Annotated in this window: 45 protein-coding genes, 1 rRNA gene, 1 riboswitch and 1 other annotated feature; of the genes, 41 read left to right on the forward strand and 5 right to left on the reverse strand. The window is 26.0% G+C overall.

Annotation, left to right across the window (positions count from 1 at the left end; translation table 11 throughout):
* Window positions 1-431: 431 nt before the first annotated feature.
* The 14 genes from CLTHE_RS05195 (at window position 432) to CLTHE_RS05255 (ending at window position 14,175) form a co-directional block, all read left to right on the forward strand.
* Window positions 432-2,090 (forward strand): sensor histidine kinase, encoded by a 1,659-nt coding sequence (locus CLTHE_RS05195; protein ID WP_143324028.1) that lies wholly within the window; start codon window positions 432-434, stop codon window positions 2,088-2,090.
* 19 nt (window positions 2,091-2,109) lie between these two features.
* A complete protein-coding gene (locus CLTHE_RS05200) occupies window positions 2,110-3,183 on the forward strand; it encodes an HD-GYP domain-containing protein (RefSeq protein ID WP_080022310.1) in 1,074 nt (357 codons plus the stop codon).
* Between the two features lie 76 nt (window positions 3,184-3,259).
* Window positions 3,260-3,385: riboswitch (SAM riboswitch) on the forward strand.
* 75 nt (window positions 3,386-3,460) lie between these two features.
* Entirely contained in the window at window positions 3,461-4,423 is a 963-nt protein-coding gene (locus CLTHE_RS05205; RefSeq protein ID WP_080022311.1) for a methionine ABC transporter ATP-binding protein, read from the forward strand.
* A 1-nt stretch (window position 4,424) separates the two neighbouring features.
* On the forward strand, window positions 4,425-5,063 hold the full coding sequence (locus tag CLTHE_RS05210) for a methionine ABC transporter permease (protein WP_080022312.1): 639 nt from the start codon (window positions 4,425-4,427) through the stop codon (window positions 5,061-5,063).
* Between the two features lie 16 nt (window positions 5,064-5,079).
* The gene (locus CLTHE_RS05215) at window positions 5,080-5,895 is read left to right on the forward strand and encodes a MetQ/NlpA family ABC transporter substrate-binding protein (RefSeq protein ID WP_080022313.1); all 816 of its coding nucleotides are present in this window, start codon (window positions 5,080-5,082) and stop codon (window positions 5,893-5,895) included.
* A gap of 164 nt (window positions 5,896-6,059) precedes the next feature.
* Window positions 6,060-7,115, forward strand: a complete 1,056-nt coding sequence (locus CLTHE_RS05220) for a YkvA family protein (RefSeq protein WP_080022314.1) — start codon at window positions 6,060-6,062, stop codon at window positions 7,113-7,115.
* Window positions 7,116-7,128: 13 nt separating this feature from the next.
* The gene (locus CLTHE_RS05225; RefSeq protein ID WP_080022315.1) at window positions 7,129-7,770 is read left to right on the forward strand and encodes a ribonuclease H1 domain-containing protein; all 642 of its coding nucleotides are present in this window, start codon (window positions 7,129-7,131) and stop codon (window positions 7,768-7,770) included.
* A gap of 64 nt (window positions 7,771-7,834) precedes the next feature.
* The gene (locus tag CLTHE_RS16870; RefSeq protein ID WP_169840812.1) at window positions 7,835-8,011 is read left to right on the forward strand and encodes a hypothetical protein; all 177 of its coding nucleotides are present in this window, start codon (window positions 7,835-7,837) and stop codon (window positions 8,009-8,011) included.
* Between the two features lie 298 nt (window positions 8,012-8,309).
* Window positions 8,310-9,611: a helix-turn-helix domain-containing protein gene (locus tag CLTHE_RS05230; RefSeq protein WP_080022316.1), complete on the forward strand. Its 1,302-nt coding sequence runs from the start codon at window positions 8,310-8,312 to the stop codon at window positions 9,609-9,611.
* Between the two features lie 19 nt (window positions 9,612-9,630).
* Window positions 9,631-10,893, forward strand: coding sequence for a helix-turn-helix domain-containing protein (locus tag CLTHE_RS05235; protein ID WP_080022317.1), 1,263 nt, complete (start codon window positions 9,631-9,633; stop codon window positions 10,891-10,893).
* A 136-nt stretch (window positions 10,894-11,029) separates the two neighbouring features.
* Window positions 11,030-11,392, forward strand: a complete 363-nt coding sequence (locus CLTHE_RS05240; RefSeq protein WP_080022318.1) for a hypothetical protein — start codon at window positions 11,030-11,032, stop codon at window positions 11,390-11,392.
* A 232-nt stretch (window positions 11,393-11,624) separates the two neighbouring features.
* Window positions 11,625-12,797, forward strand: coding sequence for a cation:proton antiporter (locus CLTHE_RS05245; protein ID WP_080022319.1), 1,173 nt, complete (start codon window positions 11,625-11,627; stop codon window positions 12,795-12,797).
* 124 nt (window positions 12,798-12,921) lie between these two features.
* Window positions 12,922-13,338: a bacteriohemerythrin gene (locus CLTHE_RS05250; RefSeq protein ID WP_080022320.1), complete on the forward strand. Its 417-nt coding sequence runs from the start codon at window positions 12,922-12,924 to the stop codon at window positions 13,336-13,338.
* Window positions 13,339-13,452: 114 nt separating this feature from the next.
* Window positions 13,453-14,175 (forward strand): Bax inhibitor-1/YccA family protein, encoded by a 723-nt coding sequence (locus CLTHE_RS05255; protein ID WP_080022321.1) that lies wholly within the window; start codon window positions 13,453-13,455, stop codon window positions 14,173-14,175.
* 44 nt (window positions 14,176-14,219) lie between these two features.
* Here CLTHE_RS05255 and yjeM read toward each other — a convergent pair whose 3' ends face one another.
* From yjeM to CLTHE_RS05270, 3 genes are all read right to left on the reverse strand, one after another.
* Complete coding sequence (gene yjeM / locus CLTHE_RS05260; protein WP_080022322.1) at window positions 14,220-15,722, reverse strand: glutamate/gamma-aminobutyrate family transporter YjeM; 1,503 nt, start codon at window positions 15,720-15,722, stop codon at window positions 14,220-14,222.
* A gap of 257 nt (window positions 15,723-15,979) precedes the next feature.
* Window positions 15,980-16,954 (reverse strand): P1 family peptidase, encoded by a 975-nt coding sequence (locus CLTHE_RS05265; RefSeq protein ID WP_080022323.1) that lies wholly within the window; start codon window positions 16,952-16,954, stop codon window positions 15,980-15,982.
* Between the two features lie 82 nt (window positions 16,955-17,036).
* Window positions 17,037-17,627 (reverse strand): ECF transporter S component, encoded by a 591-nt coding sequence (locus tag CLTHE_RS05270; RefSeq protein ID WP_080022324.1) that lies wholly within the window; start codon window positions 17,625-17,627, stop codon window positions 17,037-17,039.
* Window positions 17,628-17,887: 260 nt separating this feature from the next.
* On the opposite strand from CLTHE_RS05270, the gene CLTHE_RS05275 reads away from it, so the two are divergent.
* The 15 genes from CLTHE_RS05275 (at window position 17,888) to hisE (ending at window position 29,614) form a co-directional block, all read left to right on the forward strand.
* Entirely contained in the window at window positions 17,888-18,442 is a 555-nt protein-coding gene (locus CLTHE_RS05275) for an NUDIX hydrolase (RefSeq protein ID WP_080022325.1), read from the forward strand.
* A gap of 141 nt (window positions 18,443-18,583) precedes the next feature.
* On the forward strand, window positions 18,584-20,044 hold the full coding sequence (thrC, locus tag CLTHE_RS05280) for a threonine synthase (RefSeq protein ID WP_080022326.1): 1,461 nt from the start codon (window positions 18,584-18,586) through the stop codon (window positions 20,042-20,044).
* Window positions 20,044-20,937 (forward strand): homoserine kinase, encoded by an 894-nt coding sequence (gene thrB / locus CLTHE_RS05285; protein WP_080022327.1) that lies wholly within the window; start codon window positions 20,044-20,046, stop codon window positions 20,935-20,937. Before thrC ends, thrB begins: the two co-directional genes overlap by 1 nt.
* Entirely contained in the window at window positions 20,937-21,374 is a 438-nt protein-coding gene (locus CLTHE_RS05290) for an ACT domain-containing protein (RefSeq protein ID WP_040414129.1), read from the forward strand. The genes thrB and CLTHE_RS05290 overlap by 1 nt, the downstream gene beginning before the upstream one ends.
* Before the next feature lie 86 nt (window positions 21,375-21,460).
* Entirely contained in the window at window positions 21,461-21,958 is a 498-nt protein-coding gene (locus CLTHE_RS05295) for a GNAT family N-acetyltransferase (RefSeq protein WP_080022328.1), read from the forward strand.
* A 146-nt stretch (window positions 21,959-22,104) separates the two neighbouring features.
* Complete coding sequence (locus CLTHE_RS05300) at window positions 22,105-22,995, forward strand: ATP phosphoribosyltransferase regulatory subunit (RefSeq protein WP_278320284.1); 891 nt, start codon at window positions 22,105-22,107, stop codon at window positions 22,993-22,995.
* Between the two features lie 245 nt (window positions 22,996-23,240).
* The gene (gene hisG / locus CLTHE_RS05305; RefSeq protein ID WP_080022329.1) at window positions 23,241-23,867 is read left to right on the forward strand and encodes an ATP phosphoribosyltransferase; all 627 of its coding nucleotides are present in this window, start codon (window positions 23,241-23,243) and stop codon (window positions 23,865-23,867) included.
* 12 nt (window positions 23,868-23,879) lie between these two features.
* Window positions 23,880-25,169, forward strand: a complete 1,290-nt coding sequence (hisD, locus tag CLTHE_RS05310) for a histidinol dehydrogenase (RefSeq protein ID WP_080022330.1) — start codon at window positions 23,880-23,882, stop codon at window positions 25,167-25,169.
* A complete protein-coding gene (gene hisC, locus CLTHE_RS05315) occupies window positions 25,166-26,197 on the forward strand; it encodes a histidinol-phosphate transaminase (RefSeq protein WP_080022331.1) in 1,032 nt (343 codons plus the stop codon). The genes hisD and hisC overlap by 4 nt, the downstream gene beginning before the upstream one ends.
* Window positions 26,194-26,775, forward strand: coding sequence for an imidazoleglycerol-phosphate dehydratase HisB (gene hisB, locus CLTHE_RS05320; protein ID WP_080022332.1), 582 nt, complete (start codon window positions 26,194-26,196; stop codon window positions 26,773-26,775). Before hisC ends, hisB begins: the two co-directional genes overlap by 4 nt.
* 11 nt (window positions 26,776-26,786) lie before the next feature.
* Entirely contained in the window at window positions 26,787-27,395 is a 609-nt protein-coding gene (hisH, locus tag CLTHE_RS05325; RefSeq protein WP_080022333.1) for an imidazole glycerol phosphate synthase subunit HisH, read from the forward strand.
* Window positions 27,396-27,398: 3 nt separating this feature from the next.
* Window positions 27,399-28,115, forward strand: coding sequence for a 1-(5-phosphoribosyl)-5-[(5-phosphoribosylamino)methylideneamino]imidazole-4-carboxamide isomerase (hisA, locus tag CLTHE_RS05330; protein ID WP_080022334.1), 717 nt, complete (start codon window positions 27,399-27,401; stop codon window positions 28,113-28,115).
* A gap of 12 nt (window positions 28,116-28,127) precedes the next feature.
* Window positions 28,128-28,889, forward strand: coding sequence for an imidazole glycerol phosphate synthase subunit HisF (gene hisF, locus CLTHE_RS05335; protein ID WP_080022335.1), 762 nt, complete (start codon window positions 28,128-28,130; stop codon window positions 28,887-28,889).
* Between the two features lie 56 nt (window positions 28,890-28,945).
* Window positions 28,946-29,272 (forward strand): phosphoribosyl-AMP cyclohydrolase, encoded by a 327-nt coding sequence (gene hisI / locus CLTHE_RS05340; RefSeq protein WP_080022336.1) that lies wholly within the window; start codon window positions 28,946-28,948, stop codon window positions 29,270-29,272.
* 12 nt (window positions 29,273-29,284) lie between these two features.
* A complete protein-coding gene (gene hisE, locus CLTHE_RS05345; protein WP_080022337.1) occupies window positions 29,285-29,614 on the forward strand; it encodes a phosphoribosyl-ATP diphosphatase in 330 nt (109 codons plus the stop codon).
* Between the two features lie 53 nt (window positions 29,615-29,667).
* Here hisE and CLTHE_RS05350 read toward each other — a convergent pair whose 3' ends face one another.
* Window positions 29,668-29,997 (reverse strand): HesB-like protein, encoded by a 330-nt coding sequence (locus CLTHE_RS05350; protein ID WP_080022338.1) that lies wholly within the window; start codon window positions 29,995-29,997, stop codon window positions 29,668-29,670.
* Between the two features lie 214 nt (window positions 29,998-30,211).
* Here CLTHE_RS05350 and CLTHE_RS05355 point away from each other — a divergent pair, with 214 nt between their 5' ends.
* From CLTHE_RS05355 to CLTHE_RS05365, 3 genes are all read left to right on the forward strand, one after another.
* On the forward strand, window positions 30,212-30,979 hold the full coding sequence (locus CLTHE_RS05355; RefSeq protein WP_242945620.1) for a hypothetical protein: 768 nt from the start codon (window positions 30,212-30,214) through the stop codon (window positions 30,977-30,979).
* 117 nt (window positions 30,980-31,096) lie between these two features.
* A complete protein-coding gene (adhE, locus tag CLTHE_RS05360; protein ID WP_080022350.1) occupies window positions 31,097-33,688 on the forward strand; it encodes a bifunctional acetaldehyde-CoA/alcohol dehydrogenase in 2,592 nt (863 codons plus the stop codon).
* Between the two features lie 165 nt (window positions 33,689-33,853).
* Entirely contained in the window at window positions 33,854-34,558 is a 705-nt protein-coding gene (locus CLTHE_RS05365) for an MBL fold metallo-hydrolase (RefSeq protein ID WP_080022340.1), read from the forward strand.
* A gap of 137 nt (window positions 34,559-34,695) precedes the next feature.
* Here the strand turns inward: CLTHE_RS05365 and leuS are convergent, their stop codons facing one another.
* Window positions 34,696-37,143, reverse strand: coding sequence for a leucine--tRNA ligase (leuS, locus tag CLTHE_RS05370; RefSeq protein WP_080022341.1), 2,448 nt, complete (start codon window positions 37,141-37,143; stop codon window positions 34,696-34,698).
* 89 nt (window positions 37,144-37,232) lie between these two features.
* Window positions 37,233-37,442, reverse strand: a binding site (T-box leader).
* 180 nt (window positions 37,443-37,622) lie between these two features.
* Between leuS and CLTHE_RS05375 the strand changes: the two genes are divergently transcribed.
* The 9 genes from CLTHE_RS05375 to CLTHE_RS05415 form a co-directional block, all read left to right on the forward strand.
* Window positions 37,623-38,084: a DUF1453 family protein gene (locus tag CLTHE_RS05375; protein WP_158082664.1), complete on the forward strand. Its 462-nt coding sequence runs from the start codon at window positions 37,623-37,625 to the stop codon at window positions 38,082-38,084.
* Window positions 38,084-39,238: a sensor histidine kinase gene (locus CLTHE_RS05380; protein ID WP_158082665.1), complete on the forward strand. Its 1,155-nt coding sequence runs from the start codon at window positions 38,084-38,086 to the stop codon at window positions 39,236-39,238. Before CLTHE_RS05375 ends, CLTHE_RS05380 begins: the two co-directional genes overlap by 1 nt.
* Before the next feature lie 2 nt (window positions 39,239-39,240).
* The gene (locus tag CLTHE_RS05385; RefSeq protein WP_080022344.1) at window positions 39,241-39,855 is read left to right on the forward strand and encodes a response regulator transcription factor; all 615 of its coding nucleotides are present in this window, start codon (window positions 39,241-39,243) and stop codon (window positions 39,853-39,855) included.
* A gap of 153 nt (window positions 39,856-40,008) precedes the next feature.
* The gene (locus tag CLTHE_RS05390; RefSeq protein WP_080022345.1) at window positions 40,009-40,647 is read left to right on the forward strand and encodes a YitT family protein; all 639 of its coding nucleotides are present in this window, start codon (window positions 40,009-40,011) and stop codon (window positions 40,645-40,647) included.
* 179 nt (window positions 40,648-40,826) lie between these two features.
* The gene (locus CLTHE_RS16660) at window positions 40,827-41,411 is read left to right on the forward strand and encodes a hypothetical protein (protein ID WP_080022346.1); all 585 of its coding nucleotides are present in this window, start codon (window positions 40,827-40,829) and stop codon (window positions 41,409-41,411) included.
* Between the two features lie 151 nt (window positions 41,412-41,562).
* Window positions 41,563-42,975 (forward strand): hypothetical protein, encoded by a 1,413-nt coding sequence (locus CLTHE_RS05400; RefSeq protein WP_080022347.1) that lies wholly within the window; start codon window positions 41,563-41,565, stop codon window positions 42,973-42,975.
* 12 nt (window positions 42,976-42,987) lie between these two features.
* Window positions 42,988-43,698 (forward strand): OmpA/MotB family protein, encoded by a 711-nt coding sequence (locus CLTHE_RS05405; protein WP_080022348.1) that lies wholly within the window; start codon window positions 42,988-42,990, stop codon window positions 43,696-43,698.
* A 3-nt stretch (window positions 43,699-43,701) separates the two neighbouring features.
* Complete coding sequence (locus CLTHE_RS05410) at window positions 43,702-45,084, forward strand: hypothetical protein (protein ID WP_080022349.1); 1,383 nt, start codon at window positions 43,702-43,704, stop codon at window positions 45,082-45,084.
* Window positions 45,085-45,818: 734 nt separating this feature from the next.
* A 23S ribosomal RNA gene (locus CLTHE_RS05415) occupies window positions 45,819-45,940 on the forward strand; the annotation flags it as partial.

Here is a 45,940-nt window from a genome sequence, read left to right on the forward strand (position 1 = left end):
GTATACATTACTATATATGGTTTTGTAATAAAAACGATTTAAAATTTATAATTTGTGAAATAATTATAGTTTTTTTTAATATAGTAGATTCATATGTTATTTCTATACTTATAAATAAAAGAAGAAAATTAATTGAGTCTAATTTAAATGAGATAATTAACATAACTTTTTTTAAAGTATTGCCAAGCATACTAGTATTAGGTTTATTTATACAATATGTTTATAATTATTTTTTTTATGGAAATCTAGATTTCAGATTTTATAACTTTGTATTATCCAATTTTTTAGGATATGTATTTTCTTTTACAATATACTATATATTTATCAAAATAGATGAAATAAAAATAAAGTTTTCAACTAATTTTTATATATTTGTTGTAATTATATTTTTATTTAATGTACAAGAGGTTTATTATAGAAATGTTTTTGATATGAATAGATCTCATTTAGAATATATATCTATATTTATACTTGTATTATCATGCATATTATTAAAACCAGAAGAATTTATACTATTGATAATGGAAGACTTCATAATTTCATTCTTTATGGTTAATCTTTTTTTAGGAAGATTAGATGGATATCTTAAAGAATATCTAGTATCAGATTTACAATTATTCTATGTAGTAGTATTAACGACCTGTTTTTTCTTAGCTATTTTAAAAAATAAAAATAAAGATTTAATAAAAGAGATAAGTATAAAAAATGAAAAATTAAAAGAAGAAGCTAAAGAAAATAAAGAGATGCTTCAAAAAGTGGATATTTTAATTGATTCAATAAAGAATACTGCTTTTATTGCAAATGAAAATGGAGATATAATATATTCAAATAATTCTTTCAATAAGCTTATAAAAGAAAATAATATATATTCTATTGAGTGTTTTAAAGAAGCTTTAGAAGAGTTAGAAAAGTGCAAAATAAAAAGTATAAGAAAAGAAATTATGATTGATGACACTTATATAATGCAAGAAATATTTATTACTCGATATATGGACAAGCTATTTATATCTGGAATAGGTACTGATATAAATAGAATTAAAACAGTACAAGAAAAGCTAAAAAAGGCAAAAGAAAATGCTGAGGAAGCTAATAAAGAAAAAACATCTCTTTTGGCAAGAATAAGTCATGAGCTTAAGACTCCCATGAATACTATATCTGGAATAAATTACTTATTAGAAGAGACTATGTTAACTAAAAAACAAAAGGAATATACAAAAAAGATTGATAGAGCTTCAAATTTACTATTAAAAATGATAGATGATATTCTTTATGTTTCAAAAGAAAAAGAGGCTAAATTAAAAACTGAAAATAGAGTAATAAGCTTAAAAAAAGTAATAGATACAGTAATATTAATAAAAGAAGATGAAATAGATAAAAAATGCATAGACTTTATAAAAGAAATAGATGAAGATATTCCTAAAAAAGTTATAGGTGATGAATTTAGATTAGAACAAATTTTTATAAATTTAATTGGTAATTCTATAAAATTTACTGAAAAAGGATATATAAAATTCACTATAAAGGTCATTAAAAGAGAAAGAAATTTATGTAAAGTTAAATTTATTGTAGAAGATACTGGAATAGGTATATCTAAAGAAAAAATAGAAAAAATATTTGAACCATTTACTCAAGGGGATGAATCAATAACTAGAAAATATGGGGGGACAGGATTAGGTTTAACAATATGCAAGAATATAGTTGAAGAATTAGGGGGAGAAATATTTGTTGAAAGTAAAGAAGGGAAAGGAAGTAAATTCAATGTAATTCTTACTTTAAAAGAAATATTTACAGAGGCTTCAAATGAGAGAATTTTAATAAAAAAATCTAGTAAAATGTTAATACCTAAAAATTTAAATGAAAATCTATTAGAAAAAGATATAGATTTTCAGGAGATAAAACTATATTTAGATAAATTAAAATTAGCAATTAAAAATGATGTAGGGGAAGCTATAGATATCTTTGATTATATATATAGAAAATTAGAAAAAACAGAATTTGAAGACGATATAGTTAAAATAAAAAAATTAATGGATGAATTTGATTTAGAAAAAGCAATAGAAGAAGTAAATAATTTAGAAAATAAATTTTGAAAGTATAGGATTTATAAAGATGAATAGAAAAAATAATAAAATTTTAATTATTGATGATGTTTCAGATAATGTAAAAGTTTTAGTTGAAATATTAAAAAATGAATATAAAATAAATGTAGCATTAAATGGAGTTAAGGGAATAGAGCTTGCAAAATCTTGGGGACCAGATTTAATATTATTAGATGTTATGATGCCAGAGATGGATGGATATGAAGTTTGTAAAATATTAAAAAGTACAGAGGAAACAAAACATATACCAGTAATACTTTTAACTGCTTTAAGCAATATAAAAGATGAGTATTTAGGAATAAGTTTAGGAGCTATAGATTATATAACTAAACCTGTTCACCCTAAATTAATAAGAGCTAGAATAAAAAATTATATAAAATTAAAAGAATATAGTGATAATTTAGAAAGACTTGTTAATGAAAAAATAAAAGAGATAGAGCAATTTAATAGTTCTTTTATTGATACACTTGCACTTATAGCTGAAACTAGAGATTCAGATTTAGGGTGTCATATTGAAAGATGTAAAGAATATGCTAAAGTTATGTTAGGATATATGGGAAAAATAGATAAATATAAAGAAGTTATAGATTATGAAAATACATATGCTATTGTTAAAGCAGTTGCGCTACATGATATAGGGAAAATAGGAATACCAGATAATATATTACTTAAGAATGGTAAACTTACAGATGAAGAATTTGAAGTTATGAAAGGTCATTCTTATTATGGATATAAAATATTAAAAAATGCAGAAGGAAAATTTGGAGGAAAAGAAAATAGGCTTCTTGCTTGTGCTAAAGAAATTGCTTATTATCATCATGAACAATGGGATGGAAATGGATATCCTTTAGGTTTAAAAGAAGAAAATATTCCTTTGTCAGCTAGAATAATGATGATAATTGATGTTTTTGATGCAATAGTAAGTAAAAGAGTTTATAAAAGTGCAAAAGATCCACAAGTTGCTATTAATTTTATAGAAGAATTTAGTGGAAAGAAATTTGATCCTGATTTAGTAAAAGTTTTTTTAGAAGTTAAAGATGAATTTTTAATAATAGCACACAAATATGCAGATGAAGAAAATTAAAATATTTTAAAAAAATAGTTGACAAGCTGTTAAAAAAATAATATATTTATAACAAGAAAACGGAAAACTTAATAAATACTTATCAAGAGTGGTGGAGGGACTGGCCCTATGAAACCCGGCAACCTGTAAATTAAAATATAGTATTTTTATATTTATTTTTACGTGGTGCTAAATCCTGCAACAAAATGTTGGGAGATGAGAGAAAAGTTAATAGGGTATATTCCATGCACTAGAGATTTGTTCTCTAGTGCATTTTTTAATTTTGGGGGTGGAAAAAATGATAAAAATAACAAGTTTGGATAAGAGTTTTGGCAATAATAATGTTTTAAAAAATATTTCTCTTGAAATAAAAGAAGGAGAAATATATGGAATAATAGGTCATAGTGGAGCAGGAAAAAGTACTTTGCTAAGATGTATAAATGGATTAGAAGGGTATAATAGTGGTTCTTTAACTGTTATGGGACAAGAAATAAAAGATTTAAATTCAAATGAAATAAGAAATTTACGAAGAAATTTAGGAATGATATTTCAAAATTTTAATCTTTTAAATAGAAAAACTGTTTTTGAAAATATAGCTCTTCCTTTAGAAGTATGGAAGTATGATAAAAAGAAAATTGAAAATAAAGTACATGAGCTTTTAAAATTAGTTGGATTAGAGGAAAAGAAAAATAGTAAACCAAAAGAATTAAGTGGAGGACAAAAGCAAAGAGTTGCAATAGCTAGAGCTTTAGCATTAGAACCTAAAATTTTACTTTGTGATGAAGCAACTTCTGCATTAGATCCTAAAACAACAAAAGATATTTTAGAGTTACTTTTAGAAATAAATAAAAGATTAAATATAACTATAGTTATGGTAACTCATCAAATGGAAGTTGTAAAAGAAGTTTGCGAAACAGTAACTCTTCTTGATGGTGGAGTTGTAAAGTCACAAGGAAAAGCTAAAGATTTATTCTTAAAGCCAGAGACTCATCTTAAAAAGTTTTTAGGAGAAGATGAAGACAATGTTCTTCCAAAGGAAGGAATAAATATTAGAATATTTTTCCCAAGTGACTTTTCAGAAAATGCGATTATAACAAAACTAGCTAGAGATTTAGATGTTGATTTTTCAATAGTATTTGGAAAACTTGAAAAGTTTAGAGAAGATATTTTAGGAAGTCTTGTTATAAACATCAATGAAGAAGATAAAGAAAAGATAGTTAAATATTTAGAAAATAAAGAAGTTAAGTTGGAGGTGCTTTAATATGAATAAAGAGATTTTAACTGCAATACAGGACACAGCAGTAATGGTTTTATTTTCAACAATATTTGCAACAATATTAGGGTTTATTCCAGCTATAATACTTACTTTAACAGCTAAAGATGGACTTAAGCCAAATAAAACTATATATGGGATTTTAGATTTTATAATAAATATTCTTAGAAGTTTTCCATTTATCATATTAATGGTTGTATTATTTCCATTATCAAGAATATTAGTTGGAACTTCTATAGGAGTTAAAGCAGCTATAATTCCTTTAACAGTAGGAACTGCACCTTTCATAGCTAGAATAATAGAAAATGCATTAAGAGAAGTTGATAAAGGAATAATAGAAGCTGCAAAATCTTTTGGAGCAACAGATTTTCAAATAATATTTAAAGTTCTTTTAAAAGAAGCTATACCTTCAATTGTATCTGGATTAACTTTAACAGTAATTAGCGTAATTGGATATTCAGCAATGGCTGGAGCAATTGGTGCTGGTGGACTTGGAGATGTTGCTATAAGATATGGATATCATAGAAATGATAAACAGGTTTTAATTATTACAGTAATATTATTAATAATAATTGTACAAGTACTTCAAAGCTTGGGAAATTATTTATATAAAAGATTATCTAAATAAAAAGGGGGAATTTATAATGAAGAGGAAAACAATAATTACAGGAATATTAATAGGGGCATTAGCTTTTGCTTTAGGTGGATGTGGGGCGTCATCTGAAGCAAAAGATGATAAAACAATAAAAATAGGAGTATCACCTGTACCACATAAAGAAATAGTAGAACAAATAAAACCTGATTTAGAAGAGAAAGGATATAAAGTTGAAGTAATTGAATTCAATGATTATGTTACACCAAATACTGCATTAGCAGAAGGAAGTTTAGATGCAAACTTTTTTCAGCATATACCATATTTAGAAGATCAAAATAATACTAAAGGATTAAATTTAGATTATACTGCACAAATTCACTTAGAGCCATTAGGAGCATATTCAAAAAAAATAAAAGATATTAAGGAATTAAAAGATGGGGCAATTATAGCAATTCCAAATGACCCTTCAAATGAGGCTAGAGCTTTAAAATTATTAAGTGAAAATGGGCTTATAAAAGTTAAAGATGGTGAGCTTATAACTCCAAAAGATATAACAGAAAATAAAAGAAACTTTACTTTTAAAGAATTAGAAGCAGCAGCTATTCCAAAAGCTTTAGATGATGTTGATTTAGCAGTTATAAATGGAAATTATGCAATTGATGCTGGATTCTCAGTTAAAAAGGATGCATTACTTGCAGAGACAAAAGATTCAGAAGCTTCAAAGCCATATGGAAATGTTTTAGCAGTAAAAAAAGAAAATAAAGATACTCAAAAAATTAAAGATTTAACAGAAGCTTTAACTTCTGATAAAGTTAGAGAATTTATAAATGAAAATTATGATGGAAATGTTATACCAGTATTTTAACTTTATAATGAGAAAATAATTTATAAAAAATATATAAAAATACTACAAAATTTAAATGTTTTGTAGTATTTTTTATTTTGAAATAATTATATCAGTCATTTTATTTTACAAGTTTTTAATAAAAAGGTAAAATAAAAAAGAATATAAAAGTTGGAGGGTGGAATATGAATATATCGAATGTTTTGGTTCAATTAACTGGAGATGATATATTAAGTGTCATAAATGATTTTGTTAAAATTGACGGATTAGATTTATCATCAGTTATTATAGATAATGGAATACATATAAAAGGAAGCTTTAAAAAAGTTATAAAAATAAACTTTGAAGGAACTATTTCAGATATGAATGTAATAGATGAAAAAGTTCATTGTAGATTTTCTTCATTTAAGGTGTACAAGCTAGGTTTATTTAGAGTTTTTAGAAGCTTAGGAGTTAAAATAGCATTAAAGTTTATTGGAGACTTAGGATTTGAAGGGACAAAAGATAAGCTTATAATAGATGTAGATAAAGTTTTGGAAGATGTAAAAATAATAAAATTAAAAGTAAAAGACTTCTATATAAAAGGAGATAGAGTTTTTGCTGAAGTTAAAGATATAAATTTAAACTTAAAAGGAAATACTTTAGAAGAGAAGAGTGAAGAAAAAGAAACTTTAAGTGATACAGTAAATAAAGAAGGTTCAAAAGAAACTGCAGAAGAAGTAGCAGCTGAAGTTGTTGAAGAAGAAGTTGGTGAGGAAGAAACAGAAGAACTAGAAGCTTTATTAATAGAAGAAAAAACAGAAGACTTTTATAATAAAGGAAGAGATTTTACAAAAGAAAAATTAGATGAAAAATTACCACCAAAAGCAAAGCCATTTTCGGAGTATTTGCTTGTAGTTCCTGATTTAATAGCATTAATAGTTAGACTTCTAAAAGATGAAAGAGTTCCTATGAAAACTAAATTAACTGTTTCAGGAAGTATAGCGTATATTGCTTTTCCAAATGATTTAATACCTAGTAAAATACCTTTTATAGGAACTATAGATGATATAGCAGTATTATTTTTTGCTTTAAATAGAATAGCAAAAAATGTTCCATTAAAAGTTTTAGTTGAAAATTGGTCAGGAAAAAATGAATTATTAATTGTATTAAAAGAAGGATTAGATTATGTAATAAACTTTACAGGAGCTAAAAATTTAGAAAAAATATTTAGTGTAATTGAAGAATTACAGACATTATAAAGAGGAGTTAAACATGGCAGGAAAATTCTATTCAGTATATAAAGGTAAATCAGGAGAACCAAAAATATTTACTTCATGGGATGAATGTAAAAAAGAAGTAATAGGGTTTAAAGGAGCTATATATAAAAGTTTTAAAACAAAGGAAGAAGCAGAACAGTTTATATTATTAAATGTAAATAGTAGTAGCGGAGTTAAAAAAGATGCTTCTTTAAAAGAAGAAAGTTTTATAGCAGATGAAGGACTTACAGCTTATGTTGATGGAAGTTTTTCATTAGAAAAGAAAAATTATTCTTATGGAATGGTATGTATAGAAAATGGAGAAGTAGTTTTTACTGCTAATGGAGTAGGAACAGATAAAAATGCAATATCATTAAGAAATGTATCTGGTGAAGTAAATGGTGCAATGAAAGCTGTTGAATATGCAATAGAAAATAATTTTAAGCAAATAACTATAGTTTTTGATTATCAAGGAATTGAATCTTGGGCTTTAGGTACATGGAAAAGAAATAATGATATAACTAAAAATTATAATGAATTTATGCAAGAGAAAATGAAAGAAATAAAAATAAACTTTAAGAAAGTTAAAGGACACTCTGGAGATAAATTTAATGATATGGCAGATAAGTTAGCAAAAGAAGCTTTAGGAATAATTTAAATGAATAAAAAATATTAATTTACAAACCATAATATCATCTAGGAAAATAAGTGAGGTGATAAAAATGGGACTTAAATTAATGACTGGATTAGCAACTGGAGCGGTAGTAGGAGCAGCTGTTGGTATGGTTATACTACCACAACTGGATAGAAAAACTCAAAAGAAAATGAGAAAAGCAGGAAGAGTGATTATATCTGCAGCAGAAGATACTTTTGATACTATTGCATCAGCAATGAAATAATGATTATATATGAGTAAGATGAGAAAATTTCTATTATGAAATTTTTTCATCTTATTTTTTTATATTAAAAACTGAATAGAAAATATTAATTTTAATAAAAATTAAGTTATTTTAATAAAAATAAAGAAAAAATTTATAGCAAAAATAAATATATACTAAATAAAAAATAAAAAATGAAAGCTAAATTCGATAAAAATATTGTATATATTTACAAAAACATGTTATAATTATAATAAATTTTAACAAATTATAAACAATTTTAAAAATATTTGAATAAAGTATGGGGTGTGTAAGATTTATGGAAATTCTATCTTTAGGGGAAAAGATAAAAATAAGAAGAAAAGAACTTAATATGACATTAAAAGATTTAGCTAAAGACAGAATAACTCCTGGTCAGATTAGTTTAGTTGAATCACAACGTTCTAATCCTTCTATGGATTTATTAGAATATTTAGCAGATACATTAAATGTTAATGTAGAATATTTAATGGAATCAGAAGAGAGCCAAGCTGAAAACATAAGTTTATATTATGAACAAATAGCAGAAGCATACATATTAGATAAAAAATATAATTTAGCGGAAGAAAATATAAACAAAGCTTTAGAATATGCTGAAAAATATAATTTACAATATAGAATAGCAAATATATTAAATTTAAAAGGAAAAATATATTTAGGTAAAGGCGAATATCATTTAGCACAGCAAGAAATATTAAGTGCAAATATTATATTTATAAAAAATAAAAAGTACGAAGAAATAGTAAGAACATTTCTAGAATTAGCAAAAATAACATTAAAATTAAAAGCTTATCATTCAGCAAATAGTTATTTAAAACAAGCTGAAAAAGTATATTTAGATAATGAAATTATAGATGAATTTTTAATAGGTGAAATATATTATAATTTAGCAACAACTTATTTTGAAATTGAAAATATCGAACAAGCTAAAAAGTATTCAGAGCTGACAAGAGAAAAATTACAAAGAATAAATAATAGAGAGGAATATGCAAAGAATCTTTTAGAAATATCAAAAGAATATGCTGATAACGGAGATTTGTTAAATGCGATAAAATATTCAAGAAAAACATTGGATGTATATAAAGTTTTAGGTGAATATTCAAGTGTATCTAATATAGAAAATAATATAGGAGAGCTTTTCTACAATTTTGAGAATATAACAGAAGCAGCAAGTCATTTTGAGATTTCAAGAGACATGAAAGAGAAAAATGGAGATGAAAGTTTACTTAAAACATTAATAAATATTTGCAAAAATTATCTAAAAATAAAAAAGATAAATAAATGCAAAGAAACATTAAGTGAAATTTATAAAATTATAAAAGAAGAAAATAGAGAAGAAAAAATAGAATGTCTTCTTATAGAGTATAGAATGCATCAAATAGAAGAAAATGAAGAAATGGCAGAAGGTACATTAATAAAAGCTTATGAATATGCTTTAAATAATAAACTTCAAGATAAATTAGCAGAACTATCAATTATGATAGGAAAATTTTATATAGATATAAAAAATACTGAAAAAGCAAGAAAATACTTAAATGAAGGAATAGGTATTTTTAGAGAAATAGGGATATTAAAAAATTAAATTATGATGGGTGGTTTACATGGAAATTCTTTCAACTGGTGAAAAAATAAAACGTATAAGAGTGTATAATGGAATAACATTAAAAGAATTATGTGGAACAGAAATTTCTATATCAAAGATGAGTTGTATAGAAAATGGAAAGATAGAAGCAGATACTGAAATTCTAAAATATATATCAGATAAATTAAAAATAGATTTTAATTACTTATCAAAAAGTGTTTATGATCAAATAAAAGATAATGTAAAAGAAGTAGAAGAAAATTTATCAAGATATGATTATGAAAAAGAATTAAAATTTAATTTAGAATATGCAATTGATTATGGCTATATAGAACAAGGTATGGAAATAATAAATAAATTATTTAGATACTATAAAAAGAAGAAAAAATGGGGTAAATTATCTGAAATTATACCAATATATTATGATTTGTATAGCAAAACAGAGGATTTAAATAATCAATTAATTTATTTATTTGAAATAGGAGACTATTTATTTTTAAATGAAGAATATGATGAGTCTGGGATTTATTTTGCTAGAATCTTAGATTTAATGAAAAATAACTCTTTAGATAATACAGAGTTATATGCAAAAATATGTTGTGAATTAAGCAAATGTCATTTTAAACTTGGTAAGTATATAGAAGGTGAAGAAGTATTAAATAAATCATTAGACCTTTTAGATAAAGTTACAGATAGAAAAATATTATGTGAAATATATCATGTAAATGCTATAAAAAATATATTAATGCAACAATATTCAAAAGAAAATAGGGACAAAGCATGTAGTTATGCTAAAGATGATATTTATAAAATAATAGATATGAAATCAGATTATGTTAAATGTTATTTTAAAACATTTAATACAATAGAAGCTGAGAAAACTATTGAAGAAATAATTCCTATTTTACAAATAGAAAGCACAGATATTTGTGCTGAAGAGTTTGTAAAATTCTTAAAAATACTAAAGCAATATAATCAAAGAGAATATATACAAAGAATATTAGATGATGCATTAAATATAGCAATTGTAACTAATAATATTCAATTGATGGAGTATTCATATTATTTAAAGGGAGCTTTATTAGAAGAAGAAGGAAAATATGAAGAAGCTGAGATGAATTTTAATTTATCATTAGATGCATTAGCTAGATTTGGTACTAAAAAAGATTTCTATGAAAGATATTTAGATTTAGGAAATCTTTATTATAAATTAGATAATTTAAAAGAATCTGTTAGATATTTCTGTTTAGCAATGGATGTAAAGAATAAGTGTAATTATTAACAGAGAAGGCTAATAATTAAATATTAACCTATAAAAAGCTTGTATATAAAACATATAAAAATATAAAAATACTATTAGAGGGGATTGTCTTAAAATAAAAAAAGACAATCCTTTTTAGTATATGGAGGTGTTTTTTATGAATTATTTATTAGTTTTACCAGATTATAGAGCTATGGGATTTTCAGAGCTTAAAGATGCTGATAGAGTATTACACGTATATTTTGAAGATAGGATAGATATAAAAAGTGAGCAAAATATTTATAGTCAATATGATATGTATGAAGAAAAATCAAGAGATGATATTTCTTATGTAATTGGAGCCGAAGAAGGTTGGGGAAAAATATATGACATAGATGATTTAATAGAAAATATTCAAGAATCTGATATGTTCCAAGATGAAAAAGAGGATATAATAAGAGAATTATTAAAGAATGATATAAATTTTGATATAAGTAAATATGAAATAGAAAATATTTTAGTTAATACAAAAACTTATTAAATTTTATAATGAATAAATAATTAATAAATCATAAATAAACAATTAATCAAATTTGTAAAATGGATTATATAAGAGAATATTAAAGATAAAAAGAATATTGATTGATTATATTTTAATTAAGGATAAATAAGCCTTAAAAAGCCTATAAAAGGTTGATTATGTAGTAAAAGTAATTTGAATAAAAAAGTAAAAGCTCCTATAATTATCCTTGTACTAAAAAGGGGGGATTGGGATGTTATCATATAAATTTTTATTTGATATTGCATTGATTTTATTAAGTACAAAAGTGTTTGGGATAGCAACTAAAAAAATTAAAATGCCACAAGTTGTTGGAGCACTTTTAGCTGGAATAGTTTTAGGACCAGCATGTTTAAATGTTTTACATGAGACAGATTTTATAGGTCAAATGTCAGAACTGGGAGTAATAATACTTATGTTCACAGCTGGACTAGAAACAGATATAACTGAACTTAAAAAAACTGGAAAAGCCTCAGCTTTAATAGCTGTTTTAGGAGTGATTCTTCCACTTATAGTAGGTTTTTTAGTAGCAACAGTATTTAATACTGAAACTATTCCAGGAAGTCAAGTTAGTCATGTTTTACAAAATGTATTTATAGGGGTAATATTAACCGCAACATCTGTAAGTATTACAGTTGAAACTCTTAAAGAGATGGGAAAATTAAGCACGAAAGCAGGTAACACAATTTTAGGAGCAGCACTTATTGATGATATTTTAGGTGTTATAGCTTTAACAGTAGTAACTGGTTTGGCAGATTCAACAGTCAATGTATGGATAGTACTATTAAAAATAATCTTATTCTTTATATTTGCAGGAATTAGTGGATATTTATTTTATTATATTTTTATTAAAATGGAAAATAGATACCATAAGGATATGAGAAGATTTGTGATAGTAGCATTCGTATTTTGTCTTCTTCTTTCATATTGTGCAGAAGAGTTTTTTGGAGTAGCAGATATTACTGGAGCATTTATTGCAGGATTAATAATTTCTAATACAGAAAGAACAAAATATATTAATTCTAGATTTGAAACTCTTTCATATATACTTTTATCTCCCATATTTTTTGCTAGTATAGGGATAAAAGTAGAAATTGGAAATATGACAAATGATTTGATAATATTTACTTTAATTTTATTAATCGTAGCTATAATCACAAAGATTGTTGGATGTGCGATAGGTGCTAAATTTTTCAATTACTCTACAAAGGAATCAATACAAGTTGGAATAGGTATGATTTCAAGAGGTGAGGTTGCTTTGATTGTGGCTAATAAAGGAATTGCAATTGGATTAATGAATACTAGTTTCTTAGCACCGGTTGTAATAGTAGTTGTTGTAACTACAATAATAACACCTATATTATTAAAAATAGCTTTTAAAAATTAATGATATATATAAGAGATTAAACAGAGTTTTAATCTCTTTTTTTATATATACATAATGTAGACATTTATAAAGAAAATAAGTTAAACTTATAAAGTGGGAAATATTGAGAAAAGGGGATTGGGAGATGAGCAATGAATTAGATAAATATATGTTGGGACAAGAATTAATAGATGGTGATCATAAAGAATTATTTAAATTAGTATATAAATCTTATGATATAATACTAGATAAATTTTCTTTAGATAAATATGATAAAATTGTTGATGTAATAGAAGAATTAAGAGGTTATACAATATATCATTTTAATAGAGAAGAAGAATTAATGTTAGAAATGAAATATAATAAATTTTTTTCTCATAAAGTACAACATATAGAATTTATAAAGAAATTAGAAGATATAAATTTAAATGATATAGATAAAGATCAAGAAAAATATATAAAAGAACTTTTAGATTTTGTATTAGATTGGATACAAAATCATATTTTATATATGGATAGTCAATTTGTTGATTTTTATAATACTCAAATTAAAAAAATATAAAAATTATATTATTCTTAAATTATATGGAGATGTTTGAAATAAAAAATATCATATGATAGTATAAAATTATACTTATGAGATAAAGATATAGATAAGTATGAGAGGAGTATGAATATGAAGATAGGTAGAAGAACAAATCCTGCTATGGCAAAAGGATTTTCAGAAATCGTAAGTGATGGAACAACTATGACTATTAGTGGCACTATAACTAAAATAGTTATATTTTTAGCAGTTTTAGCAGTATGCTTTGCATATAGTTGGCTTAATATTCCATATAGTTCTGGAGTTATGATTGGAGTTTCATTAGTAACATTTATAGTTGCTCTTATAACAACTTTTTCTCCAAAGATTTGTCAATTTACAGGTATAATATATGCCGGTCTTGAAGGGTTATTTTTAGGTAGTTTATCAAAACTTTTTGATAGAATGTTTCCAGGAATAGTTCTTCCAGCAGTATTATTAACTTTTGTATGTGTGTTAGTAACTTTAGCTATTTATGGTAAAAAACCAGGTATAGTTGATAGAACAAGAAAAGGTGTAATGATTGCATTAATTACAATTTGTATAACTTCACTTATAGGAGTTGTATTAAGTTTCTTTGGTGTAATATTACCAATATATCAAAATGGGCCAATAGGAATAATTTTCAGCTTAGCTGTTGTTATTTTAGCAACACTTTGTCTTATGCAAGATTATGACTATATATTAAGAGCTGCAAGAAGTGGAGCACCTAAATATATGGAATGGTATGGTGCATTTAGCTTAATGGTAACATTAATATGGTTATATGTTGAAATTTTAAATTTGTTAGCGCAAATATCAAATAGTAGAGATTAAAAAAAGTGGATTCAAATTGAATCCACTTTTTTATTTTTATAATATTACTTTTTACCAGTTATTTTTTCATATCTATGATAAATTAATAATGCTATTATCATAAATACAATAGGACCTGCAATTTGGAAAATAGTAGATGTATAATCTCTACTTTCAAGTATAGGTTTTATTATTGTAAATACATTTGCAAAAGTAACAGTTATCATAACTATAACAACAGCTATAGTAGCACCTTTTTTAGATTTATAAATAACAAAAGGCTTTTCTATGCTATCATTTTTCTTAAACCAAATAAATGCAAGTGCTATAAAAGCATAAGGAATAGTCATAGCAACATTACTCATTAATATTAAATAATTTAAGAAAGTAGTTGCACTCTTACCACCAAGAGAAGTAAGAATAATAACTATTATAACAATTATACATTGAATCCACATAGCATTTTTAGGCATTCCATTTTTATCATCAAGTTTAATTAATTTTTTAGGCCATAATTCTTTTGGTGTTCCTTCGATAAGTTGTTTAATTGGAGAGTATGTAAGTGTAAAGAATGCTCCAATTAAAGCTAAGAACATTGAAAGTCCTATAAATCTAGAGAACCAAAGACCTATATTTACTGATACATCTGGGCTTAAGTGTAATGCTTCTCCTATAGTATATCCTAAGTTCCCCATAACTATATAACCAGCATTAGCCATGTTAACAGTAGATTTGCTTAAAGTTCCTGCCCAGTTTGTAAAGAAACCAACACAAAGAATTCCAAGTGAATATCCAACTGCTATTATTATAGCACCTATTTTTATTCCACGTGGGAATGTTTTTTCAGGATTTTCAGTTTGGTCAACAAGACCACCAATTGATTCTAATCCTCCATAAGCAAATACTGCAAAAACCATAAAGCCAAGAAGACCTATTGGTGATTGGTATGATGGGTTTGGAGATGAGAAAAATGAACTAGCAGTAATAGGTTCAGCAACCTTAAATCCATTAGCAACTAAAACTATAAAAGCTCCAACTAAAAGTATTATGTTAGCTAATGCAACAAAAGTTCCTCCAATTGATGTTATTTTCTTTATACTATCTAATCCTTTTGACGCTGCAAAAGTAATAATAAGCATTAAAATAATACCAAGACATGCTAAAGTCTGAGAAGAAGATAATCCAAATAATGACCATCTTGAAGTTGTGTCTTGCCCGAAGAAAACATTTGATAGAGGTACCCAAATTGAAGATGATGTTGAAACCATCCAAATAAGATAAGAAGTATACCACATAAATGTAACTATAAATGCATATTTAGGGCCTACAGATTTATCCATCCAAGAATAAATACCACCACGTTCTTTTCTAAAAGCAGCACCATATTCTGATAACATAAATGAATATGGTATAAAAAATGTTAATGCTGAAATTATGTAAAATGGTATCGCAGAATACCCCATAAGTAGAAAGGCTCTAGCAATATTAGTAAATCCAAAAACTGATGTGAATATCATTAATATAAGTGATAATAGAGTCAGTTTATTTTTATGATTTGAGTGTGACATAAGACGCCTCCTTTTTAATTATGATTTTTTTATTGTAACATATTAACATAAAGAAAATATGAATAAAAAAAGAAAAATTAATTAAAAATACACAAATGTTAACTATAAAAATATATATAATATATTTTTATATACAGACATAAAGTATTAAGTCATTAAAAAAACTTCACATTAGATTAAAATAAGGTGAAGTTTTTTAATAAATTATAATATTTTTACTATAAGTTAAACAGTATTTTTTATTTATAAAATTTTTCCTATAAATTTAATTCTTTAAATGAAACAACATCATTTAAAGTATCAGCATTTTTGATAGCATTTAAAACTGCTTTTTCCATAACATTTGCAGCTAACATTCCAACAGTAGATACATCAGCATCTATGTAATTAGTTGCCATAGTAAAAATAGTGTCTCCATCAAACATTGTATGAGCAGGTTTCATAGTTCTGGCGAATCCATTATGAGCCATTGATGAAATTTTTTTAGCTTGTGCTTTATTGAAATTAGCATTTGTAACTATTATTCCTATTGTAGTATTACCTTTAAAAGGATTCTTAGGATTTTCAGTTGAAGATAAAAGAATATTTTCACTATTTAAAAATTCTTTTGTTTCTTTATTATATGCACCTGCTATTATATTCATATTATCCATTGGATCAACAACATCACCCAAACAATTAACTGCTACAATAGCTCCAACTTGAAGACCATTTTCTAATTCTACTGCAAAAGTTCCAAGGCCACCTTTCATAGCAAATTCAGGTCCAGCAATTTTACCAACAGTGGCACCATATCCAGCTCCAATATTTCCATTTATATTTTGAGTATAGTTTTCAGAATTTATGCAAGCTTCATATCCTAATTTTTTATCAGGTCTTATTTTAGGGCTACCAAAAGCTAAGTCAAAAAGTACAGCAGAACATACAATAGGAACTTTAGCTACTTGAACATCAAAACCAATATTTCTTTCTTCTAAATATTCCATAGCTCCAGTAGAAGCTTCTAATCCAAATGCACTTCCACCAGAAATCATAATAGCATGAACTTTTTCTACAAGTTCAGATGGATCTAAAAGATCAGTTTCTCTAGTTCCTGGAGCTCCTCCACGAACATCTACTCCTCCTGTTGCACCTTTTTCACAGATAACAACTGAACAACCTGTAGAACCTTCTTTATTTTCAGCATGTCCAAGTCTTATACCTTTAATATCAACAAATTTTATTTCTCTCATAATAAATACCTCCTAAATAATAGAATAAGGGATGTACTAAAACCAAAATTAGCTTTGTACAACCCTATATATGAATTTGAATTTATCTTCTTTTTTTTATTTTATTCATTGTTAAAACAACTGGTAATGTAATAAGTGCACAAACTATAGCTTCTGGGATTCCATTAGTAACACCAACTAAAGCTATTGCTCCTTTAGCAGCGTTTACTGAAATTCCAAATGTGTGAGCATACTTATCTAAATAGATTAAGTAAGTTAATCCTAATACACCAACAGTGTTAACAAGTGAACCGACAACTGCAGATATTACAATTGGTATTCCATCCTTTTTGAATTTGTTTTTTAAACCTTTATAAACAAAATAAGCTATAATTCCAATAAGTACTCTAGGTACAATTGCTATTATTGGATTGTAAAACATAAAAGATGTTAATACTGGTGCTGAAATAGCTTGATAAATTGAAAATATACCAAATACTAATCCTACTAATGCACCAACCATAGGTCCTTCAATGAGTGCACCTATAATAACAGGAACTCCCATTATAGTAGCCTTAACTGGTGGAATTGGAATAAATCCAAGCCCTGTAAGACCCATAAAAATTGTGATACCAGATAGCATACCAACTACAACTAATTGACGTACACTAAGGTGGCTTCTGCTTCTTTCCATTTTTAAAATCCCCCGTTCTTATTCCATAATGGATATAATTCGGCAAAAAACAATGTTATTTTGTAATTTGCGTTCAGTTTCATTAATTTGAATACCGACAGAGTTATTTTACAATAGAGTTTATATGATTACAAGAGAAAGATTGTGAAAATTTTATCTAATTTATGCACAGCATAAAATAAATATTATATAATAAAAAAAGAATGATTAATCTAAAAAATAAACTTTAAAATTTTATTTAGTCAAGGAAGTGTTTAGTTATGAAATTACTAAAAATAGAAAAACAAACAAATAACAAATATCTGAACTTATATAAATTAACTTTAAGAAATAAAAAAGATAATATAAAAGAATATTTTATGGCTAGTAGAAGAGAAAAAGAAGAATTAGCATGTGTAACTAAAAATCATGAAAAAGCAGATGGAGTAATGATAATTCCTATAACAAAAGAAGGAGAAATAGTTTTAATAAAGCAATATAGAGCACCTATTGATGATTATTTATATGAATTTCCTGCAGGGATGGTAGATCCAGGAGAAGATTTTATAGAAGCTGGAAAAAGAGAATTATTTGAAGAAACAGGATTAAATTGTGTAAGCTATGAGGTATTAGTTAAACCAAGTTATACTTCTGTAGGAATGACAGATGAAACTACAGCGGTAATAAAAATGATAGTTGAAGGAGAGGTTAGTACTTCAAACTTAGAAGAAAATGAAGAGATAGAAGTAATTAAAATTAAATTAGAAGATGCAAAGGAATTTGCAAAAAATAATAATGTTTCTATAAAAGGAGCAATAATTTTAAATTTGATTTAGAAATATAGGTTTATTAATAATATGGAAAACAAAACCTCCATAAATGTGTTCTTATAAAGGACATTTGTATTTAAAAAATATGAGTGATAATATGAGAATAGAAAAAGGGAAATTCTAAAATTTTATTTGGGGGTGTAATATATGAATTTTAGAAGTACGAGAGGAAAGGAAAAAGGGATAAAAAGTGCTGAAGCAATTGTTAGAGGAATTGCTAAAGATGGGGGACTTTTTGTACCAGATAGTTTTCCAAGAGTATATGAGGAAATAATAAATAAAAAAGGGGCCAGTTATGAAGAAATAGCTTATTTAGTAATAAGTAAGTTTTTTACTGACATAAAAATAAGAGAGCTAAAAGGAGCTATAAAAGATGCATATATAGATAGATTTAAAGTAGAAGTAGTAAAAAACTTTTTAGAGCTATATCATGGGCCAACATGTGCTTTTAAAGATGCAGCTCTTTTATTTTTACCTCAAATAATGAAAAGAGCTAAAAAGATTATAGGAGCAAATGAAGAAATAGTTATTTTAACTGCAACTTCTGGAGATACAGGGAAAGCCGCATTAGAAGGCTTTAAAGATGTGGAAGGTTTTAAAGTAGTAGTTTATTATCCGAAAAATGGAGTAAGTGAAATTCAGAGAAAGCAAATGGTTACTCAAGAAGGGGATAATGTGCATGTAATTGCTATTGAAGGTAATTTTGATAATGCACAAACAGGAGTTAAAAATATTTTTGGTGATGAAGAGTTAAAAAAAGAGTTATTAGAAAAAGGATTTAGATTATCTTCAGCTAACTCTATAAATATAGGAAGACTTATACCTCAGATAGTGTATTATTTTTATGGTTATATTAAATTAATTGAAAATGGAAAAATAAAAGAGGGAGATAAGATAAATGTAGTTGTGCCAACTGGAAATTTTGGAAACATACTTGCAGCATATTATGGAAAGAAAATGGGATTGCCAATAGATAAACTTATCTGTGCTTCTAATGAAAATAAAGTTCTTACAGATTTTTTTAATACAGGAATTTATGATAAAAGAAGAGAGCTTATTTTAACTGAATCACCATCAATGGATATATTACTTTCATCAAATCTTGAAAGATTATTATATGAAATAAGCAATAGAGATAGTTACGAAATAAATGAGCTTATGAATAGTTTGAATACAAATGGTATATATGAAATATCAGAATCAATGAAAGAGAATTTATCAGACTTTTATGGAGATTTTGCTACAACAGAAGAGGTACATAAAGCTATAAATGAGGTTTATGTAAAAGAAAATTATTTAATGGATACTCATACAGGAGTGGCTTATGTTGTTTATAAAAAGTATGTAGAGAAAACTGGAGATAATAAAGAAGTCTTAATAGCTTCAACAGCAAGTCCTTTTAAATTCCCAAGAAGTATATGCAATTCATTAGGATTTGAAGTTGATTTTATGGATGATTTTAAAGTTTTAAATACACTTTTTGAAGAAAGTAAAAATGAAATTCCAAAAAACTTAAGTAATTTAGATAAAAAGAAAGTAATTCATACTAAAACTTCTAAAGTAGAAGATATGAAAAAGTCTTTAAAAGAATATTTAGGAGTAGAATAATGATTAAGGTTAGAGTCCCAGCAACTTCAGCTAATATGGGGCCAGGATTTGATTGCTTAGGAGTTGCTTTAAATTTGTATAATGAGTATGGATTTGAAGAGATAGAAGATGGATTGGTATTTGAAGACTTTCCAAAAGAATTTTCTAATAAAGACAATATAATTTATAAATCAATGCTGAAAGTATTTGAAGTATGTAAGTATAAAACTAAGGGAATTAAAATAAAATTATTAAAAAATGATATTCCAATAGCAAGAGGACTTGGGAGTAGTTCGAGTTGTATTGTAGCAGGGTTAGTAGGTGCTAATAAATTATTAGGAAATAAATTAAGTAAGAATGATTTATTAAATTTAGCAGTAGAAATAGAAGGACATCCTGATAATGTTGCACCAGCTTTACTTGGAGGAATAGTAATAGCTGTAATAGAAAATGGAAAAACTATATATGAAAAGATAGAAAATAAAAACAACTTATCATTTATTTCAATAATTCCAGATTTTAAGTTAGAAACTGAAAAAGCGAGAAGTGTACTTCCTAAAAATTTAACATATGAAGATTCTGTTTATAATATTGGAAGAGCTGCTCTTCTTGCAATTGGCTTAAATAATGGTAATAACGAAATTCTAAGAATTGCATGTAAAGATAAATTACATGAACCATATAGAAATAGTCTTATAAAAGGAATTGATTTAATTAAGAAAGAAGCTTATAATAATGGGGCGCTAGCCTCCTATTTAAGTGGTGCAGGTCCAACTATAATGATTATAGTTGAAAGATTAGACTGTTTTGCTAAATCTATGGAAGCATTTTTAAAAGATATGAAGTTTTCTTATAAAATATTAGAACTTTCTGTGGATATAAAGGGGGCAATTGTAATAGAAGGTGATAAATGATGGAGGGAAAATATTTAGTAATTGATAAGAAGGTTTTACCAGATGTTTATGAAAAAGTATTAGAGGTAAAAAAGCTTCTAAAGGATGGCAAAGTTAAAGAAATCACTGAAGCAACTAAAATTATAGGTGTAAGTAGAAGTGTTTATTATAAATATAAAGATTATGTTTTTGATTTTGCAGAAAGTGCACAAGGCAGAAAAATGACTTTTAATATGATGGTTAAGCATAGAAAAGGTGTATTATCACAAGTGTTAAATTACATTTCTGATAAAGGCGGAAACATATTAACTATAGATCAAGGATTACCTATAAATGAAGTTGCTAACTTAACTTTAACTATAGATATGTCTATGTTAGAGTTAGATTTAACAGATCTTTTAGATGAATTATCTAAAATGGAAAATGTAGAACGAGTTGATTTTATAGCCATGGAGTAAAAAACTATCTTTTGAAATGTAAAAGGCTTTTGCCTTTTGCATTTTATAGATAGTTTTTTAATATATATATAAGGGGGAGAATTTGTATGTACATACAAACGAGTATTGATAATTTAAAACTAAAGAGGGCAAAAATTGAAGACACAGGTTTAATTTTAGATTTAATAAAAGAAATAGCTACTTATGAAAAAATGCTAGACCAAGTTGTAGCTACAGAAGAAAGTCTAAAAGAGTCAATATTTAATAAAAAAGAGGCAGAAGTACTTTTTGTAGAATTGAATAAAGAAGTAATAGGATATGTTTTATATTTCTTTAATTATTCAACTTTTATAGGAAGAGGGGGATTTTATCTAGAAGATATTTATATAAAAGAACAATATAGAAAAAATGGATATGGGAAAGCTATATTTAAAGTTTTAGGAAAGATAGCTTATGAAAATGGATGTGAAAGAATGGAATGGGCTTGTTTAAATTGGAATAAGCCTTCAATTGAATTTTATAAAAGTCTTGGAGCAGTTGGAATGGATGAATGGACTGTTTATAGATTAACAAGAGATAAAATAAAAGCTTTAGCAGAGAGCTAAAATTTTTTTGAGAGATTTCTAATTTTGAAATCTCTCTTTTTTAAAAGTAAATATTTACAGTAAAAGTATTTTTAACAAAAATATAGAAAATAAATATAATATTAATACATCAATAATTTAACGTGTTAAAGTGAAGGGGTGAATAAATGTTAAGTAGAAAAGTTATTCCTGAAGGAACTAAGGATTTAGTTTTTGAAGAGAGTAGAAAAAGAGAATGGGTGATAAAAAAATTAGAAAAAATTTATGAAAGCTTTGGATATGAAAGCATAGTTACTCCTACTATTGAATATTATAAAACATTTTTTAATAGTAAAGATGGATTAAAAGAAGAAGAGGTATATAAATTTTTTGATAATAACGGAAGAATATTAGTATTAAGACCAGATATGACAATACCAATAGCTAGAGTAGTAGGGACAAAAATGAGAGAAGTAAAAATGCCAATAAGGCTTAGGTATTGCTCAAATGTATTTAATGTAAATAAAAGTTTTGGTGGAAAAAGAAATGAATACACTGACTGTGGAGTTGAGTTTATAGGAGATTCTAGTTTAGGCTCAGATTTAGAAATTTTAGTTTTAGCTTTAGAAGGATTAAAAGAGCTTGGATTAGATAAATTTAAGTTAGAAATAGGAAATATAAAATTTTTTAATTCTGCTTTTAATGAAATGGGATTAAAAGAAGAGGATAGAGAAATTCTTGCAAATTTAATAGAAACAAAAAGCTTAATAGAGCTAAAAACTTTTTTAAATTCATTAAATATAGAAAAGAAGTATCAGGACTTTTTTAGTAGGCTTCCATGGCTATTTGGAAATAAAGAAGTTTTAGATAATGGATTAAAACTAGCTTTTAATGAAGAAGTAAAAGAAAGTTTGAAATATATGAAAAGATTATATTCTATATTAGAAAAGTTAGGATATGGAGAATATATAACTTTTGATTTAGGAATGGTTCCAAGAGTTAATTATTACACAGGAATAATATTTAAGGGCTATTTAAATTGGAATTGGAGATACTGTCTTAAATGGAGGAAGATATGACAGTCTTATAGGAGCTTATGGAAGAAATCTAGATGCAATAGGATTTTCAGTAAATATTGATTTACTGACAGAAGGAATAAAAGAATTAGATAAAAATTTAAAATTTATTATATCATATGGAGAAAATACTATCTTAAGAGGAATGAAGGAAGGAAATCTTTTAAGAAAAAGAGGCGTGAATATAGAATATAAATTTATTTCAGATAAAAAAGATTATTTCAAAGTAGAAAGAGGTGAATAAATACATGACTATAAGTATAGCACTAACTAAAGGAAGACTAGAAAGTGAAACTATAAAAATATTAGAAAAAGTAGGTTATGGAATAGAGGAACTAAAGGATAAAGGAAGAAAGCTTGTTTTTAATGATACAAAAAAGGATTTAAAATATTTCCTTGTTAAAGCAGCAGATTCAATAACATATGTTGAACATGGAGTTGCAGATATTGGAGTAGTAGGAAAAGATACTTTATTAGAAAGTGATAAAGAGTATTTTGAAGTTTTAGATTTAAATTTAGGAAAGTGCAAATTTATAGTTGCATCTCTTCCAAAAGTAAATTTATTTGAGAAAATTGGACATGTAAAGATAGGAACTAAATATCCAAAAGTGGCAAAAGAATATTTCAAAAAAAGAGGTATGGATGTTGAGATAATAAAAATAGAAGGGTCAGTTGAGCTTGCACCAATATTAGAACTTTGTGATGGGATAGTAGATATTATGGAAACAGGTACTACATTAAAAGAAAATGGACTTATAGTGCTTGATGATATTTGTGATATAAGTGCAAGAGTTATAGTAAATAAAGCTAGTTTTAAAATGAAAAGAAAAGAGATACGAGAATTTTTATCTAATATAGAAAAAGGTATAAGCTGAGGGGGGATAAAAGTGATAGAAAAAATAAAATTTTCTAAAGAAAATAAAGAGAATTTATTTAAGCTTTTAATTGATAGAAGCTCAAAAGAGGATTTGGACAAATTAAAGATAGTAAAGAATATACTTAAAGATATAAAAAATAATGGTGATAAGGCTTTATTAGAATACACAAATAAATTTGATTCAAAAGAAATTAAAGATATAAGAGTTTCAAAAGAAGAAATAGAAAAAGCTTATTTAAAAGTTGAGAAAGAATTTATAGAAAATATAAAGGAAGCAAAAAAGAATATAGAAGAATATCATAAGATGCAAAAACAACAAGGGTATATATTAAAGAAAGAAAATGGAGTTTTTATGGGACAAAGAGTCATTCCATTAGAAAGTATAGGAGTTTATGTTCCAGGAGGAACAGCTGCATATCCATCTTCTGTTTTAATGAATGTAATTCCAGCAAAGGTTGCGGGAGTAAAAGAAATAACAATTATAACACCTCCATTAAAAAATGGAGAAGTAAATCCGTATATATTAGTTACAGCTAATATATTAGAGATTGATAAAATTTATAAAATTGGAGGAGCTCAAGGAATAGGTGCTTTAGCATATGGAACTGAGAGTATAAATAAAGTTCATAAAATTGTTGGGCCTGGAAATATATATGTAGCTTTAGCTAAAAAAGAAGTTTTTGGGGAAGTAGATATAGATATGATAGCAGGTCCAAGTGAAATTTTAATTATAGCAGATGAGAAAGCAAATCCTAAATATATAGCTGCTGATTTAATGTCTCAAGCAGAGCATGATATTTTAGCTTCTTCAATTTTACTTACTACATCAGAAAATACAATTGAAAAAGTTAAAAAAGAATTAGAAATACAAATAGAAAAATTAGAGAGAAAAGAAATAATAAAAGAATCTTTAAATAATTTTGGAAAAGCAATACTTTGTAATAATTTAGATGAGTGTTTTGAAATTTCAAATTTTATAGCACCAGAACATTTAGAACTATTACTAGATAATCCAATAAATTATTTAGAATTTATTAAAAATGCGGGTTCTGTATTTTTAGGAGAATATTCTCCAGAACCAGTTGGTGATTATTTTGGAGGAACAAATCATGTGTTGCCTACAAGTGGAACAGCAAAATTCTTTTCACCACTTTCTGTAGATAGTTTTATAAAAAAATCATCATTTCTTTATTATACAAAAGAAGCTTTAAAGGAAGATGGAGAAAAGATAATAAATATAGCAAATAAAGAAGGACTAACTGCACATGCAAATTCTATAAAAGTGAGGTTAGAAAAATGAAAATAGTAGAAGAATATAAACCTTTAGTAATAGAAAATGGAATTAAATTAAACGGAAATGAATGTTTTTATGATATTGGACAAGAAGTATTAGGAGAATTTTTTTCAAAATTAAAAAATATAGAATTTAATAGATATCCTGATAGTGATAGCAATTTGTTAAAGGAAAAATATGCAGAATATATAGGAGTAAATAAAGAAAATATTATAGTTGGAAATGGCTCAGATGAAGCAATAGGTTTAATTATTAGTGCTTATATACAGAGCGGAAAAAAAGTACTTACATTAAATCCAGATTTCTCTATGTATGATTTTTATGTAAGTTCAAATGAAGGGGAATTAATAAAATTAGATTGTAATGAAGATGGAAGTTATAGTGTAGATGATTTTATAGCTTTAGGTAAAAAAGAAAAGGTAGATTTAATTATATTTTCAAATCCTAATAATCCTACAGGATTTGCAATTGAAGAAAATAAAATAAAAAAAATATTAGAAAGTTTTAAAGATATTATTGTAGTTGTAGATGAAGCGTATATTGAGTTCTATGGAAAATCTGTAATAAAAGAAATAAATAATTATGAAAATTTATTAGTAACTAGAACTCTTTCAAAAGCTTTTGGAGGAGCTTCACTAAGAGTTGGATTTTTAGTTGGAAATGAAAGAATAATAGGAAAATTAAATAAATTTAAAGTTCCTTATAATGTAAATACTTTATCTCAAACTTTTGGAGAAGTTTTAATAGAGAAAAAAGAAAAAATGAAATTTCTTAGAGATGTAGTTATAGAAGAAAGAGAAAGGATATTTATTGAATTAAAAAATATTGAAAGAAAAATAAATGGGAAAATAAAATTTTATCCTTCAAAGGCTAATTTCATATTTGGAAGAGGAGATAAATTATTTATAGAAGTTTTTAAAGAGAAGGATATATCAATAAGAAATTTTAATAATGATACATTTAGAATAACTATAGGCAGTAAAGAAGAAAATGATTATATGCTTAAAGTTTTAAAGGAGTGTATAGTGTTATGAAAAGAGAAGCAATTGTAAATAGAAATACTAGTGAAACAAAAATAAAACTTCATATAAATTTAGATGGAAATGGTATAAGTGATATTGATACTGGAATTGGATTTTTTGATCATATGCTAGAATTATTTTCTTTTCATAGTGGTATAGATTTGACTTTAAGTTGTGATGGAGATACTTATATTTGTGATCATCATACAGTTGAAGATATAGGAATAGCTTTAGGAAAGGGATTAAATGAAGCTTTAGGTGATAAAGTTGGAATAGAAAGATATGGAACATTCTATTTACCTATGGATGAAAGTTTAGCATTAGTTTCACTTGATATTAGTGGAAGACCATATTTAGTATTTGATTGCAATTTTAACAGAGAGATGATAGGAGAGCTTTCCACTGAAATGATAGAAGAATTTTTTAGAGCATTTTCTTTTAATGCAGGATTAACGCTTCATATGAAAATTCTTTATGGAAAAAATGATCATCATAAAACAGAGGCTTTATTTAAAGGCTTAGGTAGAGCACTTAAAATAGCTAAGAATATAACTAATAATAAAATACAAAGTACTAAAGGTATTTTGTAAAAGGAGACTTTATGATAGGAATAATTGATTATGGTATGGGAAATTTAAAAAGTGTTTCTAATGCTTTAGATTCACTAAATATAAAAAATATTATTTCAGATGATAAAGAGATATTAAAGTCTTGTAAAAAACTTATATTACCTGGTGTAGGTGCTTTTAATGATGCAATGAAAAATTTAAAGAAAAATAATCTAGATAAATTTATTTTAGAAGAAGTAGAAAATGGAAAAGAATTGCTTGGAATTTGTCTTGGGATGCAGCTTCTTTTTGAAGAAGGATATGAAGGGGAAAAAATGAAGGGTCTTGGATTATTAAAAGGAAAAATAATAAAGATGAGTGGAGAGGGAAGAAGAGTACCTCACATTGGGTGGAATAATGGAAAACAGTATAAAAAAGACAAGCTTTTAAAAGGAATAAAAGATGAAAGTTATTTTTATTATGTTCATTCATATATAGCTAGTGATTATTTAAAAGAAGACCTTCTTATAGGAGCAGATTATAATGGAATTTTAATTCCTGGTTTATTTAGAAAGAAAAATATAATAGGAGCACAATTTCATCCAGAAAAAAGTGGAGAAGTTGGGTTAAAGCTTCTTAAAAATTTCGGTAAAGGAGAATAAAAGATGCTTATATTACCAGCAATAGATATTATAGATGGTAAGCCAGTTAGACTTTATAAAGGTGACTATAGTAAAAAAGAAATAGTTGCAAAAGATGTTTTAGAAACAGCTAAATATTTTGAAGATATAGGTGCAGATTGGATACATTTAGTAGATTTAGATGGAGCAAAAGAAAAAGAACCTAAAAATATGCAGTTAATTTTAAAAGTAGCAAAAGAAATAAAAACTCCTATTGAAATTGGTGGAGGAATAAGAAATTTAGAAACTATAAAAAAATATATTGAAGGTGGAGTAAAGAGAGTAATTTTAGGAACAGCTGCTATAGAAGATGAAAAATTATTGAGAGAATCTATAAAACTTTATGGAAATAAAATAGCTGTTGGGATAGATTGTAAAGATGAATATATTTGCGGTGATGGATGGCTTTATAAAAGTAAAATTCATTATATTGAATTTACAAAAAAATTAGAAAAGTTAGGAGTTAAGAATATTATTGTTACAGACATAAGTAAAGATGGAACATTAGAAGGTCCTAACATAGATATGTTAAAAAGGCTTAAAGGAGAAGTTAGTATAGATATTACAGCTTCAGGAGGAATAAAAGGTATAAATGATATAAAAAAATTAAAAGAATTAAATATATATGGAGCAATTACTGGTAAGGCAATATATAAAAAAACTTTGGACTTAGAAGAAAGCTTAAAAGTTTCAAAGAATTAAGGAGGTATTAAAGTGCATACAAAAAGAATAATACCTTGTTTAGATGTAAAAAATGGTGAGGTTGTAAAAGGAGTTAATTTTGTATCATTAAAAAAAGTTGGAGATCCAGTTGAACTTGCAAAATTTTATAATGATCAAGGTGCTGATGAATTGGTTTTTTTAGATATAACAGCTTCCTATGAAGAAAGAGATATAATGAGAAAAGTAGTTTCAGACACTGCAAAGGAGGTTTTTATTCCATTTACAGTTGGAGGAGGAATAAGAACTTTAGAAGATATAAAAGAAATTTTAAGAGCAGGAGCAGATAAAGTAAGTCTAAATTCAGCAGCAGTTAAAAATAAAAATTTAATAAGTGAAGGAGCAAAATTATTTGGTAGCCAATGTATAGTTGTGGCTGTTGATGGAAAAAAGAGAAAAGATAATACAGGATGGAATGTATATATAAATGGAGGAAGAACTGATACAGGAATTGATTTAATAGATTGGGTAAAAGAAGTAACTGAATTAGGTTGTGGAGAAATTCTTTTAACATCTATGGATGCAGATGGAACTAAAAAAGGATTTGATTTAGAAATGACTAGAGAAGTTAGAAAAAATACAAATGTTCCTATAATAGCATCTGGGGGCTGTGGAAGTTTAGAACATTTTGAAGAAGTTTTAAAAGATGATTTAAGTGATGCAGCTCTTGCAGCTTCTTTATTTCATTATGGAGAATTAAAAATAAAAGAAGTAAAAGAATATTTAAATAAAAAGAATATACTTGTAAGGATATAAATGTTAATAATTTGAAATCTATCTTTTTTTATGTGGATAAATTTAGGAGAGAGGTTATGAATATTGAAAAATTAGATTTTAAAAAAGGAAATGGATTAATACCTGCAATAGTTCAAGATTATAAAAATAATGAGGTTTTAATGCTTGCTTATGTTAATAAAGAAAGTATGAAAAAAACTATTGAAACAGGACAAACTTGGTTTTTTAGTAGAAGTAGAAAAATGTTATGGCATAAAGGAGAAACTTCAGGAAATATACAAATAATAAAGGAGATTAAAGTAGATTGTGACAATGATACAGTTCTTTTTTTAGTTAAACAAAAAGGTCCAGCATGTCATACAGGAGAAAAAAGTTGTTTTTATAGGAGTATTGATGAGCTTTAAAAGGAGAGTAATATGGAAAAAGTTTTAGAAGATTTATATGATGTTATTGAAAGAAGGAAAAATAGTAGTGATAAAAAGTCCTATACTAGTTACTTGTTTAAAAATGGAAGAGAAAAAATATTAAAAAAGGTTGGGGAAGAATGTTCAGAAGTTATTATTGCCAGTATGAAAGATGACAATAAAGAAGAACAGATAAATGAAATGTGTGATTTAATATATCATTTGCTTGTTTTAGCTAGTGAAAGAGAAATTAACCTTAAAGATATAGAGCTTGAACTTAAAAGAAGAAGAGATAAAATAAATAACTTAAAAGGGGAGAGAAAACCTATAGAAGAACTTTAAATATAAAAAAAGACAGGAATTTACCTGTCTTTTGTTAGAATGTCAATAAAAAATTAGTGACATCCTCCTCCACATGAACCACATCCACCTTCTGGTTGGATAACTGGTTTAAGTGTTAATCCATTTCCGTTATTTTCTTCTGAAGAAAGAATCATGAATCCACCAAATTCATCTATTAATCTTTTTTCCATTACAAATGTTATGTCATTTACTACTTCAGTAGCATCATCAGCAGTAGCTTCATCAACTGTTATGTTAAAAACTGGACCACTGCAAGCCATTCCAGCTAAGTTTATTCTTATGTTGAAGTTTTCAACTTTATTTTCAACTAAGAATTCTTTAAATTCATTATATGCTTGTTCGCTAATTGTTACATTTTTCATAATATATTTCTCCTGTGATTAAAAAATTTTTTATGAAGTAATTATAACATAGTTTAAAACAAAGTGAAACACTCTGAATTGAAAAAATTTATAAACAAAAAATGTATAGATTTTTTGTGAAAATAAAAGGAAATATTACATTGAAGTAGAATTTTAATTTATAAATATAAAATTTATGATATTATAGGTATTGAATTGGTAATATTCATCAAGAATGATAGAGTTAGAAAGGATGGTTTGGGTGAAACCATATAACAGGAAATTTTTATTAGAAAAAATTAAAGAGTACAATGAAATAATAAAAGAAAATAAAGTGGGTAAATATGAAGTAGTTCTTAGTAATGAGAAAAATGAAAAATTAATAGGTTATGGATATGAAAAAGAAAATGATTTAGATATAGATACATTAAAATTAGTTGGAGAAGATAAAGTTTGGATGGAACTTTCTGCAAGAGAAATAGAAGGTACATACAATATTATAAAAAAAGCACATGGAAAAGTTGGTATAGTTGGATTAGGACTAGGATATTCAGCAATTGAAATAAGTAAAAAAAAGAATGTAAAAGAAGTTATTGTATATGAAAGCGAAAAAGATGTTATAGATATTTTTGAAAAGAATTTTGGTAAACAAAGAAAAATAAAAATAATTCATGGAGATGCTTTTAAAGCAAAAGGAGGAAAGTTTGATTATTTCTTTTCAGATATATATGAATATAAAATATCTATGAAAATAGTTGAAGATTATGAAAAGTTTAATAAATTACACAAAATAAAAGATTATGTTTTCTTTGGTTTAGAATATTTTCTTTTAAATGCAAGATATGAAGAAGTTATATGGGTATTTGTTCCTGAAATTTGGATGGAAATGAGTAAAAGAATGTTTGCAGCTCTTCAAGAAACAAATTATTTAGATAATTATAAAAAATTAAATCCAGAAGTAGTGAGTGAAGTTTTAGCGGGACTAAAACCTTTATTAGATTAGTAGAGAATGGTTTAACTTTAAAATAAGTTAAGCCATTTTTTTGTACATAATTTTATTTAAAATTTCAAAAACTAAGTTGAATATTAAAAATAAAATATACAGGAGGTATTTTAAGTGATAAAAGTTACAAATAAAAAAGAACTTATAGCTAAAATGGAAAGTTTAAGAGAAGCACAAAAAAAATTTGCAACATACTCACAAGAAGAGGTAGATAAAATATTTAGAGAAGCAGCAATGGCAGCTAATAATAATAGAATAAAACTTGCTAAATTAGCAGTTGAAGAAAGTGGAATGGGCGTAGTTGAAGATAAAGTAATAAAAAATCATTTTTCAGCTGAATACATATATAATCAATATAAAGATATGAAAACATGTGGAATAATTGAAGATAATTTAACTTTTGGAATAACAAAGGTTGCAGAACCAATTGGAGTTATTGCAGCAATTGTTCCTACAACTAATCCAACCTCTACAGCAATATTTAAAATTTTAATAGCTTTAAAAACAAGAAATGCCATTATATTATCACCACATCCAAGAGCAAAAAATTCTACTATAGAAGCAGCAAAAATTTTATTAGAAGCTGCTGTAAAGGCAGGAGCACCAAAAGGAATAATAGGCTGGATAGATGAACCTTCAGTAGAATTATCTCAAACAGTAATGCAAGAAGCAGATATAATCTTAGCTACTGGTGGACCTGCAATGGTTAAAGCAGCTTATTCTTCTGGGAAACCAGCAATAGGAGTTGGAGCAGGAAATACACCAGCAATAATAGATGAGACAGCTCATATAAAAATGGCAGTAAATTCAATATTATTATCAAAAACTTTTGATAATGGAGTTATATGTGCTTCTGAACAAAGCATTATAGTAATGGAAAAAATATATGATGAAGTAAGAAAAGAGCTTATGGATAGAGGAGCCTATATATTAGATAAAGATGAAATAGTTAAAGTAAAAAATATAATTTTAAATGAAAAAGGTGGATTGAATTCAGCGATAGTTGGACAATCAGCTTATAAAATTGCAGAGCTTGCAGGGCTTAAAATACCAGAAGATTCTAAAATTTTAGTAGGAGAAGTAGAATCAGTAGAATTAGAAGAACCTTTTTCTCATGAGAAATTATCACCAGTTCTTGCTATGTACAAAGCAAAAAGCTTTGATGAAGCTTTAAAAAAGGCAAGTAGACTTATAGAGCTTGGAGGATTTGGTCATACCTCTGTTTTATATGCAGATCAAACAAAAGCAAGAGAAAAAATAGAAAGGTTTGGAGCAGAAATGAAAACTGCAAGAACTCTTGTAAATATGCCAGCATCACAAGGAGCAATAGGAGATGTATTTAATTTTAAATTAGCTCCATCATTAACCCTTGGATGTGGTTCTTGGGGTGGAAACTCTGTATCAGAAAATGTTGGACCAAAACATCTTTTAAATATAAAAAGTGTAGCAGAAAGGAGAGAAAATATGCTTTGGTTTAGAGTACCTGAAAAAACATATTTTAAATATGGATGTCTTCCAGTTGCACTTAGAGAATTATGTGAGATGGGGAAAAAGAAAGCTTTTATAGTAACAGATAAAGTTCTTTTTGAATTAGGATATACTCATAAGGTAACTGACATATTAAAGTCATGTAAAATAGATTATAAAATATTTACAGATGTTGAACCAGATCCTACATTAATAGCAGCAAAAAGAGGAGCAGAACAAATGCTTAGCTTTAAACCTGATGTAATAATATCTGTTGGAGGAGGTTCTCCAATGGATGCAGCAAAAATAATGTGGGTATTATATGAGCATCCAGAAGTTAAATTTGAAGATTTAGCTATGAGATTTATGGATATAAGAAAGAGAGTATATAAATTCCCAGAATTAGGTCAAAAAGCAATGATGGTAGCTATTCCTACTTCAGCGGGAACAGGATCAGAAGTAACTCCATTTGCTGTTATAACAGATAGCGAAACTGGAGTAAAATATCCACTTGCAGATTATGAATTAACTCCTGATATGGCTATTGTAGATGCTGAACTTATGATGAGTATGCCAAAGGGATTAACAGCAGCTTCAGGAATTGATGCACTAACTCATGCTATAGAGGCTTATGTTTCAGTCCTTGCTTCAGAATATACAAATGGATTAGCTTTAGAAGCTATAAGATTAATATTTAAATATCTTCCAACAGCTTATTTAAATGGAACAGAAAATATAAAAGCAAGAGAAAAAATGGCTCATGCTGCATCAATGGCTGGTATGGCCTTTGCAAACTCTTTTCTTGGAATATGCCACTCAATGGCACATAAATTAGGAGCATTTCATCATGTGCCACATGGAATTGCAAATGCTTTATTAATAAATGAAACTATAAGATTTAATGCAACAGATGCTCCAAGAAAGCAAGCAGCCTTTCCACAATATAAATATCCAAATGCTAAATGGAGATATGCTAGAATAGCAGATTATTTAAATTTAGGTGGAAATACAGAAGAAGAAAAAATAGAGCTTTTAATAAAAGCTATTGATGAATTAAAAGAAAAAGTAAATATACCTAAATCTATACATGAAACTGGAATTTCAAAAGATAAATTTTATGCAACTTTAGATGAAATGGTAGAACAGGCATTTGATGACCAATGTACAGGAGCAAATCCTAGATATCCACTTATGAGTGAAATAAAACAAATGTATATAAATGTATTTGAAAATTCTAAATAAGCTATATATAATTAAAGAAAAAAATATTTAAGAAATTATAATATATTGTTGGCTGATTACTTTTTTATTGAGTAATCAGCTTTTTATTTATTTTCTTATATTATGAAATATAATGAATTTTGTGGTAAAATATAGATTAATTTAATGTAATTTAGGAGGGGAAGCATGTTAAAGTTTATAGGAAAGGGAAGTGCTTTCAATACAAAACTAGGAAATACAAGTGCATACATAAAAAAAGAAAAATCAATTATACTTATAGATTGTGGAGGAACAGTTTTTCATGACCTCAAAACAAAAGGAGTTTTAGAAAATTGTGAAACACTTCATATAATAATAACACATACACATCCAGATCATGTAGGAAGTTTAGGAGATTTAATTTTTTATTCTCATTACATAAAAGGAATAAAACCAAAAATATATTTTCCACATAAAAAAACCATTGAGGATATGCTAGCATATGTAGGAGTATCTAAAGAATTTTATGATGTAGAAAGTAGATATGTTAATTGGATAAAAGATAAAGAGTTTGGAAATGTTGATTTGGAATTTTCAAATAACAAACATGTTGTTGAAATACCTTCATATGGATTTCTTATAAAAATAAATGGAGAAAAATATTACTATAGTGGAGACACTAATGAGATAAATCCAGAAGCAATTAAATTATTAGAAAGAAATAAAAAAGCAATTGTTTATCATGAAGTAAGCTCATTAGATATCGAAAAAAGTCCTCATACAAATATAAAATCTTTAGAAGATGCATTTAAAAAAGAAGTTAGAGATAGAGTTTATCTTATGCATTTAGATGAGGAAATAGATGAAGATGAGCTTAAAAGTAAAGGATTTAAAATAGTAGAAGTAGAATAATATAATTTTAATAATATATACTTTTATTCAAAAATAATTTTATTAAAAAAGAGTTTCCACATATTTTGTGGAAACTCTTTTTATTTTAACTTATTTGATGGTTAGTTTAAAAATATATGTTTTAAGTTATAAAGGCATTATTTAACAACTATATTAACAAGTCTTCCTTTTATAACTATTACTTTAACAATATTTTTTCCTTCAGTAGCTGCTTTAATATTTTCATTATTTAATGAAGCTTCTTTTATTCCTTCTTCATCTAAATCAGATGGAACATTTATTTTAGCTTTAATTTTTCCGTTAACTTGAATAGCTATTTCTACTTCATCTTTTACAAGTGCAGATGGATCAAATGTAGGGAATGATTCATTAAATACTGAAGATTCCATTCCAAATAGACTCCATTGTTCTTCTGAGAAGTGAGGTGCAAATGGTGCAAGAATTTTAATGAAATCTTTAGCAACATTAGTTAAGAATTCTATATTTTTTACTTTTTCATTGTTGTATTTTGAAATTGCATTAACAAATTCCATCATTCTAGCAATTGCAGTGTTGAATTGCATTTTTTCACCATCTTCAGTAACACCTTTTATTGTATTGTGTAACCAGAAGTTAAGTTCTTTTTCAGGTTTATCTATTGTTGTTTTAACTTTATCACTATTTTTAGCTTCTCTAACTAATTCAAGAGCTCTTTCAATTCTATCTACAAATCTACCAACAGATTTAACTCCATCATCACTCCAAGCTCCACCTTCAGTGTAAGCAAAACCAAACATTAGATACATTCTAAATACATCTGAACCGTATTCTTTAATATAATCATCTGGTGAAATTGTATTTCCTTTAGATTTACTCATTTTTAAACCATCTGGGCCTAATATTAGTCCTTGGTGAGTTAGTGATTTAAAAGGTTCATCAAATTTTAAGTATCCCATATCTCTTAATGCTTTAGTTATAAATCTAGCATATAAAAGATGCATACAAGCATGTTCAGGTCCTCCAACATATTTATCTACAGGAAGCATTTTATTTATAACTTCTGGATTAAAAGGAGCATCTGTATTTTTATTATCTGGATATCTTAAATAATACCATGAAGAACAAACAAATGTGTCAAGTGTATCTGTTTCTCTCTTAGCTGGTTTACCACAACAAGGGCAAGTTGTATTAACAAACTCTTCGCATTTAGCAAGAGGTGATTTACCATCTGGAGTAAACTCTACATTGTATGGTAATTCTACTGGTAATTGATTTTCAGGTACTGGAACAGTTCCACAATCTTCACAGTAAATAACAGGAATTGGAGCTCCCCAATATCTTTGTCTTGAAACTAACCAGTCTCTTAATCTATAATTTACTTTTTGTTCTCCAAGTTTTTGCTCTGCTAATTTTTCAACTATTTTAATCTTAGCTTCTTTAGTTGTTAAGCCATCAAATTCTCCAGAATTAATAAGAATACCATGTTCTCCAAATGGTAATTCAACTTCAGAACCATCTTTAGGAGCTACAACTTTAGTCATTGGAAGATCAAACTTCTTAGCAAAAGCAAAATCTCTTTCATCATGTGCAGGAACAGCCATAACAGCTCCAGTTCCATAAGTTGCAAGAACATAATCTCCAATCCAAATAGGAATTTCTTTTCCATTTATAGGATTTATAGCATATGCTCCTGAAAATACACCAGTTTTTTCTCTTGTAATTGATTGTCTTTCAATATCAGATTGTTTTTTAGCTTTTTCTTGATATTCTTCTACTTGAGACTTTTGTTCAGCAGTTACTATTTGTTCAACTAATGGATTTTCAGGTGCAAGAACAACATATTCAACTCCATAAAGAGTATCAGCTCTAGTTGTAAATACATTAAATTTTAAATCAGAATCTTTAACTTTAAATGTAATTTCAGCTCCAGTTGATTTACCAATCCAGTGCTTTTGCATTGCAACAGTTTTTTCTGGCCAATCTAATCCATCTAATTTTTCTAATAATTCATCAGCATAATCAGTTATTTTAAAGAACCATTGAGTAAGATCTTTTTTAGTAACTTCTGTATCACATCTTTCACATGCACCATCATGAACTTGTTCATTTGCAAGAACAGTTTGACATGAAGGACACCAGTTTACAGGAGCTTTTTTTCTGTATGCTAAACCTTTTTCATAAAGTTTTAAGAATAACCATTGAGTCCATTTATAGTAATCTTCTGAACAAGTTACTACTTCATTTTCCCAGTTAAACATAGCTCCCATAGCTTTTAACTGTTCTTCCATTGTAGCTATATTTTTAAATGTTGAATCTTTTGGGTGAATACCAGTTTTTATAGCAAAGTTTTCTGCTGGTAATCCGAAAGCATCAAATCCCATTGGTTGGAATACATTAAATCCTTGCATTCTTTTAAGTCTTGCCCAAGTATCAACTGGACCATAGTTAAACCAATGTCCTGCATGTAATTGGCTTCCTGATGGATAAGAGAACATTTCTAAAACATAAAGTTTCTTATCAAGGTTTGAGCTATCAAATTTATAAAGATTTTCATTAGCCCATTTATCTTGCCATTTCTTATCAATATTAGTTCCGTAATTTCCCATAATATTGAACCTCCTAAAATTTATTTAATAAATTAGATTACATAGCTTTAGAGTGTTCTATAAATTAAAAAAACCTTTCATCTCTTATAAAAAGAGACGAAAGGTATAAATTCCGTGGTACCACTCTTATTAAGAATAAAAAATATTCTTCACTTATTTAAATAACGGATAAGAATCCGTACTTGCTTTTAACAAGTAAGCTCATAGACAAGTTCCTATAAATGTATTATTAATTTTCACCAACCATTAACTCTCTAAAAATACTTATATATAGTACTACTTCTAATCACAGCAATAAAGTATATAATTGTAATCATTTGTCTTTTATTATATTTAAAAATCTAATGTAAGTCAATAAGTAACATTAATAAATAGAATGTAAAGTTATGACTAATTATATGACTTTAGTAACACTACAAAAAATGCATATGATTTTATAATTAATGTATAAAAAACAAAAGATAACTGGAGGAGATTTTATGCAAACAGGAATAATAGTTTTATTAATATTATTTTTAATGATAAAGAGTAGCTTACAAGGAAAAACAAAAAAAGTTAAGGATGGTATATTTATAGTTCCATTAATATTTTTATATTTATCATTTACAGAAATAATAAAAGTAAATTTAAATCTAGAATATATAGGAGTTATAATTATTTCATTAATTATAGGGGGAATTATAGGATTATTCAGAAGTAGATTTTATAAAGTTAATATAAATGAATTAGGTGAAGTAGTGTATAAAAGACAAGTATTTGATATACTAGTACTAGTGGTATATTTATTAATAAAAGTTATAATATCTTATGCAGTTAGAATGTATGATAGAAATTTTTTAAATTATATTAATGTAGCATTTATACTAACAGCAACTGCATCAATTGGGGCTAGAAGAGTAATAATATACTATAATTACTTAAGATTAAAAGGAAAATGTTAATGGAAGAAACAAGAGTTGTAAGAACAGGAACAGGTAAAATAAAAATTATAATGTTAGCTCTAGGATTAGCACAGCTTCTAAATGGAAAAACTGCTAATTTTAGAGTTTTTTTAGCTATTATTCTAATTATAGCAATAATAATTGATATATATAGATTAAGAATTACTAACTACAAAGAATATGTAATATTAGGGTTTTTTAGTGTTATTTTAGTTGGTATAGCTTCAGGAATATATGATAAAGGAATGATAGGAACATATTTATATTTAAGTGTTTGTGAGGCTATATATATTAAATATAATAACTTGTATAAAAAATTATATATTTTAGTAAATATATTAACATATATTTTTTCAGTGTGTATAGGTAGTTTACCTATTGACAATATACATAGTTACATTAATATAATTTTAATAATGCTATTTCCTTATCTACTAGTTTTGAGTATTTCTATAATATCTTATACAAAAAGAAAAGAAAGAGAAAAAGTAGGAATATTAAATAGAGAACTTCTTCTTCAAAATGAAAAGTTAAAAGAATACTCAAAAGAATTAGAAAAATTAACAATAGAAAAAGAAAGAAATCGTGTTGCTCAAGAACTTCATGATTCTTTGGGGCATTATTTAATGGGAATATCTATGCATGTTAATTTAATAGAGAAATTTGATAATAATGAAGAAAAACGAAGAGAGATAATAGAGAAAACTAAGGTTATAGTTAAAGATAGTATTAAAGAACTTAGAGCAACTGTATATAAACTTAAAGAATATGAAAAAGAACAAAAATTAATATGGAGAATAATTGAAATAGAAGAAAATTTAAATGAAGCTATAGAATTTGAAAATGATATACATGAAAATATAGAAGAAGTAGATGATAATATAAAAGAAGCTTTATATATTACTATAAAAGAAGCAATAACTAATGGAATAAAACATGGAGATGCAAAGTATTTTAAAATAAAAATATATATAAATGAAGAGATTATAAATTTTTCTATATTCAATAACGGAAAGTCTCCTATAAATATAAAAAAATCTAATGGACTTAGAGGAATTGAAGAAAGAATAAAAAATTTAAATGGTAAATGTGAATTTAACATATTAAATAATGGATTTAGTATTACTGGAAAGATAAAAAGAGAAGAGGAATAAAAGTGATAAAAGTTATTGTAGTTGATGATCAAAAAATAATAAGAGAAGGGTTAAAAATGATTTTATCATTAGATGATGAAATAGAAGTTTTAGGAGAAGGAGAAAATGGGTTAGATGCAATTTCTCTTTGTAGAGACTTAAATCCTGATGTTATTCTTATTGATATAAGAATGCCAATTATGGATGGAGTTTTAGCAACAGAAAAAATAAAAGAGTTAAATAAAGATATAAAAATTCTTATTTTAACTACATTTAATGAAGATGAATATATTTTCCAATCAATAAAAAATGGTGCTAATGGATATCTTTTAAAAGATGCAGATCCAGATGAAATAATAAATGGAATAAAAACAGTTTTTAAAGGAAATATGCTTATTCATTCAGAAGTAGCAATGAAGATTGCTGGAGTGTTAAATAAGAAAGAAGAAGTAAATTTAGATATTCTTACTAAAAGGGAAAAAGAAATTTCGAATTTAATTGCAGAAGGATTAAATAATAAAGAAATAGGAGAAAAACTTTATTTATCTGAAGGAACAGTAAAAAATTATGTGACAAAGATATTAGATAAATTAGAAGTTAAAAATAGAACAGAATTAGCAATAAAGCTAAAAAGATAACAAACAATATAGGAACTTGGACGAAATAGAAGGAACTTTAATGAACAGAGTGAATAGTTTGAGTTAATTACAAATAGCGAATATTATTAAAATGGCAAAAAAGAGTTGAAAGAGTTATAATATTATTAGTAAAAAAAATAGGAGAGTGATATTGTGTACTCGGCCAGGCAGAATGCTAGAGATATACTTTTGGTTATTTTAGGAGCCAGTATTCTAGCATTTGGAAGTTATAATTTAAACTATCAAAATGATGTTACAGAAGGTGGGGTATTAGGATTAATTCTATTACTTCAAAAGCTATATGCTATATCACCATCTATAACTAGTGTGATAGTAGACTTCTCATTATTTTTAGTGGGAATGAAATTTTTCGGTAAAAAATTCTTATTTTTATCATTTTTATCAACTGCTACATTTTCTATAACATATAGAATATGGGAAAGTATAGGATTTATAGTACCAAACTTAGAAAATAATATGATTTTAGCGGCAATTTTATCTGGTGTTGCAGTTGGACTAGGAGTTGGACTTGTAGTAAGAGTTGGAGCAGCCTCTGGAGGAGATGATGTTTTAGCTATACTAGGAAGCAAGTTTTCAAGATTAAAAATACACCATATGTATTATTTAATGGACGCAGTTGTGTTAGCTTTATCATTAACTTATATAAGTTTAGATAGAATAGTTTATTCTATAATTGCTGTTTTAGTTAGTGGTACATTAATAAGTGTAATTCATGATTTAGGTAAGAAGAAAGAAAAAGTTGCTGTTAAAGGTGCAGTAGTAGCATCTTAATAGATAAATTTTTTAAGCTTTACAATGACTTTTTATTAAAGGTATTGTAAAGTTTTTTTTTGAAAAAATATAGTATAATAAAAATGTCTTTTTTATTAAAAATTAAGTTGAATCATGAATTAAGGTTGAATTAAACGTAAAATTATATAATATTAAAATAGGATGAAAGGAGCAATTTTATGAAAAAAGATACTAATGAACAAAAAGAAATAAAAAAAGAAAAAAATAGAAAAGAAGGCTCTCTAAATAAAATAACAAAGATTTCAACAATAGTAGTAATAGCATTAGCAGTAATTGCTGGTGGTACATATATATGTAGAAGTTTATTTTTCTCAACACCAGAAACAACAATAAGAAATTTTTATGCCTCAATTTCTAATAACCAGTTAGAAAGATGTATAACATATACAGATATACAAGATAGATTAGATGCACAAGTTCCTAATCAAGAAGATAGAGAAAAAATAATGCAAACTTTTCTAAAACAATTTAATATACAAGAAAGAACGATTCATATTAATATATTAAATTTAACTAAAGTTTCAGGAGATAATCAAACAGCTGTTTATGATATTAAATATAAAACAGATATAACATATAAAAATGGATCAGATTATAGTGATGTTCAATCAGATAAAATTTATTTAACAAAGATAAAAGGAAAGTGGAAAATAGTAGAAGGTAGTGGTATGTATTCTGCATTAGCTCAAATAATGAGTGGAGTAATAGAAGGACAAAATAGTGTTTTAGGCGGAATAAAATAATAGGAGACTAGATTTTAGTTTATATAAATTAAAATCTAGTCTTTTTTTATAAGAAAAAATTAAGAAATAATACAGAATATTTAATTAGAAATAATAATAGAAATATTATAAGCAGTATAATAAAAGATTTGTAAATAAGGGAGATGAGTATATGGGAATATTTAAAGAACTATTAAAATCCTTTTTAGAACAAGGTTCTGTTGGTTGGATAGTAATTTTAATAATTATATTAGTAGGTGGATACAACATTTTTTTAAATATTAAAATGAAGAGATTTTATAGTGAGCTTTTAGATGAATTAAAAGAAAGTAACTCTATAAATAGTGCAGGAGAAAAAGAGTTTTTATCAGGACCACTTTTAGAAATATCAGAAGATTTTAAAAGAGGTGCAAAAAGAGGGATAGATAATATAAATACAGAGGTTTTAATAATAAAGCATTTAAAAGAATCTAATAATGTAAATGAAAGACTTCTTACAGTATTACCTGCTTCTTGTATAGCCCTTGGACTTTTAGGAACATTTTTAGGATTAACTATTTCAATTCATGGAACTAATGGAGTATTAGAATCTGGGGTAAAAACAATGGAAGTATTTTTATCAAAAATGAGTATTCCACTTCAAGGGATGTCTAGTGCTTTTTGGACTAGTATTTTTGGAGTAATAATGTCATTAATATTAAATGGATTAAATGCAAAAGTTAAAAAAACTAAAGAAGAATTTTTTGATGAAATGGAAGATTATTTAGACAATACTTTATATGGAGAATATTCATATAGTTTTGTTACTCAATTTGAGAAATTCAATGATATAGTTTCAAAATCAATGTTAAGACTAGCTGTAGATATGAGAGAGTTATTTATGAATGGGGTAAATGAACTTGTATCTAATATAAATAAGAATACACTTGATATGACAAATACAGCTAAGGAGCTTACAGTATATGCAGAAGATTTTGGAAAAGTAATAGGAAGATTAGGAGAAACTATTGAAAGCTTTAATGCTCCAATAGAAAGATTTAAAGGTTCAATAAATGAATTTACTTTAACTACAGATAAATTAGAATTTATAATGAATAAATCTATAGAAAAGTTAGAGGATAAATTAGATTATCTTTCAGGAGTTATAAGTAAATTAAATACTACAACTACAGATAGAAATAATATATTTGAAGATGTTATTTTAGAAGTTAAGGAAGGTAGAGATAAACTTCAAAGCACATATAGTGGAATAGTAACTGTTATGGAAGAAATAAATAAATCTATTTTAACAAGAGATGAAAATTTAGCTGAGGAAATAAAAGGTTTAAATTCTGGATATGAGAAGTTTGAAGAAATAACAGAAGAATTTAAAGTTAATATAGAAGGCTTAAGAGAAAAAATAGAATTAGGAGTACAATCTTCAGTACAAAAAGGGTTTACTAAAATATCATATGATTTAGTAAATGAATTAAAAGGGGCACTAGAAGATATAGATGAAGCTATAAATACATTAAGCATGAATACACAAACAGTTGGAAGATTGGTTAAGGCCACAAATGATTGGGTAGATATTAGAAAAGAATAGGGGGGATACTATATGAAAATAAGAAGTAGAAGATATAAGTCTAGAGAAGAAGACGGTTCATATTGGCCATCTTTTGTAGATGTAATGACTACAACAGCATTAGTATTTTTCTTTTTAATGATAATTGCAATGGGGTTATCTAGTCTTTTTGTTGATAATATATCTATTAAAAGAGAAACTATATACAATAAGATACAAGAAAATTTAAATTCAAATGAAGTAGATAAAAATATAATGTATTTTGATAGAGATGAAGGAAAGATGATATTAAATACAGAAACATTTTTTGATACAGGAAAATGGGATTTGAAAAGTGATGGGAAAATTATGGCAGAACAATTGGGAGAAATATTTTATTCTATATTGGAAGATGAAATGTTAAGAGAAGAAATAGAGTATATAGAAGTAGTTGGACATACAGATTATGCGGGGAATACTATAGATAATAGAAAATTATCTACTGAAAGAGCAATGAGTTTTTTAAATCAAATGGTTAAAATGGATAGTAAATTAGAAAATGATTTTGGTGGAAAATTTAAAGCTTCAGGAATGTCAGAGTTTGAGACAAATCCAAATAAAGAAGATAGAGATAGAGAAGACTATTCAAAAGATGACATAGAAAATGTAGCCTCTCAAAGAAAAATAGAAATTAAGATGGTATTCTCAAATAAAGATTTAGAAAAAGCGATAAAAGATAGAGTAAGTGACCAAAAGGGGAATTAGTATATGAAGATAATCGAAAAAGAAGTAAATCAATTTGTAGATTCTGAATATACAGAAGAAACTCTTAGAGTTATAGAATATCTAAAAGAAAAATATATACCATATAAAGAATTAAAACGAAATAGAGTATTTAGGTCTGCTCTAGTTTGGATATTAAAATATAAAGGATATACCTACCTAAGTAATAAGTTATATTCTCTTTTAAATAAGAAAGAAGTAGATTATAAAGAAATATATGAAAGCTTAATAAATGCAAATATAATAAATAGAGAAAAAATAGAATATAAAACAGATCTAGAAAAAGAGATAGAATTTAGAAGTAGCGAAGGAATAAGCAAAAGCTTCTATATAAAGTTAATTAAAAATAAATATCCATTTAAAGTAAAGTATATAAGCAATGAATATAAAGGGTTAGTAAATTTAACATTTGAAAATAATGAGTTTTATGATTATATAAATATAAATATACTAGCCCAAGAAAATATAAAATATCCAATAAATATAAGAGAAACTATAATAATATATACTGATTATAAAACTTTATTTTTTGAATTAGATATAAAGAAGAGAGATATTATAGAAGGAAATTTTTATGATATAAAAATATTTAATTCTTTACATTTAATGAAAGAAAGAACTAGAAGAATTTTTGCAGTAAGTAAAGGTATGGAGAGGTTATTAGAAGAAAAAGATAAAGATTTTGCATTAAATTATATAAAGAAAATAAAAAATGTAAGCATTGGGCTAGAAGTATATAAAAAATATAAAGATTATATCAAACATAATGAAAAAAATCTTTCAGTTAAGTTTTCATTAGAAATATTAGAAAAATACATGAATTTTGATGAAGTAAATATAAAGTTAGGTTTATTGATAGAAGAATTTATCTTAGAAAATTATTTAATAACAGAAAAAATAAAACTATATTTAGAGAAATTATATAGTGAAGGCTTTTTTACAGATAATACTGAAGAAGTAATACAAGTATTAAAATTTACAGATTTAAACTTACAATTAAAGAAAAAATTTAAAATAATAGATAATGATACATTAGAAGATTTTAAAAAAGGAAATGTATCTTTAGAAATGGCAAATAAAATTTTATGTAGCAAAGGTATAAGATATGATAATAGACTTATAAAAATAATGTATGATTTTTATAAAGAAACAGATGATGTGAGAGCTTTGGAAGTAGTTATAAAGAAAAAAGATAAATTTAAGTTCAAAATAAAAGATGAAGATATAATATTCCTTATACAAAAAAAGAAAGAAGGAATTAATATTAAAAATGAATCTATATTATTGGGAGGAAGAGATTTCGAATTAAAAAATATATATATTCAAAATGAAATGAAAAAAATAAAAAAAGAAATTTCTAATGAATAGAAAATTTAATTTAAAAAAATATGGATAAAAAGTTAATAAATAGTGTATAATTTAAAATATAAAGAAAATAAAGTGATTTTAGTATATTAAAAGTGTCTGTGTCTTTGAAAATCGCTAATTACAAAAATATAGAATAATTAATATACTTATTTAGCAATCTATTTTAAAAATAGATTGCTTTTTTTAGTGCTTTTATTTAATAGCATTTTTTAAAATTAAGAAGCCAATTAAAAATAGTTTTAAATATATTCTTTATTATTAAAAGATATATAGTGAATAATTTACTATAATAAGTCTATTATAGTTGAGTCTAAAAAATTATATTACGCTTTATTGGGGATAGGAATAAAGTTATTAGATAAATAAATATAAAAGTCGGGTTTATCCATTTAAGTAAATGCGTAATAGGAATAAAGTTATTAGATAAACAGGATTTAAAATAATTTTTACGTAATAAAAGTTATAGTATATAAATCTAAAAACTTTAGAATAATTATTAGTTTTAATGGAAAATATAATTAAATAAAATTTTTTAAAAAATAGTGTTGACATATTTTTTAATGTGATGCTATAATAAGCGAGTCGGAAAAATCAAATTAAGTTTTCCGAAAGAAAATAAGTTCTTTGAAAATTGCATAATATAGATTGTTAATACAACAAAGCCAAGAAAATGTATTTTAAATACTATTCTTTGTGACTAATTCAAGATTGTAAAATCTGAAATATGACTAATAGGTCAAGCTACAAAGGGCGTATGGTGAATGCCTTGGCATCAGGAGCCGATGAAGGACGTGATAAGCTGCGATAAGCTTCGGGTAGGCGCACATAGCCAGAGATCCGAAGATTTCCGAATGAG

Origin of the sequence: Clostridium thermobutyricum DSM 4928 (assembly GCF_002050515.1) — a bacterium.
Lineage (GTDB): Bacteria > Bacillota > Clostridia > Clostridiales > Clostridiaceae > Clostridium > Clostridium thermobutyricum.

Bases quoted from the DNA above. Each gene is read 5' to 3' on its own strand.
- CLTHE_RS05195 (WP_143324028.1), top strand. From the start codon at position 432: ATGAATAGATCTCATTTAGAATATATATCTATATTTATACTTGTATTA.
- CLTHE_RS05200 (WP_080022310.1), top strand. From the start codon at position 2,110: ATGAATAGAAAAAATAATAAAATTTTAATTATTGATGATGTTTCAGAT.
- CLTHE_RS05205 (WP_080022311.1), top strand. From the start codon at position 3,461: ATGATAAAAATAACAAGTTTGGATAAGAGTTTTGGCAATAATAATGTT.
- CLTHE_RS05210 (WP_080022312.1), top strand. From the start codon at position 4,425: ATGAATAAAGAGATTTTAACTGCAATACAGGACACAGCAGTAATGGTT.
- CLTHE_RS05215 (WP_080022313.1), top strand. From the start codon at position 5,080: ATGAAGAGGAAAACAATAATTACAGGAATATTAATAGGGGCATTAGCT.
- CLTHE_RS05220 (WP_080022314.1), top strand. From the start codon at position 6,060: ATGAATATATCGAATGTTTTGGTTCAATTAACTGGAGATGATATATTA.
- CLTHE_RS05225 (WP_080022315.1), top strand. From the start codon at position 7,129: ATGGCAGGAAAATTCTATTCAGTATATAAAGGTAAATCAGGAGAACCA.
- CLTHE_RS16870 (WP_169840812.1), top strand. From the start codon at position 7,835: ATGGGACTTAAATTAATGACTGGATTAGCAACTGGAGCGGTAGTAGGA.
- CLTHE_RS05230 (WP_080022316.1), top strand. From the start codon at position 8,310: ATGGAAATTCTATCTTTAGGGGAAAAGATAAAAATAAGAAGAAAAGAA.
- CLTHE_RS05235 (WP_080022317.1), top strand. From the start codon at position 9,631: ATGGAAATTCTTTCAACTGGTGAAAAAATAAAACGTATAAGAGTGTAT.
- CLTHE_RS05240 (WP_080022318.1), top strand. From the start codon at position 11,030: ATGAATTATTTATTAGTTTTACCAGATTATAGAGCTATGGGATTTTCA.
- CLTHE_RS05245 (WP_080022319.1), top strand. From the start codon at position 11,625: ATGTTATCATATAAATTTTTATTTGATATTGCATTGATTTTATTAAGT.
- CLTHE_RS05250 (WP_080022320.1), top strand. From the start codon at position 12,922: ATGAGCAATGAATTAGATAAATATATGTTGGGACAAGAATTAATAGAT.
- CLTHE_RS05255 (WP_080022321.1), top strand. From the start codon at position 13,453: ATGAAGATAGGTAGAAGAACAAATCCTGCTATGGCAAAAGGATTTTCA.
- yjeM (WP_080022322.1), bottom strand. From the start codon at position 15,722: ATGTCACACTCAAATCATAAAAATAAACTGACTCTATTATCACTTATA.
- CLTHE_RS05265 (WP_080022323.1), bottom strand. From the start codon at position 16,954: ATGAGAGAAATAAAATTTGTTGATATTAAAGGTATAAGACTTGGACAT.
- CLTHE_RS05270 (WP_080022324.1), bottom strand. From the start codon at position 17,627: ATGGAAAGAAGCAGAAGCCACCTTAGTGTACGTCAATTAGTTGTAGTT.
- CLTHE_RS05275 (WP_080022325.1), top strand. From the start codon at position 17,888: ATGAAATTACTAAAAATAGAAAAACAAACAAATAACAAATATCTGAAC.
- thrC (WP_080022326.1), top strand. From the start codon at position 18,584: ATGAATTTTAGAAGTACGAGAGGAAAGGAAAAAGGGATAAAAAGTGCT.
- thrB (WP_080022327.1), top strand. From the start codon at position 20,044: ATGATTAAGGTTAGAGTCCCAGCAACTTCAGCTAATATGGGGCCAGGA.
- CLTHE_RS05290 (WP_040414129.1), top strand. From the start codon at position 20,937: ATGGAGGGAAAATATTTAGTAATTGATAAGAAGGTTTTACCAGATGTT.
- CLTHE_RS05295 (WP_080022328.1), top strand. From the start codon at position 21,461: ATGTACATACAAACGAGTATTGATAATTTAAAACTAAAGAGGGCAAAA.
- CLTHE_RS05300 (WP_278320284.1), top strand. From the start codon at position 22,105: ATGTTAAGTAGAAAAGTTATTCCTGAAGGAACTAAGGATTTAGTTTTT.
- hisG (WP_080022329.1), top strand. From the start codon at position 23,241: ATGACTATAAGTATAGCACTAACTAAAGGAAGACTAGAAAGTGAAACT.
- hisC (WP_080022331.1), top strand. From the start codon at position 25,166: ATGAAAATAGTAGAAGAATATAAACCTTTAGTAATAGAAAATGGAATT.
- hisB (WP_080022332.1), top strand. From the start codon at position 26,194: ATGAAAAGAGAAGCAATTGTAAATAGAAATACTAGTGAAACAAAAATA.
- hisH (WP_080022333.1), top strand. From the start codon at position 26,787: ATGATAGGAATAATTGATTATGGTATGGGAAATTTAAAAAGTGTTTCT.
- hisA (WP_080022334.1), top strand. From the start codon at position 27,399: ATGCTTATATTACCAGCAATAGATATTATAGATGGTAAGCCAGTTAGA.
- hisI (WP_080022336.1), top strand. From the start codon at position 28,946: ATGAATATTGAAAAATTAGATTTTAAAAAAGGAAATGGATTAATACCT.
- hisE (WP_080022337.1), top strand. From the start codon at position 29,285: ATGGAAAAAGTTTTAGAAGATTTATATGATGTTATTGAAAGAAGGAAA.
- CLTHE_RS05350 (WP_080022338.1), bottom strand. From the start codon at position 29,997: ATGAAAAATGTAACAATTAGCGAACAAGCATATAATGAATTTAAAGAA.
- CLTHE_RS05355 (WP_242945620.1), top strand. From the start codon at position 30,212: ATGATAGAGTTAGAAAGGATGGTTTGGGTGAAACCATATAACAGGAAA.
- CLTHE_RS05365 (WP_080022340.1), top strand. From the start codon at position 33,854: ATGTTAAAGTTTATAGGAAAGGGAAGTGCTTTCAATACAAAACTAGGA.
- leuS (WP_080022341.1), bottom strand. From the start codon at position 37,143: ATGGGAAATTACGGAACTAATATTGATAAGAAATGGCAAGATAAATGG.
- CLTHE_RS05375 (WP_158082664.1), top strand. From the start codon at position 37,623: ATGCAAACAGGAATAATAGTTTTATTAATATTATTTTTAATGATAAAG.
- CLTHE_RS05380 (WP_158082665.1), top strand. From the start codon at position 38,084: ATGGAAGAAACAAGAGTTGTAAGAACAGGAACAGGTAAAATAAAAATT.
- CLTHE_RS16660 (WP_080022346.1), top strand. From the start codon at position 40,827: ATGAAAAAAGATACTAATGAACAAAAAGAAATAAAAAAAGAAAAAAAT.
- CLTHE_RS05400 (WP_080022347.1), top strand. From the start codon at position 41,563: ATGGGAATATTTAAAGAACTATTAAAATCCTTTTTAGAACAAGGTTCT.
- CLTHE_RS05405 (WP_080022348.1), top strand. From the start codon at position 42,988: ATGAAAATAAGAAGTAGAAGATATAAGTCTAGAGAAGAAGACGGTTCA.
- CLTHE_RS05410 (WP_080022349.1), top strand. From the start codon at position 43,702: ATGAAGATAATCGAAAAAGAAGTAAATCAATTTGTAGATTCTGAATAT.